56 protein-coding genes and 1 tRNA gene (2 of these 57 cut by a window edge) are annotated in these 54,991 nt (G+C 67.9%); 23 read left to right on the forward strand and 34 right to left on the reverse strand.

Features of this window, described 5'->3' with window-relative positions:
- The 6 genes from ACNTAO_RS02840 to fen form a co-directional block, all read right to left on the reverse strand.
- Positions 1-480 carry the 5' portion of a mechanosensitive ion channel family protein gene (locus ACNTAO_RS02840; RefSeq protein ID WP_435160438.1) on the reverse strand. 381 nt of this gene lie to the left of the window's left edge, so 480 of the gene's 861 nt are visible here — the first part of the coding sequence; it begins with the start codon at positions 478-480; its stop codon lies beyond the left edge, outside the window.
- A gap of 45 nt (positions 481-525) precedes the next feature.
- Positions 526-1,719, reverse strand: a complete 1,194-nt coding sequence (cofG, locus tag ACNTAO_RS02845) for a 7,8-didemethyl-8-hydroxy-5-deazariboflavin synthase subunit CofG (protein WP_435160439.1) — start codon at positions 1,717-1,719, stop codon at positions 526-528.
- Positions 1,720-1,788: 69 nt separating this feature from the next.
- Positions 1,789-2,505, reverse strand: coding sequence for a 2-phospho-L-lactate guanylyltransferase (gene cofC / locus ACNTAO_RS02850; RefSeq protein WP_435160440.1), 717 nt, complete (start codon positions 2,503-2,505; stop codon positions 1,789-1,791).
- Positions 2,506-2,517: 12 nt separating this feature from the next.
- A complete protein-coding gene (locus ACNTAO_RS02855; protein WP_435160441.1) occupies positions 2,518-3,696 on the reverse strand; it encodes a tubulin/FtsZ family protein in 1,179 nt (392 codons plus the stop codon).
- Positions 3,697-3,817: 121 nt separating this feature from the next.
- Positions 3,818-4,714, reverse strand: coding sequence for a complex I NDUFA9 subunit family protein (locus ACNTAO_RS02860; protein WP_435160442.1), 897 nt, complete (start codon positions 4,712-4,714; stop codon positions 3,818-3,820).
- An 88-nt stretch (positions 4,715-4,802) separates the two neighbouring features.
- Positions 4,803-5,780 carry a flap endonuclease-1 gene (gene fen, locus ACNTAO_RS02865; protein ID WP_435160443.1) on the reverse strand — a complete coding sequence of 326 codons (978 nt, stop codon included), beginning with the start codon at positions 5,778-5,780 and terminating at the stop codon, positions 4,803-4,805.
- A gap of 157 nt (positions 5,781-5,937) precedes the next feature.
- Here fen and fer point away from each other — a divergent pair, with 157 nt between their 5' ends.
- The gene (fer, locus tag ACNTAO_RS02870; RefSeq protein WP_435160444.1) at positions 5,938-6,597 is read left to right on the forward strand and encodes a ferredoxin Fer; all 660 of its coding nucleotides are present in this window, start codon (positions 5,938-5,940) and stop codon (positions 6,595-6,597) included.
- A gap of 70 nt (positions 6,598-6,667) precedes the next feature.
- Here the strand turns inward: fer and ACNTAO_RS02875 are convergent, their stop codons facing one another.
- Both ACNTAO_RS02875 and ACNTAO_RS02880 read right to left on the reverse strand, forming a co-directional pair.
- Positions 6,668-8,788 carry a DHH family phosphoesterase gene (locus ACNTAO_RS02875; protein WP_435160445.1) on the reverse strand — a complete coding sequence of 707 codons (2,121 nt, stop codon included), beginning with the start codon at positions 8,786-8,788 and terminating at the stop codon, positions 6,668-6,670.
- A gap of 47 nt (positions 8,789-8,835) precedes the next feature.
- A complete protein-coding gene (locus tag ACNTAO_RS02880; protein ID WP_435160676.1) occupies positions 8,836-9,384 on the reverse strand; it encodes a YIP1 family protein in 549 nt (182 codons plus the stop codon).
- A 215-nt stretch (positions 9,385-9,599) separates the two neighbouring features.
- On the opposite strand from ACNTAO_RS02880, the gene ACNTAO_RS02885 reads away from it, so the two are divergent.
- From ACNTAO_RS02885 to ACNTAO_RS02900, 4 genes are all read left to right on the forward strand, one after another.
- Complete coding sequence (locus ACNTAO_RS02885) at positions 9,600-10,055, forward strand: type IV pilin domain-containing protein (protein WP_435160446.1); 456 nt, start codon at positions 9,600-9,602, stop codon at positions 10,053-10,055.
- A gap of 61 nt (positions 10,056-10,116) precedes the next feature.
- A complete protein-coding gene (locus ACNTAO_RS02890; protein ID WP_435160447.1) occupies positions 10,117-11,223 on the forward strand; it encodes a S49 family peptidase in 1,107 nt (368 codons plus the stop codon).
- The gene (locus tag ACNTAO_RS02895) at positions 11,220-12,260 is read left to right on the forward strand and encodes a DUF4350 domain-containing protein (protein ID WP_435160448.1); all 1,041 of its coding nucleotides are present in this window, start codon (positions 11,220-11,222) and stop codon (positions 12,258-12,260) included. Before ACNTAO_RS02890 ends, ACNTAO_RS02895 begins: the two co-directional genes overlap by 4 nt.
- Before the next feature lie 119 nt (positions 12,261-12,379).
- Positions 12,380-13,192, forward strand: a complete 813-nt coding sequence (locus ACNTAO_RS02900) for a PspA/IM30 family protein (protein WP_435160449.1) — start codon at positions 12,380-12,382, stop codon at positions 13,190-13,192.
- Positions 13,193-13,231: 39 nt separating this feature from the next.
- Here the strand turns inward: ACNTAO_RS02900 and thiL are convergent, their stop codons facing one another.
- Positions 13,232-14,125, reverse strand: a complete 894-nt coding sequence (gene thiL / locus ACNTAO_RS02905; RefSeq protein ID WP_435160450.1) for a thiamine-phosphate kinase — start codon at positions 14,123-14,125, stop codon at positions 13,232-13,234.
- A gap of 213 nt (positions 14,126-14,338) precedes the next feature.
- On the opposite strand from thiL, the gene ACNTAO_RS02910 reads away from it, so the two are divergent.
- Together ACNTAO_RS02910 and ACNTAO_RS02915 are read left to right on the forward strand one after the other, a co-directional pair.
- Positions 14,339-14,566 (forward strand): hypothetical protein, encoded by a 228-nt coding sequence (locus tag ACNTAO_RS02910; RefSeq protein WP_435160451.1) that lies wholly within the window; start codon positions 14,339-14,341, stop codon positions 14,564-14,566.
- 60 nt (positions 14,567-14,626) lie between these two features.
- A complete protein-coding gene (locus ACNTAO_RS02915) occupies positions 14,627-15,910 on the forward strand; it encodes a DHH family phosphoesterase (protein WP_435160452.1) in 1,284 nt (427 codons plus the stop codon).
- 75 nt (positions 15,911-15,985) lie between these two features.
- Here the strand turns inward: ACNTAO_RS02915 and ACNTAO_RS02920 are convergent, their stop codons facing one another.
- From ACNTAO_RS02920 to ACNTAO_RS02935, 4 genes are all read right to left on the reverse strand, one after another.
- Positions 15,986-16,894 carry a DUF106 domain-containing protein gene (locus ACNTAO_RS02920; RefSeq protein ID WP_435160453.1) on the reverse strand — a complete coding sequence of 303 codons (909 nt, stop codon included), beginning with the start codon at positions 16,892-16,894 and terminating at the stop codon, positions 15,986-15,988.
- Between the two features lie 95 nt (positions 16,895-16,989).
- Positions 16,990-17,613, reverse strand: a complete 624-nt coding sequence (locus ACNTAO_RS02925; protein ID WP_435160454.1) for an adenylate kinase — start codon at positions 17,611-17,613, stop codon at positions 16,990-16,992.
- A 63-nt stretch (positions 17,614-17,676) separates the two neighbouring features.
- The gene (locus tag ACNTAO_RS02930; protein WP_435160455.1) at positions 17,677-18,261 is read right to left on the reverse strand and encodes a GNAT family N-acetyltransferase; all 585 of its coding nucleotides are present in this window, start codon (positions 18,259-18,261) and stop codon (positions 17,677-17,679) included.
- Positions 18,258-18,626 (reverse strand): universal stress protein, encoded by a 369-nt coding sequence (locus ACNTAO_RS02935; RefSeq protein ID WP_435160456.1) that lies wholly within the window; start codon positions 18,624-18,626, stop codon positions 18,258-18,260. The genes ACNTAO_RS02930 and ACNTAO_RS02935 overlap by 4 nt, the downstream gene beginning before the upstream one ends.
- A gap of 95 nt (positions 18,627-18,721) precedes the next feature.
- On the opposite strand from ACNTAO_RS02935, the gene ACNTAO_RS02940 reads away from it, so the two are divergent.
- Positions 18,722-19,423, forward strand: a complete 702-nt coding sequence (locus ACNTAO_RS02940; RefSeq protein WP_435160457.1) for a DUF5806 family protein — start codon at positions 18,722-18,724, stop codon at positions 19,421-19,423.
- A gap of 47 nt (positions 19,424-19,470) precedes the next feature.
- On the opposite strand, the gene ACNTAO_RS02945 is transcribed toward ACNTAO_RS02940, so the two are convergent.
- From ACNTAO_RS02945 to gcvH, 6 genes are all read right to left on the reverse strand, one after another.
- Positions 19,471-21,195: an aldehyde ferredoxin oxidoreductase family protein gene (locus ACNTAO_RS02945; RefSeq protein WP_435160458.1), complete on the reverse strand. Its 1,725-nt coding sequence runs from the start codon at positions 21,193-21,195 to the stop codon at positions 19,471-19,473.
- A gap of 73 nt (positions 21,196-21,268) precedes the next feature.
- Entirely contained in the window at positions 21,269-21,835 is a 567-nt protein-coding gene (locus tag ACNTAO_RS02950) for a metallophosphoesterase (RefSeq protein WP_435160459.1), read from the reverse strand.
- Positions 21,836-21,911: 76 nt separating this feature from the next.
- Positions 21,912-22,385 (reverse strand): hypothetical protein, encoded by a 474-nt coding sequence (locus tag ACNTAO_RS02955; RefSeq protein WP_435160460.1) that lies wholly within the window; start codon positions 22,383-22,385, stop codon positions 21,912-21,914.
- Positions 22,386-22,469: 84 nt separating this feature from the next.
- Complete coding sequence (gene gcvPB, locus ACNTAO_RS02960; RefSeq protein ID WP_435160461.1) at positions 22,470-23,903, reverse strand: aminomethyl-transferring glycine dehydrogenase subunit GcvPB; 1,434 nt, start codon at positions 23,901-23,903, stop codon at positions 22,470-22,472.
- Between the two features lies 1 nt (position 23,904).
- Complete coding sequence (gene gcvPA, locus ACNTAO_RS02965) at positions 23,905-25,224, reverse strand: aminomethyl-transferring glycine dehydrogenase subunit GcvPA (RefSeq protein WP_435160462.1); 1,320 nt, start codon at positions 25,222-25,224, stop codon at positions 23,905-23,907.
- 166 nt (positions 25,225-25,390) lie between these two features.
- Entirely contained in the window at positions 25,391-25,774 is a 384-nt protein-coding gene (gene gcvH, locus ACNTAO_RS02970) for a glycine cleavage system protein GcvH (RefSeq protein WP_435160463.1), read from the reverse strand.
- Positions 25,775-26,147: 373 nt separating this feature from the next.
- On the opposite strand from gcvH, the gene tmk reads away from it, so the two are divergent.
- Complete coding sequence (gene tmk / locus ACNTAO_RS02975) at positions 26,148-26,744, forward strand: dTMP kinase (protein ID WP_435160464.1); 597 nt, start codon at positions 26,148-26,150, stop codon at positions 26,742-26,744.
- A gap of 57 nt (positions 26,745-26,801) precedes the next feature.
- Here the strand turns inward: tmk and ACNTAO_RS02980 are convergent, their stop codons facing one another.
- Positions 26,802-27,125: a DUF7991 family protein gene (locus ACNTAO_RS02980; RefSeq protein ID WP_435160465.1), complete on the reverse strand. Its 324-nt coding sequence runs from the start codon at positions 27,123-27,125 to the stop codon at positions 26,802-26,804.
- A 94-nt stretch (positions 27,126-27,219) separates the two neighbouring features.
- Entirely contained in the window at positions 27,220-27,735 is a 516-nt protein-coding gene (locus ACNTAO_RS02985; RefSeq protein ID WP_435160466.1) for a DUF5813 family protein, read from the reverse strand.
- A gap of 100 nt (positions 27,736-27,835) precedes the next feature.
- Here ACNTAO_RS02985 and ACNTAO_RS02990 point away from each other — a divergent pair, with 100 nt between their 5' ends.
- Positions 27,836-29,023 carry an amidohydrolase family protein gene (locus ACNTAO_RS02990; protein WP_435160467.1) on the forward strand — a complete coding sequence of 396 codons (1,188 nt, stop codon included), beginning with the start codon at positions 27,836-27,838 and terminating at the stop codon, positions 29,021-29,023.
- A gap of 41 nt (positions 29,024-29,064) precedes the next feature.
- On the opposite strand, the gene ACNTAO_RS02995 is transcribed toward ACNTAO_RS02990, so the two are convergent.
- The gene (locus ACNTAO_RS02995; RefSeq protein ID WP_435160468.1) at positions 29,065-29,484 is read right to left on the reverse strand and encodes a halocyanin domain-containing protein; all 420 of its coding nucleotides are present in this window, start codon (positions 29,482-29,484) and stop codon (positions 29,065-29,067) included.
- 87 nt (positions 29,485-29,571) lie between these two features.
- Here ACNTAO_RS02995 and ACNTAO_RS03000 point away from each other — a divergent pair, with 87 nt between their 5' ends.
- On the forward strand, positions 29,572-30,027 hold the full coding sequence (locus ACNTAO_RS03000; protein WP_435160469.1) for a DUF5799 family protein: 456 nt from the start codon (positions 29,572-29,574) through the stop codon (positions 30,025-30,027).
- A gap of 25 nt (positions 30,028-30,052) precedes the next feature.
- Here ACNTAO_RS03000 and ACNTAO_RS03005 read toward each other — a convergent pair whose 3' ends face one another.
- Positions 30,053-30,211, reverse strand: a complete 159-nt coding sequence (locus ACNTAO_RS03005; protein WP_435160470.1) for a DUF7557 family protein — start codon at positions 30,209-30,211, stop codon at positions 30,053-30,055.
- A 121-nt stretch (positions 30,212-30,332) separates the two neighbouring features.
- Between ACNTAO_RS03005 and ACNTAO_RS03010 the strand changes: the two genes are divergently transcribed.
- Positions 30,333-31,424 carry a phosphotransferase family protein gene (locus ACNTAO_RS03010; RefSeq protein ID WP_435160471.1) on the forward strand — a complete coding sequence of 364 codons (1,092 nt, stop codon included), beginning with the start codon at positions 30,333-30,335 and terminating at the stop codon, positions 31,422-31,424.
- Between the two features lie 52 nt (positions 31,425-31,476).
- Here ACNTAO_RS03010 and ACNTAO_RS03015 read toward each other — a convergent pair whose 3' ends face one another.
- Positions 31,477-32,298, reverse strand: coding sequence for an RIO1 family regulatory kinase/ATPase domain-containing protein (locus tag ACNTAO_RS03015; protein ID WP_435160472.1), 822 nt, complete (start codon positions 32,296-32,298; stop codon positions 31,477-31,479).
- A 149-nt stretch (positions 32,299-32,447) separates the two neighbouring features.
- Entirely contained in the window at positions 32,448-33,074 is a 627-nt protein-coding gene (locus tag ACNTAO_RS03020; RefSeq protein WP_435160473.1) for a hypothetical protein, read from the reverse strand.
- Between the two features lie 143 nt (positions 33,075-33,217).
- Between ACNTAO_RS03020 and ACNTAO_RS03025 the strand changes: the two genes are divergently transcribed.
- Entirely contained in the window at positions 33,218-33,820 is a 603-nt protein-coding gene (locus tag ACNTAO_RS03025) for a halocyanin domain-containing protein (protein ID WP_435160677.1), read from the forward strand.
- 67 nt (positions 33,821-33,887) lie between these two features.
- Positions 33,888-34,538, forward strand: a complete 651-nt coding sequence (locus ACNTAO_RS03030) for a DUF6517 family protein (RefSeq protein WP_435160474.1) — start codon at positions 33,888-33,890, stop codon at positions 34,536-34,538.
- 14 nt (positions 34,539-34,552) lie between these two features.
- Here the strand turns inward: ACNTAO_RS03030 and ACNTAO_RS03035 are convergent, their stop codons facing one another.
- Together ACNTAO_RS03035 and ribH are read right to left on the reverse strand one after the other, a co-directional pair.
- Positions 34,553-35,707, reverse strand: coding sequence for a pyridoxal phosphate-dependent aminotransferase (locus ACNTAO_RS03035; RefSeq protein WP_435160475.1), 1,155 nt, complete (start codon positions 35,705-35,707; stop codon positions 34,553-34,555).
- Complete coding sequence (gene ribH / locus ACNTAO_RS03040) at positions 35,704-36,108, reverse strand: 6,7-dimethyl-8-ribityllumazine synthase (protein ID WP_435160476.1); 405 nt, start codon at positions 36,106-36,108, stop codon at positions 35,704-35,706. The genes ACNTAO_RS03035 and ribH overlap by 4 nt, the downstream gene beginning before the upstream one ends.
- Positions 36,109-36,199: 91 nt before the next feature.
- Between ribH and msrA the strand changes: the two genes are divergently transcribed.
- Together msrA and ACNTAO_RS03050 are read left to right on the forward strand one after the other, a co-directional pair.
- Entirely contained in the window at positions 36,200-36,736 is a 537-nt protein-coding gene (gene msrA / locus ACNTAO_RS03045; RefSeq protein ID WP_435160477.1) for a peptide-methionine (S)-S-oxide reductase MsrA, read from the forward strand.
- A gap of 289 nt (positions 36,737-37,025) precedes the next feature.
- A complete protein-coding gene (locus ACNTAO_RS03050; protein ID WP_435160478.1) occupies positions 37,026-37,400 on the forward strand; it encodes a DUF5305 family protein in 375 nt (124 codons plus the stop codon).
- Positions 37,401-37,689: 289 nt separating this feature from the next.
- Here ACNTAO_RS03050 and ACNTAO_RS03055 read toward each other — a convergent pair whose 3' ends face one another.
- Positions 37,690-40,188 (reverse strand): cbb3-type cytochrome c oxidase subunit I, encoded by a 2,499-nt coding sequence (locus ACNTAO_RS03055; protein WP_435160479.1) that lies wholly within the window; start codon positions 40,186-40,188, stop codon positions 37,690-37,692.
- Complete coding sequence (gene coxB, locus ACNTAO_RS03060) at positions 40,185-41,021, reverse strand: cytochrome c oxidase subunit II (protein WP_435160480.1); 837 nt, start codon at positions 41,019-41,021, stop codon at positions 40,185-40,187. Before coxB ends, ACNTAO_RS03055 begins: the two co-directional genes overlap by 4 nt.
- Positions 41,022-41,228: 207 nt before the next feature.
- On the opposite strand from coxB, the gene ACNTAO_RS03065 reads away from it, so the two are divergent.
- On the forward strand, positions 41,229-41,684 hold the full coding sequence (locus ACNTAO_RS03065; protein ID WP_435160481.1) for a hypothetical protein: 456 nt from the start codon (positions 41,229-41,231) through the stop codon (positions 41,682-41,684).
- Positions 41,685-41,740: 56 nt separating this feature from the next.
- Here ACNTAO_RS03065 and ACNTAO_RS03070 read toward each other — a convergent pair whose 3' ends face one another.
- The gene (locus tag ACNTAO_RS03070) at positions 41,741-41,941 is read right to left on the reverse strand and encodes a VNG_1110C family protein (RefSeq protein ID WP_435160482.1); all 201 of its coding nucleotides are present in this window, start codon (positions 41,939-41,941) and stop codon (positions 41,741-41,743) included.
- 158 nt (positions 41,942-42,099) lie between these two features.
- On the opposite strand from ACNTAO_RS03070, the gene ACNTAO_RS03075 reads away from it, so the two are divergent.
- From ACNTAO_RS03075 to ACNTAO_RS03085, 3 genes are all read left to right on the forward strand, one after another.
- Entirely contained in the window at positions 42,100-43,209 is a 1,110-nt protein-coding gene (locus ACNTAO_RS03075; protein WP_435160483.1) for an OBG GTPase family GTP-binding protein, read from the forward strand.
- Positions 43,210-43,451: 242 nt separating this feature from the next.
- Positions 43,452-43,628, forward strand: a complete 177-nt coding sequence (locus ACNTAO_RS03080; protein WP_435160484.1) for a hypothetical protein — start codon at positions 43,452-43,454, stop codon at positions 43,626-43,628.
- Between the two features lie 73 nt (positions 43,629-43,701).
- A complete protein-coding gene (locus ACNTAO_RS03085) occupies positions 43,702-44,889 on the forward strand; it encodes a redox-regulated ATPase YchF (RefSeq protein WP_435160485.1) in 1,188 nt (395 codons plus the stop codon).
- A 24-nt stretch (positions 44,890-44,913) separates the two neighbouring features.
- On the opposite strand, the gene thsA is transcribed toward ACNTAO_RS03085, so the two are convergent.
- A complete protein-coding gene (gene thsA, locus ACNTAO_RS03090; protein WP_435160486.1) occupies positions 44,914-46,485 on the reverse strand; it encodes a thermosome subunit alpha in 1,572 nt (523 codons plus the stop codon).
- 209 nt (positions 46,486-46,694) lie between these two features.
- On the opposite strand from thsA, the gene ACNTAO_RS03095 reads away from it, so the two are divergent.
- From ACNTAO_RS03095 to ACNTAO_RS03105, 3 genes are all read left to right on the forward strand, one after another.
- A complete protein-coding gene (locus ACNTAO_RS03095) occupies positions 46,695-47,138 on the forward strand; it encodes a DUF371 domain-containing protein (protein ID WP_435160487.1) in 444 nt (147 codons plus the stop codon).
- A 96-nt stretch (positions 47,139-47,234) separates the two neighbouring features.
- Positions 47,235-49,088 (forward strand): PAS domain-containing sensor histidine kinase, encoded by a 1,854-nt coding sequence (locus ACNTAO_RS03100; RefSeq protein ID WP_435160488.1) that lies wholly within the window; start codon positions 47,235-47,237, stop codon positions 49,086-49,088.
- Between the two features lie 79 nt (positions 49,089-49,167).
- Positions 49,168-49,863, forward strand: a complete 696-nt coding sequence (locus ACNTAO_RS03105; protein ID WP_435160489.1) for a hypothetical protein — start codon at positions 49,168-49,170, stop codon at positions 49,861-49,863.
- Between the two features lie 221 nt (positions 49,864-50,084).
- On the opposite strand, the gene ACNTAO_RS03110 is transcribed toward ACNTAO_RS03105, so the two are convergent.
- From ACNTAO_RS03110 to gltB, 3 genes are all read right to left on the reverse strand, one after another.
- Positions 50,085-50,156 (reverse strand) — tRNA-Ala (locus ACNTAO_RS03110).
- A gap of 68 nt (positions 50,157-50,224) precedes the next feature.
- Positions 50,225-50,809 (reverse strand): SRPBCC family protein, encoded by a 585-nt coding sequence (locus tag ACNTAO_RS03115; RefSeq protein WP_435160490.1) that lies wholly within the window; start codon positions 50,807-50,809, stop codon positions 50,225-50,227.
- Between the two features lie 70 nt (positions 50,810-50,879).
- Positions 50,880-54,991: the 3' portion of a glutamate synthase large subunit gene (gene gltB, locus ACNTAO_RS03120; protein ID WP_435160491.1), read on the reverse strand. 514 nt of this gene lie beyond the right edge of the window; only the last 4,112 of its 4,626 coding nucleotides appear in the window; the start codon falls outside the window, past its right edge; the stop codon is at positions 50,880-50,882.

Raw genomic sequence — 54,991 nt, forward strand, 5'->3', positions numbered from 1 at the left:
CGGCACCGTGATCTGCTCGTTGTCGAACGTTCGGATCCGCGAGACGCGAAGGTCGATGTCCTCGACGCGGCCGGTGTTGCCGTCCCACTGGATCCAGTCGCCAACCTGGAACGGCTTGTCTTTCAGGATGAACACGCCCGCGACGAAGTTCCCGAGGAGGTCCTGTGCGGCGAATCCGACGGCGAGCGCGAGGGCACTGCCGAAGACGGCGAACGCCGAGAGAAACGCGCCGTACCCGGCGAGGGTGAACGCGACGGTGATGGCCGCCACCCAGACGACCGCGCTCGCGACGCGCGACCCGAGGCCACGAACCGCCTCGTCGAAGCCACGGGCGGTGAGCGCTCGTTCGATCGCCGGGACGAACACCGTCCGCCCGAGGAGCAGTACGCCGAGGAAACCGCCGACGAACAACACGGCGGTGAGCAGTACGTCTGCTGCGACGGCCGTGATCGCCGTCAGTCCGAACTGTAACGAGACCATCGCCTGTCCCGTTCTCTCCGACGACGTAATAGCGTACCGGGACGGTCACCCGTTGCGGGCGGGGACCGCACCAACCGGTCGGGGATCGAGCGGTCCGTCACCGCGGGCGACGGCGGCGAGTCGCCGTCCGTGGACGTCGTCGGCACGGATCCGGTCGCGAATCCGCGCGGACAGCCACGAGTCACGGGCCGATGCCACCGGGGTCGACGCCGGAGACGCGTTCGGAGGCTGGAGGTCCGACGGGAGGTACCGGCCGTACGTCGGGAGCCGCTCGCGAAGGGCGAGTCCGCCGGCGTCGGCGACCGCACGAAGGCCGTCGAGGTCGGGCCAGGCGTAGGCCGGGTTGATGTAGTCATCCGTCACCGGTGAGACTCCGCCCAGATCGTCGATCCCACAGTCGACCAGCTCGGCTGCCGGCGAGAGGTTCGGTGGGACCTGTACCGAGACCTCCGGTGGGAGCGCGGCTCGCGCCATAGCGACGACCCGACGCATCGTCTCGAGGCTCGGCTTCGGGAAGTCGGAGCGCTCATTCGGCACGACGTTCTGGACGATCACCTCTTGAACGTGGCCGTACCGCTCGTGGAGCGCACGGATCGCGAGAAGGCTCTCCGCGCGGTCGCGCCACCCCTCGCCGATACCGACGAGGATGCCCGTGGTGAACGGAACGGCGTGTTTCCCGGCGGCGCGGATCGTGTGAAGCCGCTGGCCGGGCGTCTTCCGACGCCTGCCGCTGTGGGCGTCGACGTCGGCGGTCGTCTCGAGCATCACTCCCATCGAGGCGTTCACCTCACGGAGGGTTTCGAGCTGGGTTTCGGTGAGGTCACCTGGATTCGAGTGCGGTAACAGGCCCTCCTCTAAGGCGATCTCACAGGCACGATAGAGGTAGTCGTGGATGTGCTCGAATCCCCACGCGTCGAGCTGCTCGTGGATCGCCTCGTACCGCGCGTCGGGCGCGTCACCGAAGGTGAACAGTGCCTCGGTACAGCCCGCGTCTGCACCCACGCGACACTGGTCGCGCACCTCCGTCGGCGAGAGCAGACTCGCCTCTCCTGGAACGTCGTAGTAGGTACAGTACGTGCAGGTGTACCGGCACGCCGTCGTCAGCGGGACGAACACGTTCCGGGCGAAGGTGAGCGACCTGGGCGTGTCGACATCGGCCGGCTCGACGGAGAGCAGTCGCTCGACCGCCCGTTCTTCGACGTCGACGTCTACGCCGTACTCGGCTGCGCCCGCGAACACGTCCCGTGCTGGGTGACCGAAGAGCAAAAGCGTCGCGGTCGCGCCGATCGTCGGTCACACCGTACCCGGTCACGCTCGCGTCGCGGTCACACGGCCATCGGCGGTATCGAGTGTGAATCCCGCGTCACGGAGCCACGCCTCCGCGGCGCCCGATCCGTGTAGTAGTACCTCCGCCAGGTCGGCCGGTTCGTCGACGTCGACCGCGAGGCGGTACGAGTCGACGACCCGAGCCGTCGCGTCGAGCCGCTCGGCGACGCGTCGGTGGTCGAGGTACGACGCGCCGTGGTAGTCGACCCGGAACGCCGGCTGCCGCACGACGAGCGCGTTGGTACCACCGCCACGCCCCGGCGCGATCGTCACGTCGGCGGGGGGCTCGTCCGACCGGTCGCCGTCTCGGTCGGGCTCGAAGAGCCGCGCGAGCGCGCCCGGCGTGGCGAGCGCGAGATCGGCCATCACGACGGCGACACCATCTCGGGACGAGGAGGCCGTGCGTGGTTCGGCAGTCGGGCCCGCAGCCGCGTGTCCGTGGCGTTCGAGCGCCGCGTTGACGGCGTCGGTCAACGGCCGGTCGTCGACGACGACGGGGGGATCGAGTGACCCAGAGCGGTCGGCGGTCGGGTCGAAGGGCGCTGTCGCGAGGACGTGCGGGCTGCCGCCGGCCGTCACGACGGCGTCGAGCACGTCGGCGAGCATCGCCCGGGCGAACTCACGTCGCTCGTCGGGGGCGAGGACGGGTTCGAGGCGTGACTTCGGATCGTCGACGGCGAACGGCACGATGACGTCCATCCGGCGGCCGGGTCAAAACAGCGACTCGAGCTCGTCGCTGTCGTCGGAGACGAGCTCTTCGAGGTTCTCTTCGCTCTCCTGGCGGATCTCGTCGAGGTTCTCTTGTGCCTCGATGGCGACCTGCTGGAGCTCTTTGATCCGCGGGACGTTCGTCACACCGGAGAGCAGGATCACGCTGGCGACGAAGCCAGAGCCACTGTACGGGTAGTCGCCGCCGCGAACCTCCATCGAGCCGGTCTGTTCTTCGAGCCACTTCCGACCGCGCTCTATTCCCTTCCGGTTGAGGTACGCCGGTGGCCCGGCGAGAACGAGCAGCGCACGCTCCGTCCCGTCGACCTCACACGGAAGCGTGAGCCGGCCGAGCGCCGCCTTGCGGACGAGACTCGTGATGCGATTGGTAGTGTGGGCGCTGTCGAGCTCGTCGGCCCCGTCGTCGCCGCGGAGTCGCGAGAGCAGTCCACCGCTGTTCGGGTCGTCGACCTCCTCTTCGGCGTAGCCGACCGTCGAGACTCCCCCACCGGAGAGCGTGTTGATGATCTCAGAGGAGTCGACGACGCTCTCTGCGACTTCTTGGCCTTCCTGCACCTCGCCGGCACCGAAGAGGATCCCAAACCGACGGACGATCTCCTCGTTTATCTGGTCGTACCCGCCCTGGACGGACTCGCCGGTCTTGCGCCAGGCGTCGTTGTCGAACACTAACAGGTTGTCCACCTCGCGGACGAACGTCTGGAACGACCGCGCCGCGTTGAGCGTGTAGATCCCCCCCTCGTCGCTTCCGGGGAGGATGCCCATCCCGTACACCGGCTCCGTGTAGATGCGTTTGAGGTGTTTTGCGAGGACCGGTGCACCGCCAGACCCCGTCCCGCCGCCGAGCCCGGCGATGATCAGGAAGGCGTCAACCTCGTGGACCGGAATCGAGTCGATCGTTCCTTGCACCTCGTCGATGTCCTCCTCGGCGATCTCCGCGCCGAGTTCGTTGTCGGCGCCGACGCCGTGGCCTTTCACCCGCGACTGGCCGATGAGCACGCGCTGGTCCTCGCGGATGTGTTCGAGACCCATCAGGTCTGCTTTCGCCGTGTTCACCGCCGCCGCGGCGCGAACGATCTCGGAGCCGGTTCGCTTGTCGTACTCCAAGAACTTGTCGACGACTTTCCCTCCCGCCTGTCCGAAGCCGATCATTGCCAGTTTCATCGTGAACTCACCCGCTCAATTGAATGTGCAGAGTCGTATCGGGTACATAATCGTTCTGGTGGTCGACCCGGACCCGACGCGCCGCCGAGCACCTCGCGGCCGTGGACCGTCCCGCACATGATCACTCGACCCCCAGGTACGAGCCGAGCGTCGTGAGGTCGGCGGCGTCGACCCCGAACGCGTCGACGTCGTTGTCGTCGGTGGTGTTGTCGAACTGTAACGACCGGTACTGGTCACTACCCATCGGGAACCCCGGGACCGCACCGAGCACGCCGAGGCCGATCCGCGCGAGCGGCATCGGCAACGGGACGATCGTCACCCCGTTTCGTTCCGCCTCGTAGACGAGTTGGGTCACCGAACGAAGCGTCAGCCGCTCTGGTCCGCCGATCTCGTAGGTCGCACCGACGTGTTCGTCGCTCTCGAGCGACTCGACGATCATCGGGACGAGGTCGTCGACGTGGATCGGCTGAAATCGCGTCGTTCCACCGCCAGGGAGCGGGTACAGCGGAACGAGTGGGGCGAACAGCTTCTTCAGCCGCTTCGTGAACGAGACGAACTCGCCGCCCTCCCCGAAGACGACGGAGGGACGGAACACCGTCCAGTCGAGGTCGCTCTCCTCGACGATCCGTTCGGCCGCACCCTTCGCGCGGATGTACGCCGTGTCGCCATCTGGGTCGGCACCGAGCGCGCTGAGCTGGACGAACCGACCCACGTCGGCCGACTCGGCGGCGCGAACCAGATTCTCGGTCCCGGCTCGGTGGACGCGGTCGTGCATGACGTTCCCGCCCTTCGGTTCGAAGAGCGGCGAGAGCGCGACGAGGTTCACCACCGCGTCCTGCCCGTCGACCGCAGACGCGATCGAGTCGGGCGCCGTGACGTCGCCGACGGCGCTTTCGACGCCCGTCGGTGTCTGTGCCGGCGACCGCGACAGCGCGGTCACCTCGTGACCGGCCTCGGCGAGCGCGCGACAGAGATGTGACCCGATGAAGCCGGTTCCACCGGCTACCAGCACCTTCATGACTCTCGGTTAGCGAGGGGCAACTGTAAACTTACCGTGCTCGTCAGACGCTGAGACGACGACGTGCGCACGGCTGACCGCTGCCCCGTCACGTCCACCGGTCGAGCCCGGTCTGCACCTGTGACTCCCGGATCCGGTCGAAGCCTCGCTCGACCGAACCCCGGTCGACGCCCCACTCGTCGACGACGTAGGTCATTGCGGCGTCGACGTCCGGTGAGACCGTCTCGTCGACGGAGACGTCTCTGACGGGTGGATCGAGGAAGAACGAACGGACTGCCTCCGCGTTCGGGATCGACGCGTCCCGCGCCTCGAGCACTCCCCAGAGGTCGCCGTGCTCGCGAACGGCCGAGACGGCCGTCTTCGGACCCACGCCGTGGACGCCATCGTTGAAGTCCGTCCCGCACAGCATGGCGACGTCGACGAGCCCTCCACGGTCCAACTCGAGGTCGGCGAGCGTTGCCGCGAGGTCCATCAGCTCGGGGTCGCCCTTGCTCGTCAGGCCTCGCAGGGTGGTCGGCGCGCCGAACAACAACGTGTCGTAGTCCTCGCTGCCGGCGTGGTCGACCGAGCCGTCCGCCGCCATGTGTGCACACTGCGCCTCGCCTTCGGCCGGTGCCTCGACCACCGGCACGTCGAGCAGCCCGAGCAGCTCGCGGGTCGTCCGTTGAATGACGTCGGTGAGTCGCTGTGTTCGCGCCGAGAGCCGGGCGGCTTCGACGTCGTCACCGCGGGCCACCGCCTCGGCCCGCCGTTCCTCGGCGCGCGCTCGCTGGGCGCGACGCTCCGCGACCTCGTCGGCTTTCATCGACGTCACCTCGCCGTCGAACACCATCACCGGCGTGAGGTCGTGCTCGAAGAGCGAGGCGAGGCCCGTCACGACGCCGATCAGGTTCGGCACCTCGACGCCGTCGGCGGTCGTGTACGCCGACGAACTCGTCCACTTCACCGTCGTCGTGAGGTACCGGTACAGCCAGTTGTGCGCGTCGACGGCGACGACGCTCCCCTCGAGGTCGTCGAAGGGGATCGTCCGTATCGACGCGAGATCGCGCAGGTCCGCGTTTCCCATCGTGGTAGCACAGACGCTCCGACCGCTTAAACGGTGAGCAGATGAGTCCGTCGCGGCGGAGGTGTCGGCTGTGCCCGTCGGGTCACCTCCGACTGCGACACGTCACCGGCGTCGAGTGAGACGTTTATGTGTGTGGCTCGGCTACGCTGTACTGCGAATGGTATCGCCGTTCGACGTGTTAGACGTCCCCGACGACGCCGACGACGACGACGTCGAACGGGCGTACCGAGAGCGTGTCAAAGAGGCACACCCCGACACCGGCGGGTCGGTAGCCGAGTTCACCCTCGTCCGACGTGCGTACCGCGAGCTCGCCGACCGCGACCTGAACGGTTCGGCGACGGACCCGACGATCGACGAGTCGTTCGACGTCGATCCCGAAGGGGACACAGAGGCGGCACAGACTCGCGTAACGTTTCTCGACTACGAGGCGGTCGCCGACCGCGGCTGGGCCTTAGACGACGAGGCCCTGTTTGCGAAGGCGGCCGACGCGGGGCTGTCGGCCGGAGACTACGGTCGGTTCCTCGTCGAATCCGACGAGAGTCTCCTCGAGGCCGCAGAGAATCGTGGATACGCCTGGCCGTTCTCGTGTCGAGGGGGCGCGTGTGCGAACTGTGCGGTGTACGTCCACGAGGGCGACCTCTCACAGCCCGCGAACCACATCCTCTCTCCGGAGCTCACCGAGCGAGGATTCCGCCTCTCGTGTAACGGGTATCCGACCTCCGACGAGCTGAAGCTCGTGTTCAACGTCAAACACCTCCCAGAACTGGACGAACTCCGACTGCCGCCGGGGCCGTTCCGCCGCGCCGGGTCGCAGTAGTCGCCTCCGTCGCGGCGGACCGTGTAGGACACGACTGCAGGTACCGCGACCGACGACGACTAGTGCCCTCTCAGAACGCGTCGGCGATCGCGGCGACGACCGCGTCCTCGACCGCGTCGCGCTCGCCGGCGAGGAACGAGATCTTCCCCTCGCGGCGCCCCGCCGTCGAGACGTCTGCTTCCGGAGCGATCTCGGCCGTTCGGGAGGCGACCGACCGCACGGAGAGGTCACCCGTCGATCGGACGTACAGCTCGTCGGTGCCGATGCCGACGGTGGCGGCGGCGTCGCCGTTGGCGTGGTGTCGGTGGAGGTCGTCGAGCAGGAGCGGCGTCGGTGGGAAGTCGTAGCGGTGGGTGTACGCGTCGGTGTCCAACACCGCGAACTCGACGCCGTCTACCGACTCCGTGACGAGGTTCGCGCTCGCCGTCTCGCGTTCGGTCTCGAGCTTCTCGCGGAACTGCGCCGAGACGTGAGCGGCGAGGTCGCCGCCGTCGTCGAACAACAGGTCGTCGATCAGCTCGCGTTTGTCCTGGTACGACTGGTAGTACGCCTCCAGTGCGACCGCCTCGCGAAGCTCTGCGATCCGTTCGCGGTCGTATCCCGCGTCCCGGGCGAGCGTCACGTATCGGTCCGGCGTCTCCGCCCAGTAACTCACCGCCGGGAGGTGCACGAGGTCCGACCGCACCGCGTCGTTGACCGCGGAGGCGAGCGAGGAGACGAGCGCTCCCGTCGAGAGGTCGGCGTCGACGGACTCGAGCGTCGGCGACACCAGCGTGTCGACCTGCGCACGCGTCTCGGCGTCGGCGACCGCGGCGTCGACGACGACCGCCTCGACGTCGTACACGGAGAGCAGGTCGAGCCCGTCCGCGGACTCGGTCGTCGACCCGATGCCGACGAGCACGAACAACGGCAGCTTCTCGTCGTGCCGGTCGCGGTCCTGAAGCATCCGCGTGGCGTCGTTCGTCGCCGCGTCCATCCCGTACACCGGCTCGTCGGTGGGCCGACGGGTGAAGTAGTGGTACGCCGCGTCGCTCTGTTCGTGTGCGTCGTCGATCAGCGGGAGCACGGCCCGCTCGAGCGCCGCACCCGCCACGTAGCCGTCTGCCGTCGCCGGATGTCGGACGACGATCGGTCGCGACTCGAGCACGGCACGGCGGATCGCCTCGGCGGCGTCCAAGAGCCCCTCGCCGAGCCCCGCGACCGCCTCGTCACCGGCGAGCGGCTGGAGTCCCTCAGGTCTGGCCTCTGCGGTGAGCGCCTCGGCGAGTCGCGTCTCGACGGCATCGGCGTCGTCGCCCGCGAGCACGGCGAGCGCCTCGGTCTCGACCTGCAGATCGCCGCGACGGCGCTCGACCTCGCCGTCGAGCCGAATCGCGTCGCCGACGACGACGTCCGGGTACGCACGGACGCCCGGTTCGACGAACGCCGCGGCGTCGACGACGCCCGTCTCGTCGCGTAGCTCGAATATCGTCGGCCCGCCGGTCTGTCTGACGCTCACGACCTCGCCCTCGAGACGGACCGTCTCGTCGACGCGATCGCCGAGTGAGGCGACGGTGACGCGTTCGTCCGAGGCTGTCACCGAGTCGGCTGGCTCGGCCGCCGCCTCGACGGCGGACTCCGTCTCCGGTTCGCTGGCCGTCTCGGTCGTCTCCGGTTCGCTGGCCGTCTCGGTCGGCTCCGGTTCGTCGGCCGTCTCGGTCGGCTCCGTCTCGGTCGGTGCCGTCTCGGTCTGCTCTGTCTCGCTGGTCGCCTCGACCGGTTCTGTCTCGACCGCGGTATCGGTCGCCTCCGTCTCGTCGGCCTGGTCTGTGGGGAGCCACTCGCTGTCGCCGTCGTGGACGAGCTCACCACGGAACTCGCGGTCGGCCTGTCGGATCGACCACGCGAGGTCGATGTTCCCGTTGTCGCGCACGCCGGTGACCTGCACGAACACGTCGTCGCCGGGCTCCCACTCGAGGCTCTCGAGGCGCACGTCCAGCTCCGAGCGGTGGAGGAGACCGGTGACGCCGGGCGCCAGGTCGACGAAGACGCCGAAGTCGGCGTAGCCGTCGACGACGCCGCGGTAAAAGCGGTTCGCGACGAGTTGGTCCGGGCTGTTCCCGCGGAAGTCGAAGACGACGTCCTCCTGGTGGGACCGGCAGATCCGGCCGTCACCCTCGACGTCGGTGCCACAGATGATACAGGATCCCATTTGCGTGTATCGAGTGGCTCCCGCTTAAAACGGTTGTCGAAACCCACTCAGGCGCCCAGAACCGTACGGACGGCGGCGACGACGCGGTAGCCGACCCCGTAGCCGAACAGGGCCGGTGGCACGCCGGCGACGAGCGTGCGGAGCGGCGTCGTCTCGTGTACGGTGCGGAGACCGAGCAAGAGCAGCAGCGTCGCGTACGCGCCACAGAGCATCCGGAGCCCCGGGATCGCAGGGCCGGCGAGCGCCATCGGCGCACTCGCGTACGCGACCACCTGCACCGTCTCGCTCACGCCACCACGGTCACGGAGTCGAAACGAGGGCGTGACGTCCACGCTGGCGACGAGAAGCGACAGCGTCGCGAGCGCGGCCGTCAGGTGGAGTCCGACGGGAGCGGCGAGAGCCGTGACGACGAGGACGACGACGACCGCAGAGAGCGCCACGCTCTCGGCGATACCGGGCACGACCGCCGGCTCCGTCGCGGTCCACCCGAGGGTGAACACCCCGGCGACGACCGCGGCGAACGTCAGTCCCGGCGCCTGGTCACCGGGGACGACGCCGCGCGCGAAGAATCGGGTCGGTCGAGTGAGGACCGCGATCCACGCCTGCACGATGCCGCGCGGACCACGGGCCCGACCCGCGGGGGTCTCCGGCGTCGTTCTGGCGTTCGTGGCGTCGGAGCGCTCGGTCGAGCGAGTCACAGCCCGTCTACGGACCGACTCACTAATGCGATTGCGATTCTGTGTCGACACCCGAGTATCAAATCTGATATATAGAGGCAAACAGCTACCTGCCGTCACGGGCGAGAGGACGTATGCGCTCTCTCGTACCCGACCGTCGCGGATTCGTTCCCGTCGCCGGCACCAGCGTGCTCGTGGCCGTCGTGGCGCTCGTGTTGACCGTCGTCGGCGCGGGCGTGTTCGGACTCGTCGACGACACTGCGCCGCCGGAGGCGAGCTTCGAGGTCGAGTCGACGACGGACGGCGTGGTCGTCACGGCGCTCGGCCCCGACGCCGTCCCCGCCACTGAACTCTCGGTCCATCGGGAGGCCGCGAACGAGACGGTATCCGTCAAGCCGTGGCCCGAGACCGGCGTCGTCTCGACTGGCGACCAGGTGACGCTGGCTCCGACGCCTCCCGGCGAGGAGCTGACCGTGGTGTGGGAGCCCACGGGCTTCGCCCGCGAGGAGACGCTCGCCCGCTACGACCCCGAACGAGACGCCGGGTCGGAGCTGCGCGACGCCGGGTCGACACCCCCGACGAGATCCTGAGCCGCTGACGGCGCGCCGCCCACCACGTGGTTTATGTGTTCGACGCCACGTATACTGCACAATGTTCTCACGGGTCAGACGTGCCTGGCGCTTCGCGGTCGACTCGTACGTGGTCTTCGTCGTGCTCGGTGTGGTCCTCGGCGCCGTCCTCGCGCCGGTGGCGGTCGGCCTGGCGTCCGCACCCGGCGGCACCGTCGCGGTCGTCTACGTCGACGGCAGCATCACCGGCGCGCAGGCCACCTCGTACTCGGCACAGATGGAGGCGGCCAGAGCGGAGGCCGACGCGGTCGTCGTGGTCGCCAACAGCGGCGGCGGCAGCGCACCGGCCAGCGAGGAGATGTACATGGAGACCGTACGAACGGCCGAACAGATGCCGGTCGTCGCCGCCGTCGACGCCGCGGCCGCCTCGGGTGCGTACTACGCGATCGCGCCCGCAGAGTCGATCTACGTGAAGCCCTCGTCGACGGTCGGGAGCGTTGGCGTCGTCGCGCAGGCGCCGCCACAGATCGAACCGAACGAACAGATCGCGACGACGGGACCGAACAAGCTCAGCGGCGGGGACGGACGGGAGTTCCTTCACGGTCTCGCGACGATCCAATCGGCGTTCCTTGGGGCAGTGTACGAACACCGCGCCGACCGGCTGGCACTCGAGCGCGACGAACTGGCCGAGGCGGCGACCTACACCGGACTCGCGGCGGTCGAGAACGGCCTGGCGGACTCGGTGGGCGACAGAGAACGCGCGGTCGACGCCGCGGCGGCGGCGGCAGACATCGAGGATCCGACCGTCGAGGTGATGCGGCCGTCGAACGCGCGGTCGACGTTCCTGACACAGAGCGCGTATCTCGCGAGCGACACACCGTCGCGAGAGCTCACCGGCGTCGACGTGTATCGCGAGGAGGGAGCCGGGCTCCCGACGTATCTGATGGTGCCGGCGGGAGTGCTCGGAACCGAGACGCCGGTCGTCGACGGATCGACTGCGGTGACCGCGGTCAACGCGACCGGCGAGACGGGCACCGGGACGGCCGAGGCGACGGCGTCATCGGTGCGGAACGACACCCGGTCGTCGACGGAGCGTCTGTCGCCACCCGGCCTCGCGCACTCGGCCGGCCCGGGACACCCCGCGCCGGTGACACATGAAGCCGTTGCGGCTCTCGGGGGTGACCGATGAGTCTCCGACGCGGCCTGCTCGTGACCGTCGTCGTCGCCGCACTCGTGGTGGTCGCAGCCGTGGGGCTCTCGGTCGGGGGGTCGTCGACCGCGTCGACGAACGCGAGCTTCGACGCGTTCGACGCCGACGCCGTGAGCGAACCCCTACCCCGCGGCGGCTCCGTAGACCCCGACCCGTCGATCGGCACGGGAGCCGTCGTGCTCGTGGACGACTCGAACGGGAACCGATTCACCCGCGCGGACATCGGGCCGCTCACCGAGGGGATCGGGCGGTCCGGTGCGCGGGTCGAGTTCCACGAGACGGGAGAGTTCGAGGAGGCGCTCGGGTCCGCGGACGCACTCGTCGTCGTCGATCCCGCGACCGCGTACAGCGAGTCCGAGATCGACGCCATCGACGCGTTCGTCGACGACGGTGGGCGGCTGCTGATCCTCGCCGAGCCGACGCGCACCTCGATAAGCGGTGGGCTCTTCGGGGCCCAGTTGAGCGAGCGGGAGAGCCGGCTCACCGGGCTCGGGTCGCGGTTCGACGTCCAGTTCGACACGCGGTACGTGTACGACCAACGCCGGAACGACGGCACCTACCAACAGGTCGTCGCGGAGCCGAGCGGCGAGGCAGCGCTCTCGGACGGCGGTACGGCGGCGCTCGATGCGGACGCGACGGTTGCGTTCAGCGTCGCCGGCGAAGTGCAGAGCACCGGCGACGGCGAGCCGGTACTCGTGACGGGATCCACGACTCGAACCGTGGGAACCGACGACCCGAGACGCCACACGCTCGCCGTGCGCGACGGAGATGTGCTCGCCGTGGGTGACACCTCGTTCGCCACCGCCGCGCGCTACGACGTGGCCGACAACGAGGCGTTCCTCACGGGGGTTGTCGAGTTCTTGGTGAGCGGCGACGGAGACGGCTCGGACGGCACGGGCGACGACACCTCGAGCGTGACGGCGAACGCGACGGCGACGAACGCGACGACGAATGCGACGGCGACGAACGCGACGACGAATGCGACGGCGACGAACGCGACGACGAGCGACTCGTGACGACGCCGCCCCGTCGGCGCTTGGATTGGACGTGCGTGGGTCGTGGCTCCGTCTCGAGTAGGAGTGCTGGGTGAGCGAAACCACATGAGATTTTAACGCATGGAGCCGTTACTCGGACTATGGGAATCCTCTCGCGCGCCTCCTACGTCATCCGCTCGAAGGTGAACACGCTGTTGAATCGCGCAGAAGACCCGACGGAGACGCTCGACTACTCCTACGAACAGATGCGAGACGAGCTCCAGGACGTCAAACAAGGGATCGCCGACCTCACGACACAGAAGAAGCGCCTGGAGATCCAGAAGCGAAAGCTCGAAGAGAACGTCGAGAAGCACAACCGACAGGCCCGCGAGGCGGTTCAACAGGACCGCGACGACCTCGCGCGGAAGGCCCTCGAAAAAAAGAAGTCGAAGATGAGCCAGATCGAGGCGCTCGAGGGGCAGATAGCCGACCTCGACGACACTCAGCAGGGGCTCGTCGAAAAGAAAAACCGACTCCAGAACCAGATCGAAGAGTTCCGGACGAAAAAGGAGACGATGAAGGCCCGCTACGAGGCAGCAGAGGCCTCCTCACGCGTCTCGGAGGCGATGACCGGCGTCGGCGACGAGATGGAGGACGTGGGTCGGTCTATCGAACGCGCCGAAGAGCGAACCGAGGAGATGGAAGCGCGCTCGGAGGCGATGGACGAACTCGAAGCGTCCGGTGCATTCGAGAGCGCGCTCTCGGACGAAGACGACATCGACCGGGAGCTCGAGGAGCTCTCGACGCAGGGAGCGGTCGACGCCGAACTCGAGACGCTCAAGGGGGACGTCGGCGAGGAGGAGTCCTCCGATGAGGGCGGTGAGCCGACGGTGTCGGCCGAGACCGACGAGGCGGTCGAGGCGGAACTCGAAGAAATTCACGCGGACGTCGACGCCGACGAATCGACCGAGTGACGCGTCGGGCACCCGACGGACGACGCGCGGGTCCCGGGCTCACCCGTGGGTGTAGCCGCGGTCCGCGAGCGGATCGCCGTCGACGGTGACGCCGGCATCGGCCGCACGGACGGTTCCGACGCGAGTGAGCTCGACCGGACAGTCACGACGGGCCCGGTCGACGGCCGCCGGAGGAAGCGTACACACGAGTTCGAAGTCCTCGCCAAAGTGCGCGGCCATCTGGAACTGCTCTGTGGCGTCGTCGGTCACGGCCTCGACGGCCGGGTGCACTGGGACCGCGCTGCCGTCGAGCGCGACTCCGACGTCGCTCGCCTCGGCGATCTGGTGGAGCGACCGGGCGAGTCCGTCCGAGGAGTCCATCATCGCGGTGGCCGTCTCGGCGAGCGTGCGGCCGGCGGCGACCCGTGGGGTGAATCGGAAGAGCTCGTTCGCCCGGTCGGTCGCCTCGGCGGTCTCCCGGTCGAAGAGTCGGAGTGCGGCGGCCGAGCGGCCCCATCGGCCGGTGACACAGAGGGCGTCGCCGGGAGCCGCGCCCGACCGACGGACGACGCCGTCGGTGGGAGTCGTCCCGATCGCGGTCGTCGCGGTCGTGAACTCGGCGTGGGTGTCCAGGTCGCCGCCGACGTACGACGCGTCGACGGCGGCACAGACGTCGGTCGCGCCCGCGACGAAGGCGTCGAGCGCGTCGGGATCGAACCGTTCGTCCGCGTAGACGGCGACCGCCGCGGTGGCGCGTGCCCCCATGGCCGCGACGTCTGACAGCGAGGCCCCGACCGCACGCCACCCCGCGGTGTACCGGGTCGTTCCCGGCGGGAAGTCGGTTCGCTCGTGGAGCATGTCGGTGGTGATGACGGTGTCGTCGACGACCGCCGCGTCGTCGCCGGCGGGCGAGAGGTCGGCCGCGAGTCGTCGGAGGGCGTCGCGCTCGTTCACGACCGCACCACGGCCGCCGGGCGATTAGAACGTTCGGTCCAGAACGGGTCTCGTGGAACCGTCCGCGAGATCATCATTATCGTTCATTAGAGTTAAGTCGGTCGAAGACACAGGTGCAGTTGAGATGCCTGTACGCGGTCACGACCACGTCCACTACCAGCGCCCGTATGAGTTACCGATCGACCGACCGACCCGCCCCCCCGATACGCCCAAATGACACCTGACTCGACGACCCACCGCACGAAGCCGACGACGCGACAGACAGACGCACCGAACGCCCGCGGCGAGGCACCAACGCACCGAACCAGCCCGACGACGCCGACGGGTGCGACCGCCCTCGACGGTCCAGACGCGACGGTCGAGCGACTCGTGCCCATGGCGCCGGCCGGACGAGGGCCGCGACCGGACCCGACGACGCTCCCGACGAGCCGACGCGACTGAGGCGGGTGCGGGACCGCCAGAGAGCGGCGGAGTTTTCCCGCTCCCGACCAGCAGTCGCGTATGGACGACGACCTCATCGATGACGCGGGGAGACCGCTGTCCCGGTACACCCGCCTCCCGGGTGCCGGGTTCTTTTATCCCGACTCACTCGACGAACAGCGGGCAGCGACCCGCGACCGCGAGACGATCGAAGGCGCCGATGCGATCGTGATAGCCGACGGCGACGCCGACGGACTCGCCTGCGCGGCGATGATCCGAGCCGCTCACGACGCGGCGCTCGACCCGGAACCCTTCGAGCGAGCACTGACCGAAAAGGCGACTGACGGCGTGGGCGACGGCGCGACCGCAGCCGACGGCGCGACCGAGGCCGTCGACGTAACCACCGACGTCGACGCGGCCGACGATCCGACCGAGGACGCACACACGTGGTCTTCGGTCGGCCTCCTCCCCGCCGGTCCGTACGCACTCGATACCGCCCTCGAACGCGTCGCGGCCCACGCGGATGCGGGCGTCGACGTGTACGTTTGTGACCTCTGTCCGGACGACTACGAGCCGATAGCCGACTCACTCGAGTCGCTCGCAGGAACGGTGCGCTGGTTCGACCACCACCAGTGGGACTCGGCGGTCGCCGAGGCGGTCCGCGATGTCGGGGTCGACCTCGTCGTCGGAGCGTCAGACGAGGAGTGCACCGCCGACGTGACGCTCCGGTCGCTCGCGACCGACTTCGAGAAACGATGGCACGAGCTCGCCACGGTGACGCGTGACCACGACCTGTGGATCAAGACGGACCGGCGGTCCGACGACCTCGCCGACTTCTCGTACTGGTCTGGAAGCGAGACGTACGTCGCACTCGTCGGAGCCTACGGTCCGGACCTCCCGCCTTCGGTCGACGACTACCTCGAGTCGCGGCGGGTCGAGAAGGCCGCCCGGATCGACGCGGCCGTCGACCGCGCGGTCGTCCACGAGGTCGGCGCGTGGTCGGTCGGGGTGACCTACGGCCGGTGTTCACAGAACGAGGTGGCAGAACGACTCCGCGAGGCCGGTGCCGACGCCGCCGTGATCGTCAAACCGGCCGGGTCGGCGTCCATCCGTGGATCCGAGACCTTCCAGCACGCTCACGAGGTCGCCGGGCGGGTGAACGGCGGCGGGCACCCACAGGCGGCCGGCTGTAAGCCGGACATCTACGACGACATGCTCGATTACGCCACCCACTGGACGACCGACGGCGAGGCGTGTAAGCGGGTCATTCTCGCCGCGTTCGAGGCGGTCGCCGAAACGGTGCAGGCTGCCGGGGAGCCGGGGAACGGCGAGACAGAACACAGCGGGTCGAACGACGCCGAGTAGCCCGGTCGACCAGACGACCCAATCGACTGAGGCGGTGAGAAAAAAGACCGGTGTCCAGTCGCGCGGCGCGCCCGATCAGGACGACGAGGGCGACATCTGGATGTTCAGACTCTTCTGGACGATCTGCGTGAACGCCATCGAGCAGAGGAAGTACCAGACGATCCACATCTGCAACGGGCCGACGAGCCCGGCGTCCCACGTCACAGCGCCCGCGAGCGGCACGACGATCTCCTGCGTTGCTATCGCGGGATACGCAGACTCGGAGCCGCGGTAACCGATGACCCAGAACATCCAGAGGAACGCCGGGATCGTGAGGAACATGATCCAGACCATCGGTCGAAACTGCTCTTTGAACATGCCGAGCTGGTCGCCCATCGCGTCCATCTGTTCTTCTTGGATCGCGTCGAGCGCCTCGTCGTCGTCGCGTTCTTTGGCGTCCTTACGGCGCTCTTGGATGTCTTTCATCCGATCTTGATACATACTCATCTTCTCCATGTCCATGAGCCCGGCGCGCAACAACGTGGAGTAGAGCCCGGTCGCGAGCGCGATGAGCATGATGATGACGTAGAAGGGGACGAGCGAGAGCAGCGGCCCCAACACCACGTCGATCGCGCCAGCGATGAGGTTCCGAACCGGCGCGACCGCGTAGCCGACGAACGCACCGACCGTCGCGACCGCCGCCAGCTTGTCCCACTTCGACCACGACGTGGTCTCTGGCGTCTCGACGTCGCTTCCGGTGGAGTCGTCGGGCGTCTCGAGTCCTGCCTCGATAGCCTCGGTGCTTGCGAGCGCAAACCCCTCCTCGCCGTCGACGAGCACCTCCTTTTCTATTAGCCGGCCCCACTGGCCGCTCGTTATCTCGTCGCGGACGTCGACCCATCGAACCTCACCGTCCGTGGCGCGATCGAGGACCACTTCGACGGCGGTTCGCATCTCGTCGTCGCCGTCGACGAGCGAGCGAACTCGTCGTTCGACTTTACCCATTGACCGTTAGTTCGTCGTCGACGGTTAAGAAGCTTGCAGGATCGACGAGCGGGATGTCCCCGCGAACCGCACTCGACGAGACCTCGGCTCGAGGCCTACGATTCGACGACCGACTGGATCCGCTCGAAGACGGCCTCGGGTGGTGCCTCGCCGTCGACCGTCTCCAAGACGCCCTCCGTCCGGAAGTGTTCGACGACGGGTGCCGTGTTCTCCTCGTAGACGGCGAGCCGCTCGCGGGCCGTCTCTTCGGTGTCGTCCTCGCGCTGGACGAGGTCGCCGCCACACTCGTCACAGACCCCGGGTTCTTCGGGCGGCTGGAACTCGACGTGGTAGTTCGCCCCACACGATTCACACACGCGACGGCCCGTGAGCCGGTCGACGAGCACCGCCTCGTCGACGTCGAGAAAGACGACCGCGTCGAGGTCGGTGATAGACGAGAGGAACTCGGCCTGTTCGAGCGTCCGTGGGTAGCCGTCGAGAACGAAGCCGTCGGCGTCCGAAAGCGCCTGTTCGACGATCTCGTTGACGACGGGATCCGGCACGAGCTCGCCCGCCTCCATGTACGAGCGCGGCGTCCCGTGCTCCGTCTCCACGTCTTTGTTCGCCCGGAGCGCGTCCCCCGTGGTGACGTGCTCGAGGTCGTACGCGTCGGCCAGCTTCGCGCTCTGTGTGCCCTTCCCAGCGCCCGGCGCTCCCAACAACAGAATGCGGTGACTCATGGCTTGCCGCTCGGCGTCCGCACGTAAAGCCTTGAAGATTCTGCGACGCGCGCCGCAATCGGGCTACGCGGTCGAGTCGTCGTCCGTGGCGTGCTCGGCGGCTGTGTCGGCGGTCGACTCGTTGAGCCGGAGCGCCATCTCGCGTTCGAAGCTCTCGGTGTTCGACGTCTCGAAGCCGATCTTCTCGTACAGCGAGACGGCCGCGCGGTTCCACCGTTCGACGGTGAGCCAGACCCGCTCGATCCCGGCCGCCTGTCCACACCCGAGGAGCCCGCGGATGAGCCGCGTTCCGATCCCCGCACGCTGGTAGGTCTGGTGGACGAAGATCGCGAGCTCGTACGCGTCGTCGTCCGGCACGAGCGTCGCGTGACCCGCGACCGACCCCTCACACCAGGCGACCACGTTCAGGCAGTCGTCGGTGAGGATCGCATCGAGCCACTCGCGCACCCGCGACTCCCCGCCGGGAGGGATCCCCTGTGCGCGGTCCGACGGGTCGAAGGAGTCGTACATCGAGACGAGTGCCTCGTAGGACGCCTCCGTGCCGTCGTACTCGCGTATCTCGACCTCGCGGCCCTCGCCGTCGGTGAACGTGATCGGCGGCGTCTCGAAGCGTCCCGCGACCGCGTCCGGGTAGCGTCGCTCCCTCATCGTACGAGCGTGACCGAGGTGTTGCTGTTCAAGAGGACGAACTCGGCTATCGGCCCGATCGAGATCTTTCCCATCGGACTCGTGTGCCCGCCGCCCAGCACGATCCGGTCGAACTCCTCCTGTTCGGCGATGTCGACGAGTCGGCTGCCCGGGTCGCCGTCGATGCGGCGGACCGCGGCGTCGATCCCCGCGTCGGCTATCGCCGCTTCCGCGCGGCGAACCACCTCCTCGACGGCGATCTCCGCGTTCGGGTTCTCTACCACCCCGACGGTGAGGTCGTCGCCGGCGACCGCCGCGCGTTCGACCGTCTCCTCGAGCGCACGCAGCGAGTCGTCGCTGCCACCGATCCCACAGAGCACGTGCATGCGTGCTCTCTCACCCGGGGATCAAAAAAGCGTTCGCCGTCGAATCGACCGACCGTACCCACAACCATTTGTCCGCGCCGCGACTGTGAGCGACCATGACTGACGATCCCGAGCCGTCGACGGACGCCACGGCGGATGCGGACCGCGACGCGGACCACGACGAGGTGGAACGCGACGGCGTCGACGACGCGAACCGCAGCGACGTGAACCGCGACGGTGCGGACGCGACCGACGCCGACGCGCCGACGACCGACGCCGACGCGTCGGTGCCGCGCGACGTCCAAACGTACGAACGGTTCACGAAGATCGACGGGGCCCGCTACGAGCGGGTCAACGAGTTCTTGCGAGATCGCACGTACGTCACGGCCCGCGAGTGGGCGATCGCTCGACTCTGTGCGGACTTTCGGACCGAGACGGGCGTCGAGATGACGAAGATCGGCGAGAACCTCCCCGAGCTCGTCCCGTTCATGACCGACACGTACACGCCACAGGCGGTCAATCAGGCGCGATACGCCTTCGAAGAGAAGGTGACGAAGGCCGGAGCGACGTTCCTCTACGGCGCGATGTCGGGCTTTTTCACCGCCGAGGATCTCGACGAGATGATGTACGAGGTGACGGAGGTCGCGAAGTTCCTCCTCGAAGTCGAGGGCGTCGACCTTGCGGTCGCAGAGGAGCTCGACGCCGAGGACCGAATCTCCGCGGTGATGCGTGAGGTGCGCGAGTCCTCCGCTGACCTCCGTGGTGAGGAGGTGCGGTGTCCCGAGTGCGGACACGTCCACGAGCCGGGCGAAGAGTGAACCGCGACCCCGACACGGCGGGGAGACGGCCGGGCCGTATCGCTGGATCAGTCGTCTGCGGTACTCGCAACGTCGCCAGTACCGGCGAGGAGGTCGTCGCCGTACCCGGGGACCGTGCCGTCGTCGTTCCATCCCCGGAGCGCGTAGTACTCGGAGAGGCCCGCCTCGAAGCCGTCGATCTCGTACGGCAGCGTGTCGTCTGCGCGGTCGAATCCGCGCGCGTTGTTGAACGCCCGCTCGAGCTCGACGATTCGAGCGCCGACCGCGAGCAGGTCCTCGTAGTCGGCGGCTAAGAGCGCTCCAAGCCGGTCGTCGGTGACCACGCCCCGCGAGAACTTACACACCACCGCCGAGTCGAGGACCGCGTTCCGGTTCTCTTTTTCGACGAGCTTCGGCGGCTTTCCGTCGAGCCCCTGCGGGTCGAGCGCCTCGTCTTTCCCGACTAGGGGATACTCGTACGCGTAGAACTCGCCGTACATGTGGTCTGCACCGCGATTCGCCGTCGCGAACGCGAGCCCCTGGCCGTTCAGGTGCCGGCCGTCGTGTCCGGAGAAGTCGAGTCCCTTCACCGTCCAGTCGTCGACGCCGAACTCGTCGTGGACCCGGTGGACGCCCTCTGCGAGCGTGTCTCCGACCCCCTCACGATAGGCGATCTGTTCGACTATCGACTGTGCGAGCTCCGCGTTACCGAACTCGTCTTCGCTCGCGAGGTACATCGACACCGTGTCGCCACACGAGATGGTGTCCATCCCGAGTTCGTCACACAGCTCGTTCGCGGCCATCACGTCGACAACGTCGTCGACGCCGGCGTTGCTGCCGAACGCCATCACCGTCTCGAACTCTGGCCCTTCGGTTTCGAGGCCAGTCGCCTCGTCGCGGGTGGGGAGCTTACACGCGAACGCACACTGCGAGCACGTTCCCTTCTTGTACTTTTTTTCTTCGACGCGGTCACCCGAGATGCCGGCCGCTCCCTCGAACGACTGCTCGGCGAAGTAGTACGACGGGAGCGCCTCCACCTCGTTGGCGAGTTCGGTCACACTGGCCGTCCCCTGTCGTTTCATGATCGAGTCGGAGGTCGCCGCCTCCCGGTGGACGTCGCCGGCCTCGTCCGGCCACTCGACGTCGATGTCGGCGTCGGCGTCGCCGTCGAAGGTGAGCGCTTTCACCCCCTTAGAGCCGAGTACAGCACCGAGTCCGCCACGACCGAACGCCCGCGATTCCGAGGTCATGATCGACGCGAACCGGACGGCGTTTTCGCCGGCCGGACCCACACACGCCACGTGCTCCGGCTCCAGGTCGTGGGTGGATTCTACGTGCGCCGAGACGTCGGAGACGCGCGCCTCAGCGAGCCCTGGGACGGCTTCGAAGGTGACGTTCGGGGTGCCGTCGTCGTCGGGTTCACGGACGTGTACCGCGAGCAGTTCGTCGCTCGCCCCGACGAGCTCGACGGCGGCGTATCCCGCGCCGGTGAAGTTGCGTGAGAGGAAGCCGCCCGCGTTCGACGAGAGGAGACCGTCTGTCAGCGGCGAGACGGCCGTCGCCGCCATCCGCCCGGTGTACGACGTTCGCGAGTACTGCATCGGCCCGGTCGAGAAGTACAAGCGGTTCTCCGGGCCGAGCGGGTCGACGTCGAACGGGATTCGCTCGTACGCGAGCCGGGTGTTGAGCCCGCGGCCGCCAACGAACGAGGCGAGCACGGTCTCGATCGGCTCGGTGCTGGCCGTCCGTTCGGTCAGATCGATCGTGAGGAGATCGCCCTGTGCGTGTCTCATGTCCGACCATACGCCAGCGCGTCAATAAACCTCCGGGTCACCACGCGGATCGCCGGATCTGCGGCCGCACTATTCAGGACCGCAATCGATGGCTCGTCACCGCCTCGGCACCCGCCACGCCGGTGTCGAGCACCGCCACGTGGAAGGCGTCGTCGGCACCGTCGACGGGGATCGGCAGTCCACCCGGGTTCACCCGAACCGTCTCGCCGCGCGTCTCCACGGCTCGGGCGTGTGTGTGGCCGTGTACCACGACGTCGTAGTCGCCACAGTCGACGAGGGCGTCGACGACGACCTCGCTCGTACCGTGGGTGACCGCGACGTCGAGCGACTCGGCCGATTCGACCGACTCGGTCACCTCGACTGCCGACTGGCCAGGAGCCCCGACCGGGAACGACAGCGCACCCGCCTCGCCGAGGTACTCCCCGAACGCGTCGACGGTCGACTCAACGGCCCACTCGCCGTCGTTGTTCCCGCGCACCGCGTAGAAATCGAAGTCAGCGTCGAAGGGGGTCACCGAGAACGGCGCGACGAAGTCGCCACAGTGGACGACTGCGTCGACGCCGCGCGACTCGAACAGCGCTACGGCCGCCTCGATGGCGTCAAGATCGTCGTGGGTGTCAGAGACGAGACCGACGAGCATACTCGATCGGAGTGTCGGTGTCGGGAGTGATAAGTGTCGGTCCTCGGTCGCGCTCGTTCGCACACCTGCGTCGGCCTCACCGTCCGGCGTCGTCGCCAGCGACGGCCTCCGTCGGCGCGACGACGGCGTCGGCCGAGGACGCTCCCGACCGGCGTGCCGCGAGTGCAATTGCCACGTACAGCGCACCGATCGCTCGGAGCAGCGGCGTCGATCGATCGTGCCACCGGACGCGGTCGGGGTCCTCGAAGATCAGTCGCGTCGCGAGCCGCTGGTATCGTCGCGGGAACGTCACCACAATGCTCCCGCCGACACCGACCGCACCGATCACCAGCCGATACAGTCGGCCACCCACGAGCGCCGCGAGGACTAACAGCACTCCCTCCGCACGGACCAGCGAGGGAACCCACGGCCGAATCGTCGGGACGCTCACCGCCTCGTCGCTCTCGGCGTCGGTGTCGACGTCGACCGCGACGGTCTCGAACGCCGCGAGCGTCCGGCGTGGCGCCAGCGCGACGAGTCCACCGAGGACCGCCAGGATCTGTCGGAGCATACGTGACGGTTCGTCGACACGGCTAAAGAGCGCACCGCACGTTCCCGACATCCGAGAGCTTCGGCCCCGTGGAGCGCTCGGTGCTCACTCCGTCTCGTGGAGCGCCTGCCAGGAGAGCCGCGGGGTGCGTGCGGCACCGACCTGGTCGATCCGAGAGGCGGCCGTGCGGCTCGGTGCCGAATTGAGCGTCTCGGCGTCGTCGCCGAACGCGACGTTGAACGCGGCCGCGAGGTCGTCGAGCGACGCCTTGTTCTCGATCTCCGTCGGCTCCGTCAACATCGCCTCGGGGACCATCTCGGGCCACTTCGTCGTCGGCGGGTGAACGCCGAAGTCGAGCATCCGTTTTGCGACGTCCGCGGCGTCACGGTCCCCGGCCGTCGCCGCGAACTCGTGATGGAAGGGGCCGTGTGGGACCGCGAGGTCGATCTGGTTGGCCAGGTAGTTCGCGTTGAGCACCGCCTTCGCCGCCGCGTCGGACAGCCCCGCGTCGCCCAGTCGGGCGATGTAGGCGTACGCCTTGATCAACACCAGCCAGTTGCCGTGGAAGCCGTGGACCTTCCCGATCGACTCGGGTGGCGCGAAGCGCTCGTACCCGTCGCCGTCGGTCGCCTCGCGGACCCGGGGCGTCGGGAGGAAGTCGGCGAGTTCGGCGGTCACCCCGACGGGTCCGGCTCCGGGGCCGCCCCCGCCGTGTGGGGTCGCGAACGTCTTGTGGACGTTGTAGTGCATGACGTCGAATCCCATGTCGCCCGGGCGCCCTCGGCCGAGCAACGCGTTGAGGTTCGCGCCGTCGTAGTAGAGGAGTCCACCGGCATCGTGGACGATGTCGGCGACCTCGGCGATGTCGCGCTCGAAGAGGCCGACCGTGTTGGGATTGGTGAGCATGAGTGCGGCGGTGTCCTCGCCGACGGCCGCCCGGAGCGCATCGAGGTCGACGCGGCCGTCGTCGCCGGAAGGGAGTTCGACCACGTCGTAGCCGGCGGTCGCGGCGGTGGCGAAGTTCGTCCCGTGTGCCGACGCGGGGATCACCACCTCCGAGCGGTCGGTACCGTGGTGTTCGTGACACGCCTTCGCCACGAGGATCCCGGTGAGCTCACCTGCCGCGCCCGCCGGCGGCTGGAGGGTGACGGCGTCCATGCCACCGATCTCGGCGAGGACGTCCTGTAGTCGGTACAGGATCTCGAGGATCCCCTGTGTCGACCGGTCCGACCGGGCCGGGTGGACCGCCGCGTTCGGGTCGGCCGCGACGTCCTCGGTGAACGACGGGTTGAACTTCATCGTGCAGCTCCCCAGCGGGTACGGCCCCGAGTCGATAGACCAGTTCATCTGCGAGAGTCGGGTGTAGTGGCGGGCGATCTCCGGCTCGGAGGGGTTCGGCAACGTGAGCGACTCACGCGTCAGGTCGTCCGGCAGCGGCGAGTCCGCCGACACGTCGACGGTCGCCGTCCCCTTCTCGTCGAGCAGGGGCTCCCGAACCGCGTCCGATTCGCTCGTGTAGGTGGCCTGATCGTGATACATCTCAGATCACCTCCGCGACCGCGGCGACGAGGTCGTCCGTCTGGTCCGCGGTCAGGTCGGTCACACACGCCTGTAGGTGGTCGTCGTCGACGACGTGGACGGCAAATCCATCCGTTTCGAGCGCCGACGCGACCGCCGGCGCCGGCGACTCGGTCCGGAAGACGAACTCGCGGAAGTGGTGGCGGTCGTGGACCGGCGCGGTCACCCCCTCGATCGCGTCGAGGTCGCTCGCGAGGGCGGCCGCGTCGGTGACGCAGTCGTTCGCGAGATCGACGAGCCCCGACGGCCCGAGTGAGGCGGCGTGGATCGCCGCTCTGAGCGCGACCCACGCCTGATTCGTACAGATGTTCGACGTCGCCCGCTCCTTGCGAATGTGCTGTTCGCGGGTTTGGAGCGTGAGCGTGAACGCGCGGGTTCCGTCGGCGTCCTCGCTCGCCCCGACGAGGCGACCGGGCACCTGTCGGAGGTAGTCCTCGCGACACGCGAAGATGCCGAGCCCCATGCCGTAGCTCGCCGGAAGTCCGAGCGCGCCCGCCTCACCGACAACGACGTCTGCACCCACGCTCGCCGGCGCTTCGAGCACCGAAAGGGCGACGACGTCCGACCCGAGCACGAACAGCGCGTCGGCGGTCTCGGTGATCGATCCGATCGCCTCAAGTCGCGCTTCGAGACAGCCGCGCACGGTCGGGCTCTCGGCGTACACCATCACGACGTCGGCGGCGGCGCGGTCGGCGAGCGCGTCGACGTCGGCGATGCCGTCGGCCATCGGGTACGACTCGACGGTGAGACCGGCACCGTCACAGTAGTTCTCGAGTACCGCCCGTTTGCCGGAGCGCAGGTGTGCCGGCACGAGCACGACGTCACCGGTCGTCGACCGGACGCGGTCGGCGAGCGTCGCCGCCTCCGCGAGTGCGGTCGCGGCGTCGTACATCGAGCAGTTCGCGACCGGCAGACCGGTCAGCTCGACGAGCATCGACTGGTACTCGAAGAGCGCCTGTAAGAAGCCCTGTGAGACCTCCGGCTGGTACTGGGTGTAGCTCGTGAGGAACTCCGAGCGGTCGGCGAGGTGGTCGACGATACTCGGTACGTAGTGGGAGTAGTGGCCGCGGCCGAGGAACTCGACGAGGTCGTCGTTGGCCGCGAGCGCGTCGGCACACTCGCGACGAATCTCCCGTTCGGTCCGTGGCTCGATTCCGAACGTCCCGTCGAACCCGACGGCCGCGGGAATGTCGAATAACCCCTCCTCACTCTCGGCGCCGATGGCGTCGAGCATCGCTTCGGTCTCGGCGTCCGTGTGGGGCGCGTACGGACTCCCACTCATCGGTGCGCCTCGATCGTGGCGGACTTGCCGTCGGCCTGGTTGGTGGCCCCGACGCCGGTTCGTTTGGTGGTCGGGTCGTCGGCGGGTCGTCGGTGCGGGTGTGTCGATGACATGTGTCTGTGTTCGAATTGGCGCGGTCGACCGCGGTCGTGATCGACGACCACGGTCAGGCGATCTGGTCGGCGTACTCGGCCGCGGCGAGCGTCTCCGCTTCGTCGACGCCGTCGCTCGGTTCGACCTCGAGCATCCAGCCGTCGTCGTACGGCGACTCGTTGACGAGCTCCGGGCGGTCGAAGAGCGCCTCGTTGACCGCGGCGACCGTTCCCGAGATCGGTGCGTACAGGTCTGAAACCGCCTTGATCGACTCGACGACGCCGAACGCCTCCCCTGCGGTGACCTCGTCGCCGACGGCGGGGAGCTCGACGAAGACGACGTCGCCGAGTTCGTCCTGAGCGAAATCAGAGATACCGACCCGAACGGTCGCGTCGTCGACCGTCGTCCACTCGTGCGATTCCAGATAGCGTACGTCGTCGGGAACTTCGAAGCTCATTGTGTGAGAGACCGCGGTGCGTACCGACCGTCGGCCCCCGAACCGCACGACGGCCTCGTCCAACACGCACCGCAGTGTGCTGTGTAAACCGATCACAGACGGGCAAATAAATGGTGTGTTCTCGGCGGATTTCAACCGTGACGTAGGCGATCGGTCGAATCTCTCGACTCGTCCGGGTGAGTTGGGGCGAGTCGTGAGCAGGTCGCGGGCGAGTCGTGAGTGGGCCGCGGGCGAGTCGTGGGTGGGCCGCGGGCGAGTCGTGGGTGGGCCGCGGGCGAGTCGTGGGTGGGCCGCGGGCGGGTCGCGGGGGTCGCAAGGGGGTTGTAGAGCGGAAACCCCGCCAGTTTATCGGCTACCGGACCGGAGCGGGGCCATGTTGATCACGCTCGAGGGGATCGACGGAAGCGGGAAGACGACTGTCTGGGAGGCGCTCCACGACCAGTATCCCGACGCGGTGTTCACCCGAGAGCCGACAGAGAGCTGGTACGGAGACGCGGTGTACCGGTCGCTCGCCGACGAAGACGCCGACCCGCTCGCCGAGCTCTTCTTGTACACCGCCGACCACGCGGCTCACCTCTCGGAGACGATCCGACCGGCGCTTGCCGAGGGTACCCTCGTCGTCTCCGACCGCTACTCCGACTCCCGGTTCGCGTACCAGGCAGCCACGCTCGACGCGAGCGACGCCATCGACGTCGACCGGCCGATGGAGTACATCCAGGGGATCCACGCCGCGTTCTCGCGTCCCCCGGACGCGACCATCTACCTCGACCTCGACCCGACGACGGCGGCCGCTCGGGCCGGCCGGACGGACAAGTTCGAGCGCGACGGGTACCTGTCGGCGGTCCGAGCGAACTACGAGCGACTCGTCGACGCCGAGCCAGGACGGTTCGTCCGCGTCGACGCCAGTCAGCCGCCGGAAGTGGTCGTCGAGCGGGTCGAGTCCGCGGTCGCGGCACTCGTCGAGCCGTGATCGTCGCGCTGTCGTCGCCGGGTCGCGAACATCACACGGCGGTCGTCGAGTCGTCGATCACTGCGTGTCCGGTAGTTCGTACTCCTCCGGCGGGGGGACGTAGAGGTAGTCGATCACCGCACCGAGCACCACCGGGAGCCCGACGAGCGCACCGACGACGATGGTGGGGCTCCCCAGGTCGACTCCGGCTCCGACGCCCAAGAACCCGGTGAACACGAGCGTCGAGACGAACAACACCATCGGCGTCAACACGAGCGTGTACAATACCCACCCCCACGAGGTGGCGAGCCGCAGTCTGAAGAATCGGGTCGCCACGCCGGCGACGAGCGTGTGGAACGCGAGGAGACCGAGGAGCGTCGCAAACCCGACGAACGCGAGCATACACGTCGTTCGTCGTCGGGACTCTTTGCTGTGTCGCCCTGCCAGCGTTCGATCGAGCGTCTCACGGCAGACGACTGCGTTCGCCGCGCACGACTCAGAACGGCCCGCCGCCGCCCTGTTGTCTCGCCGACGAGATCAGCGAGTCGACCGGCGCTGTGTACTCGTACCCGGGGATGACGCCCTGGACGTAGGTTCCCTCGACGAAGTCGACGAGCGCGCCCGCGTCGTCGACGCCGCGTCGCTCGTTGAGGTCGGTCACCGACAGCCGCACGACGATCTCCTCGTCGGCGCGTTCGACGGTCGGATCGAAGGTGTGGTCGCCGCGGGTGACGCCGCCCACGTCGACGACGCGCCGCTCGAACGTCTCCGTCCAGCCGTCCTCGACCACGTCGGCGACGTGTTCGGCGGTGACCGCGGACAGCGTCGGGACACGGACGACCACGTCGTATCGGATGCGCGGGTCGTCTTCGGGAGTCGGCTCGGCCGTCACGGTCGCGTCGAAGGCGGTCGTCTCGAACGTCCACGTGGCCTCACCGGCCGGCGTAAACGAGTCGTGTGCACGAAACGCCCGGCGAACGCGGTCGGGGAGGGTGTGCTCGGGATCGCTCATACGTCTCCGTTCGTCCGCGCGAGCAAAAACGCCGCGCTGTCGGCCGACCAATCCGGCGCGCACACAACGGTTAACACCTGGAGCCCGCGTACCGCGGCACATGTACGCACTCGTCGGCGGGACGGTACACACGGCCATGGCCGAGGGAACGTTCGAGGGGACCGTCGTCTTCGACGACGGGATCGTCGCGCTCGGCGACGTCGAGCCGCCCGCGGAGGCGACGGTCGTCGACGTCGAGGGCCACCACGTCACGCCGGGGCTCGTCGACGCCCACAGCCACGCCGGGATGGCCGAGTGGGGTGAACCCGAGGACGCAGACATCAACGAGGGCACCGACGCGGTCACGCCACAGGTGTCGGCGCTCGACGGCTTCCACCCTCGCGACGAGGAGCTACGGCACGCGTTTCAACACGGCGTGACGGCCGTCTCCGCGCGGATGGGCTCGGGCAACGTGATCGGCGGCATCATCTGCTCGATGAAGACGTACGGCCGCACGGCAGACGAGATGTGCATCCGTGAAGACGGAATGAAGGCCGCGATGGGCGAGAATCCAAAGCGCTTCCACGGCGAGGAACACGACCGCCAGCCCGCGACGCGTCCCGGCGTGGCCGCCACCCTTCGGTCCGCACTCATGGCGGCCGAAGACTACGTCGACCGGCGCAAACACGCCCGCGAGTCGGGCGAGCCGTTCGACCGCGACCTCGGCATGGAGAACCTCGCACGCGTGCTCACAGAGGATCTCCCACTACGGGTCCACGCTCACCGGACCGACGACATCATGACCGTCTTCCGCATCGCCGAGGAGTTCAGTATCGACGCGCTCTCGATAGAGCACGCGACCGAAGGACACCTGATCGCCGAGGAGTTCGCGGCGCGGGACGTACCGGCGGTCGTCGGCCCCTCGTTGTACTCGGGTGCGAAGTACGAGCTTCGAAACATCACCTTCGAGACGCCCGCGATCCTCCACGAAGTAGGCGTGAAGGTCGCCATCCAGACCGACGCGCCGGTGCTTCCGCAACACCACCTCGACGTCTGTGTCGGCCTCGCCGTGCGCGAGGGGCTCCCGCCCGAGGTGGCACTCGAGTCGGTGACGCGACACCCCGCGGAGATCCTCGGGATCGACGACCGGGTCGGAACCCTCGAGGTTGGGACCGACGCCGACGTCGCGGTGTGGGACGGGGTCTTCTACGAGAACGACAGCAAGACGCGGCACGTCTTCGTCGACGGCGAACACGTCTTCGACCGAGAGCGCGACGCCGTCGACCCGCGCGACGCGTACGACTGGTGATCGTGGACGGTTGGTGAGGGGGACCGTATCCAGGGAACGGCTCACTCGACGACGACGACGCCGCGCATGCCCTGCGTCTGGTGGGGCGTACACACGTACTCGACGGTGCCCGGCTCGGTGAACGTGTGCGTGAAGGTGTGACCGGCCTCTGCGGTCAGCGTCGACTCGAACGACTCGTCGACGGCGACGACGTTGTGGCCGCCGCCACGACCGGTCCACTCCCAGGCCACGGTCGTGCCGGCGTCGATGCGAACGGGCGCCGGGTCGAAGGCGAACCCGTTACCGGCACCGACGGCGACGGCGACCTCGTCCTGGCCGGTTCGATCGACGGGTGGCGCGTTCACGTCCGTCGTCGGGGGATCACCGCCGTCTGTGCCTCCGGCACCGCCACATCCCGCGAGCGAGACGAGCGAGGTGACCCCGAGCGCGCCGAGGATCGCCCGCCGACTGTGTTCGACCATATCGGTCGTTGGTGCCGGCGAGCTAAAACGTCTCGACTGCTCCCACCGGGTGGAAGAGGTTTTCACCGACAGCGACGAAGAGCGGGTATGAGCGAGTGGACCGACGCCATCGTCGGCGAGCGCATGACCGTCGACAACCAGTTCACCGACCGGGTTACCGCCTCCCGCTTCTCGAGTCAGGAGTGGGGACTGATCATGACCGCGACCGAGTTCGAGATCGCAGACGCAGACGATCCAGACGCGGCGCGGATCGTCGCGGACACGACGAGCCTCCCAGCCGTGATGCCCGAGTTGGAGAACGTCCGCTCGCAGGTCGCCGCGATGGGCGGTGCCACGAACGACGGCGGTGGGGGCGGCTCGGGCGGCGGGATCCTCGGATCGGTGCTCGGCGCACTCGGTCTCGGCGGGGGTTCGAGCGACGGCCCGAGTGACGAGGAGCTCGAGGCTGCAGAACAGCTGGTCCAAGCGTACGCGGACGAGCTCCAAGCGCACTTAGAGGAAGCCGGGCGGTGGGAACAGATCCGGATCGCCTACCAGGAGTAGCCGGCGGAAACCGCGGTCGGGACCCTCACGCGTCGTCGCCGTTTGTGCTGTTCTCGACGGACGGTCGTACGTCCGCGTCGCGGCCGACGATCAGCTCACGGACGAGGTCGTCGTACTCTTCGCCGTCGGTGCGGAGCGCGTCGAGTCGCTCGACCGTCTCGTCGTCGAGGTGTATCTGTGGCATAGCGGCGATTCGTCCGACCGGGTCAAAAGCGTGTGGAACGCCTCGGCACCCGGTGTGCCCGTGACGGCGGCGACGCGTTCGGGAGCACAACGCTTTTCGAAGCCGCCCGGCCACCGACCGTATGCACCAGTCGGTCGAGACGGCGCTTGACGCCGCCTTCCCCGACCGAACGGTCGTCGGCGTCGAGAGCGCCGGGCCCTCCTGGAACGGCGGCAACGAGACGGTCTCCGTGGTCTTCGCCGACGGCCGCCACGCCTACCTGAAGACGGCCGTCGACGGCGCTGGCCACCGGCTCGACCGAGAGGCGGCGACGCTCGCGTACCTCCGTGCGCACCGATCGCTTCCCGTCCCGGCGACGCTCGCGGTCGAGACGAGCGGCCCGGTACCGTACCTCGCTACTGCGCCCGCCCCTGGTCAGTCCGTCGACGAGCGCTTCGAGACGGCAGGGCCCGACACACAGGAGTGGCTCCTCCGCCAGGTCGGCCGGGCGGTCGCGGCGCTTCACGCGGTGCGGTTCGACGACCACGGCACGATTCGTGGGCGCGGCGAGACGGTCGGCCGTGGAGAGACGGTGGATCGTAGAGAGACGGTCGGTCGTGGTACGCCGGCTGAATCCAACGATGCAGTCGAGAGCCCATCCGCGCGACCGGGGCTCGAGTTGTCGATCGCGCCGTGGCCGGACGTCCTCCTCGAGACCGTCGAACAGACCCGCGAGATCGCCACGACCGACCGACTCGACCGACACTTCGACGCGGTCGTCGACTGCATCGAGAGACGTCGCCTGCTGCTCGAGGACGCTCCCGCGGCGCTGCTTCACGGCGACGTCACCAAGCCGAACGCGTTCGCGGTCGACGGGCAGAGTGGTGCTTCCGCCGGCGACATCGGGCTGCTCGACTGGGAGCTCGCTCACGTCGGCGACCCGTCCCGCGACCTCGTCCGGGCGCGTGATCAGCTGTGTAACGGGTTCGACTCCGAGGGCCCCGATCGACTCACCGACGCCGTCATCGACGGGTACCGAGACCGCGCCGGAGGCCTGCCGGCGGGATTCGAGGTCCGGGAGTCGATCTACCGCGTCGTTCGCGTGCTCGGCCGGTCCGGGTTCCTCGACCAGTGGGTGCCGTACCTCGGCGAGCCGATGGCGGCGCTCGTCGACCGGATCGACGCCGAACTCGACTCGCGGCTGGCTGCGGTCCGCCGCGCGACGGACAAGTGAACGGTCCGTGAGGCGGCCTCGGGACGTCGACTGCGGGCCAGCGTCGTGGTCGTCACCCCCCGTCCGCGTCCGGCGGACCGGCGGCGCGCTTTTCTATCTCGCCGCGCAGCTTCGCCGCGTCGAAGTCGTGGTCCGGTCGAATCGCGACGAAGTCGAGGAATCGTCTGGCGGCGAGCAGCGCGTCCGAGTCGTAGCTCGTCAGCGCCGCGTCGACGGCACTCGTCGCCCCCACGAGCGGTTCGAGCGCCGCGAGCGCGCTCGCGAGGTCGTAGGACCGAGCGTCGGTCCGACCGTCGTCGCTCACGTTCGTCGCGTCGATCACGTACAGCTCGCCGTCCAACACGAGCACGTTCTCCGCGCGGAGGTCGCCGTGTGCGAGCCCCGCGTCGTGGATCGTCGCGAGGGCGTCGAACAACGCCGGGGCGAGCGCGCGACACGAATCGGCGTCGAGCTCGTCGAGCGTACAGAACTCGGGGAGGTACTCCGCGACGACGACGCCGAGGTCGCCCACCGCGAGCGCCTCGATCGGCTCCGGGGCGTTCACGCCGAGGTCGCGGACCTGTCGGGTTGCCTCAAGCTCGTGACGCGCCATCTCGTAGGGCGTCTCGTGGCGTTCGAAGAATCCCTCGCTGCCGGCCGAGAACGCCCCGAGGTTTCGGCCGGTGGTAAACAGCGTGTGGACGAGCGTGTTCTGTGGCGTGATCACCTTCACGAAGCGATCGTCGTCGAGCACCATCGGCGTCGACAGCCAGTTGTCGGCGTCAAGAAACTCGATTCGGACGCAGTCACGGTCGTACCGGTCCGCCAACTCGCGTCCGACCCGCTCCAGCGCTGGCCAGTCTGCGCTGCCGCGGACGAGCCGGCGAAACGACATACACGCACGATACCGCCTCCTCGCGTATAAACTGTCGCGCGAGGGTCGTGCGATGGGAACGGCCGCCCGTCGAGCCCGATGTGAGGCCCGTCGAGCCCGATGTGAACTACCGGCGTCGCGCGGTGTGTGACCGCGGCGTGTCGTGCGGATCAGCCGCCGCCGGCATCGGCCTCATCGCCCGCGCCATCCGGCCCCTCGACGAGGTCGTCGTCGACGGCGTGAATCGCGTCTACGAGACGCGAGGGAGTCGGCACGGCGTCGAAGAACGCACGGGAGCCGAAGGAGGCGTCGCCGTTGACCGAGAGGTATCCCACGTCGGGCGGATCGCCGGCGAGCCCCGTGAGAAACCCGACGGTCCGGACGATGGGGACGTCGTCGACGCGTCCGGCCCGTGTGACCGACTCGTACAGCCGTCGGTGGGTTGCGACGTGGTACACGCACGTCGGCGTCGGCGCGAAGAACAGGTAGTAGCGCGCGCCGGGTTCGGTCCGGCCGAGTCGCGGCCGGAGCGCGTGTGTCTCGTCCGCGTGGAAGTAGCGCTGCATCCGGTTGAACTGTCTGAGCATCGCGTTGGCGCCCGTCGCCTGGCGGACCGCCGCGTCGGCTTTCAACTCGATCACGTGATCGACACGCGTCGGGGTTCGGCGTCGGACGTACAGGTCGACGACCCCCTGACGGCCGGCCGCGTCGTACGGCTCCTCGAGGCGAACGACCGGGTCCGCGAAGACGGCCTCGTAGTGGTCGACCAGCCGCGCCGCCAGCTCGTCTTCCCGCATGCTACGGCGGAGGCGTGGCTACTGCTTAACGGGTGGCATTCGGTCGACATCCAGCCGCAGGCGGTCGATCGCTACCGAACGTTCGGTCGGATCGGCGGGACGGATCAACGCCCTTGTATGTGCTCGCGTGGTACCGAACGATGATGGCACGAAGAGTCTCTCGACGGCGGTATCTCGTTGGGACTGGCGCGGCGCTCACCACCGGACTGCTCGCCGGCTGTTCCGGCGGAAGCGGCGGTGAGAGCGAAGAAAGTAGCAGCGAAGAGAGCAGCAGTGACGGCGGCAGCGACGAGGGGAGCAGTGACGGTGGCAGTGGAGCGGAGAGCAGCGGTGAGGAGAGCAGCAGCGACGGGAGCAGCGTCGAGATGCTCGACGACGTGCCGGCCGAAATCGACGACTACCTCAGCGAGGGCGAGGCCAAACAGTACGAGGGGACGATCGCCGACTACACCGGCCAGGACGAGGTCGTCGTCGACGTCGGTGCCGGCGACATCGGCTTCGCGTTCGCCCCACCGGCGATCCGCGTCGACGCCGGCACGACCGTGGTCTGGGAGTGGACCGGCGAGGGCGGGGCACACAACGTCGTCTCCGAGGACGCCGCCGCGACTCAGTTCAACAGCGGCGACCCGATAGACGAGCAGGGCTACACCTTCGAACAGACGTTCGAGTCGGCGGGTATCCAGCTGTACTACTGCACGCCGCACAAGGCGAACGGCAAGATCGGCGGCGTCGAAGTCGTCGAATAGCGGGCACGAAGGCGGCCTTTTTATCATCGCGGTGCGAACCGGTCGCGCACCTACTGGAGTGACCTGTATGCGACGACGACACTTCGCGGCGAGCGTGACCGGGCTTACGATCGGGCTCGCCGGCTGCGCCGCGACACAGACCGAGTTCGAGGCCGCACCGGGACGATTCAGCGCCGCTGCGGCCGACGCGGCCGGCTACCGGCTGGTGACCGAGACGGAGGCGGTCGCGCGACGAACGGTCGACCTCGGCGGGTCACAACGCGAGATCACCGTTCGAAACCAGGTCGCCGAGTACGAGCGAGACGTGGTCGTCGCCGGGGGCGAACGCCCACTTGCCGGGGCGACGGTGGTCACCACGCCGTCGATCGCCGTCGCCGGCCGTGAGTTCAATCCGGTCGCCGACGCGTCTCTCGACTCGCTCGCCGATCGGGCGGCAGAGCGCGTCGGCGACCAGCTAGCCGGTGATGGACTCGACGGTCTATCGTCGGTCGGCGAAGAACAAGCCACCGTGCTCGGGACAGCGACCACACTCGGAGTCTTCGAGGGGACGACACGGGTCGGGCCGACGACCGCGACGCTTCGGCTCCTCGTCTGTCGGGTGTCACACGCCGGTGATTTCGTCCTCGTCGGAGTGACCTACCCGGCCGCGCTCACAGCGGCAGAGCGCCCCCGCGCCGACACGCTGTTCGCTGGGGTCGAACACGATACTGACGGCTGAGTGGCGGCGGCTGTCTAGAGGAGGTCGTTCGTGACGAGTCGATCGACCGCCTCGCGGAGCCGTTCTTCACTCGCCGCGTACGAGATCCGCGCGAAGCCGGGCGCGTTGAACGCGGTGCCGGGGACACACGCGACCGACGCCTCCTCGATGGCGCGCTCGCACCACGCCGCGTCGTCGTCGTCGACCGGGATCATCATGTAGAAGGCTCCCTCGCCGACGTCGACGTCGACGTCGTGTTCCTCGAACAAGTCGACGAGCAGGTCACGGCGGTCGGCGAACGCCTGGCGCATCTCTTCGACCGCCTCGTCGGTGTGCTCGAGCGCCTCGACGCCCGCGTGCTGGACGAAGTTCGTCGCACACGAGACCGAGTGTGAGTGGAGCTTGCCCGCCTGACTCACGAACGCCTCGGTGGCGTGGAGGTACCCGAGTCGCCAGCCGGTCATCGAGTACGCCTTCGAGAAGCCGTTGATCGTGACGGTGCGGTCGTCCATCCCGTCGAGGCTCGCGAGCGCGACGTGGTCGGCGTCGTAGACGATCTGGCCGTATATCTCGTCGGAGATCACGGCGACGTCGTGTTCGACGGCGAGGTCGCGGACGCCCTCGAGTGCCGTCTCAGAGAACACCGCGCCCGTCGGGTTCGACGGGGAGTTGACGACGAGGAGGGCAGTGTCGTCGGAGACCGCCTCGGCGAGGTCGTCGAGAGCGGGCTCAAGTTGGAAGCCGTGCGGGGCCAGATCGACGCGGGAGAGCGCACCGCCGGCGAGTTTGACCATCGCCTCGTAGGAGACCCACGCGGGGTCGAGGAGGACGACCTCGTCGCCGTCGTCGACGAGCGTGCCGATCGTCTCGTACAGCGCTTGTTTACCGCCGGGCGTGACGATCACCTCCTCGGCGGTCGCGTCGACGCCCTGTCCGCGGAGCTTCTCGGCGATGCCCTCGCGGAGCGCGGGGATCCCGTTCGAGGAGGTGTAGCCGGTGTGACCGGCGTCGAGGGCGGCTTTCCCCGCCTCGACGACGTTCGCGGGGGTGTCGAAGTCCGGCTCGCCGACCGAGAGGTCGACGATGTCTGCACCCTCGGCCTCCTTTTCTGCGGCCAGGTTCGATATCGCCAGCGTCGCGCTGGGCTCTACGCGTCCGATTCGGTCGGAGTAGTCGTACACGTCGGTCATGGAAGTTCTTCGGTGAGGTCGATGGCGGCGTGGGCGGCCTCTGCGCCCTTGTCGATGCGTTCGCGCGCCTCTGCGCCGGACATCCCCGGGCCGCTCACGCCGAAGGTGACCGGGGTGTCGCGGTCGAGGCTCACCCGGGTGAGCCCCTCGGCCGTCGCGTCGGCGATGACGCGGTCGTGGTCGGTGTCGCCGGTGACTATCGCGCCGACGACCGCGACCGCGTCGACGTCGTCGCGTCGGGCCAGTCGGTCGGCGGCCAGCGGGCTGTCGTAGACGCCCGGCACGGTCAGTTCGGTGGTGACGACCGCGCCGCGGTCGGTGGCTGCATCCCTGGCGGCGGCGGCCATCGGCTCCGTGACGGAGTCGTTGAACCGGGCCACCACGAGTCCCAGCGAGACCATACCTCGACTCAAACCGGCGACGGCAAAGGTCTACCGTTCGGCGACGACCGCCCGGGCGTCATTTAAGCCCGCGCGGGCCCTACGTCGTCGCATGACAGACCAACACGAGGCGGCGACGCTGGGCGGCGGCTGCTTCTGGTGTATCGAGGCGGCACTCGAAGAGCTGGCGGGCGTCGAGTCGGTGACGTCGGGCTATGCCGGCGGCCACACGAGCGATCCGTCTTACCGGGCAGTGTGTTCCGGGTCGACCGGTCACGCCGAGGTGGTACAGGTCGAGTACGATCCGACGGTGATCGCGTACGCCGACCTGCTCGAGGCGTTCTTCGCCATTCACTACCCGACACAGCGTAACCGCCAGGGACCCGACGTGGGGAGCCAGTACCGCTCGATCGTCTTGACCCACGACGAGGCGCAACGCGAGACCGCGGCGGCCTACATCGAGGCGCTCGACGCGGAACTCGACGACGACGTCGTCACCGAACTCGAGCCGCTCGAGACGTTCTACCGTGCCGAAGAAAAACACCAGGACTACTTCGCGAAGCACCCGGACGACGCCTACTGTACGTTCCACGCACAGCCGAAAGTCGAGAAGGTGCGGGCGGAGTTCGAGTCGCTCGTGGCGGAGTGAGCGGACGGTCGAGACGCCGACGCGACGGTCGAGACGCCGACGCGACGGTCGAGGTTCCGACGCGACAGTCAGCCCCCCTCGAACACTGTTGCGGTGGCGCGCGCCTCGCGGGCCGCGAAACGTGCCCGCGAGCGCGTGCGAGGGATGAGCGAGGGAGCGCAGCGACCGAGCGAATCGGCTGGGGAGGGTGTGGCGAAGTGGTGTCCGGGTGTCGCGCGGTCGTCTCGGTCACACAGTCATCAACAACGTACAGAATCGGCTGGGGAGGGTGTGGCGAAGTGGTGTCCGGGTGTCGCGCGGTCGTCTCGGCCATACGATCACCGTACGCGTACGAGAGCGGCTCGCGTACGAAGACGACCGTCGCGACTTCGACGAGTGGATCTCACCGATTCGGCTACCGAAGGCGGCGGTCGACCTTCCACGAGCCGAGGCGACAACGCTCGGCGCACTCGTGGACTTCGCTATCGACACCGACAACAGTGTCGTCGACGACCCGGACGATTCGGCGTACTACGTCGGTCACGACGGCTATCTCTACACGTACCACCCGCCACGGGTCGACGCAGAGCCAACCGGTGAGTCGGCGCAAACGGGCAACTCGTCGGCCGATGCCGACGCTGACCACGACGACACCTCGTCCGGCGGCCGGGTACGCTGCAGGTGACCCTTCACCGCCGGCAGACGACGACTGAGCCGCGTGTCTCACTCATACCTAATTCCCATACACGGTGGCGCGTCACCGCTGGAGACGGTCACCACGGTCGCATGAACGTGTCGTGAGAGGTCGACGGGTGACGGCGGCCGCGGACGGCGCGACCCAAGCGCGATCGTGAACCGCCTCGGGGTCAAGTGGTTCGAGACGCGAAGCGTCTCGTCATCACGGAAATCTCCGATTTCCGTACGACCCCGAGGCACTCGGCCTGCTCCGCCTGTAGAACGGAATCCGCGTCTCCTCAGAAGAGGTAAAACAGCGGGAAGAGGAACACCCAGACGATGTCCACGAAGTGCCAGTAGAGGCCGAAGTACTCGATCGGCCGGTTGTCGTCGAGGTACGCCCCCTGGTACGCCCGGTAGAACAGGAACCCGGCGATGAGCAGCCCACCGACGACGTGGATGCCGTGGAGGCCGGTCGTGACGTAGTAGATCGACGCCTGGATCGGGTCACCGTGTGCGTTCGCCGAGATCGTCACGCCGCGGTGGAAGATCTCGTGGTGCCACTCCCATAGCTTGATCGCGAGGAACGTACAGCCGAGCACGATCGTCGTCCCGAGCGTCGCCAACACGCCCTTCCGGCTCCCCCGGTGGGCGGCCACGAGCGCCAGGATAACCGTGAACGACGACGTGAGCAGCACGAACGTGTTGATCAGTCCGGGCAGCGACTCCGTCAGCGGCTGCCAGGTTCGCCACCCGGCGTTGAACCGGATGAACACCGCAGCCGAGATGAACGCCCCGAAGACGATCACGTCGGACGCGAGGAAGAACCACATGCCGAGTTTGACCTTCTCGACGCCGTTGAACGGCCAGCGCTCGGCGAACTCCGTCGGCGGCGCGTAGAAGTCCTCGAGGCCCCACTTCACGCCGGTGTACACGAGCGCGAGGAGACCGAGGACGGCGAACACCGGGTACATCGGGTTCGTCACCGTGAGCCCGGTCGCAGCCAGCGACTCACCGAGCGTGAACGTGACCGTCTCACGGAAGCCGGAGAGACCGAACAGGAAGATACCCGTCGCCAGCGAGAGCGCAAATGGCCAGATGCTCGCGTGGCTCGGGTGTTTGTCCCAGTGTGGGTACGCGCGGATGTGGTTCGAGTGTGCGTCGCCGCCGTCGGTGACGGCGTTGCCGTTCTCGTCGGCTCGCACGGCCGGGCCACCGTCAGGCACGTAGTCTTTCACGAACTCGAGCTTTCCGGAGGCGTACGAGGGGCGGTTCGGCCAGTTCTCGAGTGGCGGCGGCGACGGCACCGCCCACTCGGCCGTGCGCGAGTAGTCCCACGGGTTCTCGCCTGCGTCCTCGCCGGCGACGTACGACTTCGCGAGGTTGTAGAACATGATGAAAAAGGAGCCACCGAGCACGAACGCGCCGACGGTCCCCGCCTGGTGGATCGGCTGGAACGCCGGGTTGTACTCGAAGACGCGCCGCGGCGTCTCCCACGCGAGGAACATGGAGAAGTACACCGCGTTGAAGCCGAGGAAGAACGTCACGAAGTGCACTTTTCCGAGGAACTCGTCGTACATCTTCCCCGTCATCTTCGGGAACCAGTAGTAGACCCCGCCGACGAGCGCCGTCGCCCCACCGAACATCACGTAGTGGAAGTGCGCAACGACCCAGTAGGTGCCACGGAACTCGTAGTCGAGCACGATGGCGCCGAGGAAGACGCCCGTGATACCGCCGAGGATGAACAACAACAGCGCGCCGAACGCGAAGAGGAACGGCGTGGTGAACTGGATTCGTCCCTTCATCAGCGTGTAGATCAGCGCGAACACCAGCAGGTCGAACGGGAGCGAGATGCCGATGGTCGTCGCCATCATCAGCGTCTTGATCTCGAGGTTGATCGTCGTCAAGAACATGTGGTGCATCCACACGAGGAACGACTGCACGGCGATCAGACAGATCGCGATGATGACCCACTTCCGGCCGACGAGTCGACGCCCGGAGAACGTCTGGAAGAGCTCGAGCATCACGCCGAGCGCGGGGAAGAAGACGATGTACACCTCTGGGTGGCCGAAGAACCACCAGAGGTGTCCCCACAGCAGCGAGCCGCCCTCGGTCGCCGAGAAGTAGACGCTCCCGAGGACGCGGTCGGCACCGAGGATCATCATCGCCGCGAGCAGCGCGGCGAACGCGAACAACATCATCCACACGGTCGCGAGGATAGACCAGGTGAACATCGGCATGTCCATGATGCCCATGCCCTCGGCGCGCGAGTGGTGGATCGACGTGAGGAAGTTCACCGTCGAGGCGGTGACGCCGACGACGAACATGAACAGCGCGAGGATCGCCCCCGTCGACCCGATCGTCGGCGTGTACATCGGCACGTTGAGCGGCGCGTACATCGTCCACCCCGCGCTCAACGTCCCGCCCTGGAAGAAGCTGAGCCCGAGCAGCACGCCCGAGAAGAGGTACATCCAGTACGACAACGCGTTGAGCCGCGGGAACGCGAGGTCGTCGGCACCGATCTGTAGCGGCACGAAGTAGTTCGCGAAGGCGAACGCGAACGGCGAGAGGAACCAGAACACCATGATCAACCCGTGGGCGGTGACGGCCTCGTTGTACGCGAGCCCAGAGAGGATGTGGTTCGCCGGATCCCACAGCTGCAGACGGATGAGAAGCGCCATCACGCCGCCGAACAGCAGGAAGAACAGCGACGTGATCAGATAGAGGATCCCGATGTCTTTGTGATTCGTCGTGACGAGCCATCGGCGGACGGAGGTGGTCGGCGGCAGTTCGCTCACGCGAGGACACCTCCGACGGTCGCACGGTCACCGCCGCGGGTCACGCGGTCGACGCTCACGGACGCGCTCTCGGTCCCGTCGAGCGTCGTCGCCTCGACGCTCGAGCTGTTTTCGGCTGCGGCGTCACTGCCCGTGTTCGCGTACCACTCCTCCCACTCGTCCTGCGGGAGGACGGTGATCTGTCCTTTCATCGCCGAGTGGCCGGAGCCACAGAGCTCGAAACACTCGACCATGTACGTCGCCTCGCCGCCCTGTGCTTCGACCTCCTCGGAGCTGACGGAGAACCACGTCTCGCTCTCCTCGCCAGGGATAGCATCAGACTTGATGCGTAACTCCGAGGAGCCGAAGTTGTGCCACACGTCTCGTGAGGTCACCGTCAAGTCGATCCGCTGGTCGGCCGGGACGACGAGTTCGCTCATCTCGGAGTGCCCGTTGGGGTAGATGTACTCCCAGCCGAACTGGTACCCTTCGACCGTGATCTCGATGTCGCCTTCTGCGCCGGTGTCGGGGCCGTCCTCAACGTATAGGAGGAGACCGTACGCGTACACCACGAGGCTGATCACGACGACCGCACTCAGCCCGAACGAGAGGAAGAGTTTCTTCGCCTTCGGCCCGCCCTGTCCGGTCGGGAGCTCACCGACGACCGGCGCGTCGAACTCCTCGTCGGGGTCGCTGCCGTCGTCGCGGTACTTGTAGACGTTCCACAGCGTGTACGAGACCACGACGATGCCGACGAGGGTGCCGAGCGAGAGGAAGACGAAGAAGATCTCTTCGAACACCTCCGCTTGCGCCTGCCAGTCGGTCCCTTGCTGTAGGGTGATTGGGTCTATCATGTTCGTCTCTCAGCTCTGCTTTGTCAGAAGGTGAAAGCGCACTTAGCTCTTTTGTACTCCACCGTCCGGTGGCCCGACCGCGTACCGAAAACCACCGTCGAGCACACGGTCGTGAACCTCCTCGTAGGGTCGCTGTCGGACCGTCGGCGACCGTGTACACGAAGGCTATTTGTACACACGGGCGAACTGGACGATACCGAGGACATCATGGTTTCGCTCACCCTCTTGAGTACCGCGTTGATGGGGCTACTCGTCGTCGGGACGTTTGCCGCCGTCGCGCGGATCGGCAGCAAACGCACCGCGCCGGGCACGGACGACGCCGTGGACCGCTACACCGCCGTGACCCACGCGCTCCGCGACCTCGCCCGCACCCCGGCGGTGTGGTCGATCGCGTTCGTCGTGCTCGCGTTGGGCGTCGGTGGGCTCGCGGTGCTCGCAGTCGGCAACTTCGACCTCGTCGAGGGGCTTTCGGGGTCGCTCTTCGCCGTCGTCTACGGCGTGGTCGGACTCCTGCTCGTCGGGTTCGTCTTCGCCGGGGCGTACTTCGGCGCTCGCGGCCGTGGGCTTGGAAACGCCCATGGTATTGCCGCCGGGTCGTTCGCCGCCGGACTGGCGTTCCTCGTGCTCGTCGTCGGACAGCTCATCGTCGGCGTCATCGGCTAAGGCCGGCGGGGGCTCACCGGAGACGGGGCGACGGCGGAGACAGCGCGGAGCGTCGCTCACGCGATCGAGACGCCGTGTCGGGTCAAGAACGCGCTCGCGGTCTTGATCGCGGTCGGGCTGCCGACGATCCGACGGTGCGAACCGTCTTCGACGATCGTCACGGTACACCGCGCTTCGAGCGCGTCGCGGAGCCCATTGAGTGCGTGAGCGGGGACGCGGATCTGCGTACTGTCGCGGAACGTCGCGGCGTCTGGCATTCGACGTCTCGACTGACGGCCGACCATCAGATAACCGTGTCGAAGTATCAGTCCAACAACTCGTGGGCGCGACCACGGCCGTCGGTCGCACGGTGACGCCCGCAGTCCGCGGATACGGAAGGACACGTTTAACGACTCCACCGGCCGAGTGGGACACGATGGGACTGGAAGAGGAGATCGAGGACCTCCGCGAGGAGATCGCCACCACGCCCTACAACAAGGCGACCGAGGCGCACGTCGGGCGGCTGAAGGCGAAGCTCGCGGAGAAAAAAGAGAAACTGGAGAACCAGTCCTCGGCCGGCGGCGGCCACGGCTACGCCGTCGAGAAACACGGCGACGCCACCGTCGCGCTCGTCGGGTTCCCGAGCGTCGGTAAGTCGACGCTCATCAACGCGCTCACCAACGCCGACAGCGAGGTCGGTTCGTACGAGTTCACGACGCTCGACGTCAACCCGGGGATGTTGCAGTACCGCGGCGCTAACATCCAGATGCTCGACGTGCCAGGGCTGATCGAAGGGGCGGCTGGCGGGCGCGGCGGCGGCAAGGAGGTGCTCTCTGTCGTCCGCACCGCGGACCTCGTCGTCTTCGTGCTCTCGGTGTTCGAGATCGAGCAGTACGACCGGCTCCACGAGGAGCTGTACGCGACGAACATCCGGCTCGACACGAGGCCGCCGACGGTCACGATCCGCAAGACGCACAAAGACGGGATCCAGGTCACGACCGGTGACGGCGTGACACTCGACGAGGAGACCGTGACGCAGGTGTTACGCGAGTACGGCTACGTCAACGCCCAGGTCACGATCCCACACGACCTCACGATCGACGAGTTGGTCGACGCCGTCATGGACAACCGGGTGTACCTCCCGTCGATGGTGACGGTGAACAAAGCCGACTTGATCGACCGCGACTACCTCCCCACGGTGAACGAGGCACTCCGGGAACGCGACCTCGACCCCGAGGAGGTCGTGTTCATCTCCGCCGAGGAAGAGCGCGGGCTCGACGGGCTCAAAGCGCGCCTGTGGTCGGAGCTCGGGCTCATCCGGGTCTACATGGACAAGCCGGGCCGCGGGGTCGACTACGAGGAACCGTTGGTGTTGTTCGCGGGGGCGACCGTCGGCGACGCCTGCGAGAAGCTCGGCGGCGAGCTCGACGAGCGATTCAAGTTCGCACGGGTGTCCGGGCCGAGCGCGAAACACGACGAACAGCAGGTCGGAAAGGGCCACGAGCTCGCAGACGAGGACGTGCTCCGGGTCGTCGCTCGAAAATGAGACTGTACGCGGGACGGCGTGGGGTCTGAGACCAGACAGGAGACCGCGTAGGATCTGAGACCAGACAGGAGACCGCGTAGGATCTGAGACCGTCGAGAGGGAAGAAGTGTGTCTGCTGCGTGTGGTTCGACTCGGTAGCGCGTCTCTCGGAGTGTCCGGTGTCGCTTCGTTTCGGGTGTTCGAGGGCGCTTCGTTCCGAGTGCGCAGGGTTCCCGCGTCGGAGACGAGTCGCCGGGCGCAGTGTGGCCGCCCCGCAACCGCACCGCGCCTCGCGGCTCACGGCAGAACCGTTCGCCGGCCGAGCGCTCCCGATGGTCGCGCTCGGCACCTCCCCAGCCGCGTCGCTCACTGCGTTCGCGACGCCCTCGCGCTCGGTTCGCGCCCGCTGGGCGCTCACCGGAGCGCGCCAACGGGTGTGAATCATGCGGCTGGGGCCCGGCCTACTAACGGGGCGACCGAAAGGTGCTTTTCGTGTCGTCGCCTCGCTCGGACATGATCACGGTCGCGCTGGCCGGCAAGCCGAACGCCGGCAAGTCGACGTTCTACACTGCTTCGACGATGGCCGACGTCGACGTCGCCAACTACCCGTTCACCACGATAGACGCGAACCGCGGCGTGGCGGCCGTCCGTACCCGCTGTCCCTGTCTCGACCGCGACCGGCGGTGTGGCAACGATCGCTGTCACGACGGCGTCCGGTACGTTCCGGTCGAGCTTCTCGACGTCGCCGGGCTCGTCCCCGGCGCCCACGAGGGACGGGGGCTCGGCAACCGGTTCCTCGACGAACTGACCGCCGCGGACGTCGTGTTACAGGTCGTCGACGCCTCCGGCGGGACGAGCGCCGAGGGAGAGCCGGTCGAACCGGGCAGCCGAGATCCGGCAGCAGACGTCGACTTCGTCGACGAGGAACTCGACGCCTGGCTCGCGGGGCTCGTCGACGACAACTGGGAGAGCGTCGAACGAAAGTCGCGCTCGCCCGAGTTCGACCTCGAGGCCGCGCTCACGGCGATGTTGACCGGCGTCGGCGCCACAGAACCCGACGTCGCGGCCGTGTTGCGTGACCTCGCGTACCCCGACGATCCAAAGCGGTGGACGGGGGGAGACCGCGACCGCCTCGCGCGGGCGATTCGCACCAGAACGAAGCCGATGGTCGTGGTCGCGAACAAGGCCGACGCCGCGTCCGAAGCGACCCTCGAGCGACTCCGCGTGGGTACCGACAAGCCGGTCGTGCCGGCGACCGCAGACGGAGAGCTCGCACTGCGTCGGGCGGTCGAGGCGGGCGTCGTCGCCTACAACCCCGGCGACGACGACTTCGACGTCGTCGGTGACGTCTCCGACGCCCAGCGGACGGGGCTCGATGCGATCCGCGAGGTGATGGCTCGGCTCGGCGGAACGGGCGTGCAGTCGGCGCTGAACGCGGCCGTCTACGACCGGCTGGACCGGATCACAGTCTACCCGGTTCAGGACGCGAGTCGGTGGACCGACGGGTCCGGGACGATGCTCCCAGACGCGTTCTTGCTACCGACGGGCTCGACGCCGCGTGACCTCGCGTACGCGGTACACACGGACATCGGCGACGGGTACCTCCACGCGGTCGACGCCCGGTCGAGCCGCCGGATCGGTGAGGATCACGAGCTCGCAGAAGGCGACGTGGTGAAGATCGTCTCGACGGCTGGCCCGTGAGCCGGCAGCACCGAAGCGGTCGCACTACTCGGCTGAGATGACGTCGTCGATGCGGAGGACCATCGTCGCCGCCTCGGTAGCGGACTCGACCGCCTCGTGTTTGACCGCCGCTGGATCGACGATGCCAGCAGCTACCGGATCGCCGACGGTCGCCGTCCGTCCCTCGGCGATGATCCCGGCACGGCCCTCGCCGTCGTGTGTCGCCCGCAGGTCGACGAGCGTGTCGATCGGGTCGGCACCGGTGTTCTCCGCCAGTGTGCGCGGGAGCGCGTCGACCGCGTCGGCGAACGCCTCGATGGCGAGCTGTGCCCGTCCCTCGACCGACGCGGCGGCGGCACGCAGGTGCGTGCTGATGGCGATCTCGGTGGCACCCGCACCCGGGACGACGCCGCTCTCGCGCGCCGCGATCACCACGTCGACGGCGTCGCTCACGGCGCGTTCGAGCTCGTCGACGACGTGTTCGGTCGAGCCACGGACGAGGAGGGTGACCGCCTCCGAGTCGTCGCCTCCGCGAACGGAGACGATGTCGTCGTCGTCGTCGCCAGCCGGCTCGACGGTCACCGTCTCGGCATGACCGAGGTCATCAGCAGAGAGTCCATCGAGCGTCCCGAGCCGGGAGGCGCCGGTGACCCGAGCGACGTCGGCGGCGTCGCTCGCGCTCACGCTCTCGAACGCCAGGATACCGGCGTCGGCGAGGTGCCCGGCCACGCGGTCGTCGATCGCCTTCCGGCACACGAGCACGTCGACGTCGGCCGCAGAGAGGGTGTCGGCGTACCCGCGAAGCTCGGCCTCCTCCGCCTCGAGCGCGGCGGTGAGTTCGTCGACGGACCCGATGGCGTACTCGGCGTCGACGTCGCCCTGGCGCACCTCGAGTTTCGTCTCGAGCACGGCGACGGACGCGTCCTCGGCGGTGGGAGGCATGCTGTCGTGGACGAGTTCGTCGTCGAACACGACGCCGTCGACGAGCTCCGTCGCCGACGACGCCGCCCCGCTCCGAGCCTGGACGGTGATCGCGTCGCCGTCGGCGCCGTCGTCGGTCGCGACCCGGTCGACCGCCTGGACGACGAGGCTGGCCAGGTCACGGGCGGTGACGTCACCGGTTCCTTTCCCGGTCATCGAGGACTCTGCGACCGCTTCGAGGAGCGCCGTGTCGACGTCGCCGTCGACCACCTGCTCGTCGATGGCCTCAGCCGCCAGGCGAGCAGCCTCGGCGTATCCTTCGACGACGACCGTTGGGTGAAGCTCGTCGTCAAGGAGGTCCTCTGCACGCGAGAGCAGCTCACCGACGAGGACGGCCGCCGTCGTCGTGCCGTCGCCGACGGCCTCCGCTTGGGTCTCTGCGACCTCGACCATCATCTGTGCGGCCGGGTGGTCGATGTCCATCTCCTCGAGGATGGTCGCCCCGTCGTTCGTGATCACGACGGTCCCGGACGAGTCGACGAGCATCTTGTCCATCCCGCGCGGTCCGAGGGTCGTGCGTACCGCTTCGGCCACCGCCTTGCCGGCGGCGACGTTCGAGTCCTGAGCGGCCCGGCCACGAGTTCGTTCGCTGTCCTCAGAGAGCACGTACAACGGTTGGTGAGTACGGGATGCCATACATCGCCCAGTAGGCTAGCGCTTCTGTATATATCTGTCGCTCTATCCACGGGCTGACCGCCAGACGGCAGTGCGGTGGAGTGGCTGTCGACGGGTGGCTCCCCGAGTCGAGGGTGCTATCCGAGACGACGTCGAGTGGCGGGATGCGGCGTGGTCCGGTGCGCCCGAACCGACGACGATTTGCGTGCTTCTCTCGGAGGGTGCGATCGATGACTGACCCGCTCGTCGAGGTCGTGTGTGCCCGTGGGCACGAACACGTCTCCGCGACGCACGCGAGCACGTTCGAGGTCACCACCGACGACTGGCTCACGCCGGCTGGCGACTGCATCCTGGCGGTCCAAGCCGACCGTGCGCCGCGTGACTTTTCGCCCGCGTTTCGAGACGCGTGTGCGACGACCGACGCGACGATCACGGCGACGGTCACCGTGGCGGGACCGGCAGCAACCCACACTGAAACGATCGTTGGACGCGGCGATCCCGGACTCGACCTCCTCGACGACCGGTCGATGGTGGCGCGGACGAGTGCGTACACCGACGACACACGGACGATCCTCGTCGATGCCGACGCGGCCGCGGCCGACTTCGACCGCGACCTCGTCGAGGCGCTCGCCGGAGGCGCACCCGTCGAACTGCGGCTCTCGGTCGAGCCGTAGTCGGTCGACGTGTCGTCGACCCAGACGGGGCGAGATGAGCGGTCGACGGTCGACCGGCGGTGCGGGGTTTTTGCCCGCTCGCCACGAGGGGAGGGTATGCCCGGGGGTCCACTCACAGGAGACCCGACGCCTACCGACCAGCGCACGGAGACGCAGATCACCGTCCTCGTCGTCGACGACGACCGCGCGATGCGCGAACTGACGACCGAGTGGCTCGAACGACACCGCGACGTGCTCACCGTCGTGGACGAGCCGAACGCTGCGGCGGGCCTCGAGCGGCTCGAGACGAACCGTATCGACTGTGTAGTCAGCGACTACGAGATGCCGGCAGCGGACGGGATCGAGTTTCTGCGCCAGGTTCGAGCCAGGGACGACTCCGTCCCGTTCGTCCTGTACACCGGCCGAGGGTCCGAGGCGGTCGCGAGTGAGGCCATCGCCGCTGGGGTGACAGCGTACGTACAGAAGTCGAGCGGAAGCGAACACTACGAGCTACTCGCGAATCGAATCTGTAACGCGGTGGCGAAGACGCGCGCCGAGCGGCGAGTCGAACACGAACGAGACCGGTTCCGCACGCTGTTCGACCGCCTCTCACAGCCGGTCGCAGAGGTCGCGTACGTCGACGAGACGCCGATCGTACGAGGGGTGAACGAGGCCTTCGAGCAGCGGTTCGGCTACGACGCGGACACCGTCGTCGGCGACTCACTCGACGCGTACATCGTCCCCGAGGCGTACCGAACGGAGGCCGAAGCGATCAACGAGCACGTTCGTTCCGGTGGCAGCCTGGAGGCGCGGTCGGTCACCAGGAAGACTGCAGACGGTACCCGCGAGTTCCTCCTCCAGAACGCGGTGTACGACGACGGCACCGGTGGGTTCGCCATCTACACCGACGTCACCGAACGACGCGAGCGGCGACGAACGCTCGAACGGCAGCGAGAGCTGTTCAGACGGACACAGGAGATCGCAGACGTCGGCGCGTGGCAGTACGACGTCGAGACCGGCGCGTCGATATTGACAGACGAAGCACTCGCCATCCACGGCCTCGACCCGTCTGCGGACCTCACGCCCGAACAGAGCCTCGACTTTTATCACCCGGCGGACAGACCGGAGATACGCGAGGCGTTCGAGCGGGCCCAGGAGGCCGGCGAGTCGTACGACCTCGAGTGTCGACTGATCGACGCGGACGGCGACGAGCGGTGGATCCGGACGCGTGGTGACCCACAGATGGATGGAGACTCGGTGACGCGGGTTCGTGGGACGATACAAGACGTGACGGAACGGACCCGACGACAGCGCGCGCTACGACGACAGAACGAGCGACTCGACCGGTTCGTCGACACGGTCTCACACGACCTCCGAAGTCCACTCAACGTCGCCCGCGGACGCCTCGGGGAGATCGGTGACGGCCACCCTGCGGTCGCCGACACGGCGGCGTTCGCTGCGGTCGAGCGCGCCCACGAGCGAATGGCGTCGCTTCTCACCGACATGCGGCGGTTGGCGCGCGGTGGTGCCCCCGTGGTCGATCCCGAACCGGTCGTCCTGTCTGCGGTCGCACGGGAGAGCTGGCGCGTCGTCGAGACGGCAGACGCCGACCTCACCGTCGCCATCGACGACGAGTGTACGATCAGAGCCGACGAGAGCCGGCTCAAGCAGGTCTTCGAGAACCTCTTCCGAAACGCCGTCGAACACGGTGCCCCGGACGTGACAGTGCGCGTCGAGTCACACGAGGGCGGATTCGCCGTCGAAGACGACGGCACGGGGATCCCCGCGACGGATCAGGAGTCGGTGCTGGAGCCCGGATACACGACGGCCGAGGCTGGAACCGGCTTCGGACTCCGCATCGTCGAGGCGGCGGTTGAGGCCCACGGTTGGTCGCTCGACGTCCTCGCCGGGAACGACGGCGGCGCGCGGATCGAAGTCCACGACGTCGAGTGTGGCGCGTCCGGCGGCTGACCACGCCGACGCCAAACGCGCGCAGCGTCGTCCGCCAGAGATACGTGGTGGGCGACGCGTGGTCCACGCGATGCCCTCCATGAGCGACCGCGACCGACCTGACGACGATGGGCGAATCGAGACGTCCGACCGTTCGGCACGCGAGGCGCGGACCGACGCGGCCCGCGCCGTCGTCCGCCGGTATCGTAGACTCGAGCGGCCGCTCTCCTGGCTCGTCGCCGTGAGCGTCGGCGTCGTGTGTGTCGGGGTCTACGCGCGTACGTCGCTGGGTCCGGCCGTCGCAGCCGGGGTCCTTACCGTCATCGCCCTTCGGGTCCCCGTGTGGCAGTCGAGTGGTACGGTCACACTCCATACAACCTGTGCCCCAGGCCGCGTCGGCGAATCGTTTACCGGCCCACACCCGCCGGTGTTGGCATTCCAGTGGGGGCTCGCCGACGCCGTGGAGACCGACGACGACACCGTGTACTACGAGGTCTCGTACCTCTTCGGGTTACGGACCGTCGAGGTGGCGGTCCGGGCCGAGACGATCACGCTCCCGAGCGGCGACCGGCGGGTCGAACTCACCGTCACCGAGAGCGGTCACCCTTGGGGGACGTACGCGGCGACGATCGGCCGTGAGGCCGGTCACACGGCCGTGACGATCGAGTATACGGCGGATAAGCGATTCGGCCTGCGGCGCATCCCACAGCAGCTCCTCGCGGCGCGATATCGGGACGAGGCGCTCAACGTACAGGGCTACGACGTGGTCGACCGAACGTCACGCGTCGGTCGGTGATGGAGCCGCAAAAGCGAGTGGACTCGCCGGGAGTCCCGCGAGCGGAGCGAGGGGGACGTCGGCGAGGGAACGACTGAGCGAACGAAGTGAGCGAAAGAATGGACTCGCCGGGATTTGAACCACGGGAAGACGGTCGCCTCGCTCTGCTCGGCGCTGCGACTCCTCTGATTCCAATCCCATCTCGCCCATTCTCACTCCCTCGTAGAACTCGGTCGCTCCGATGGACTCGCCGGGATTTGAACCCGGGGCCTCTCCCATGCCAAGGGAGTGATCTACCACTGATCTACGAGCCCGCGTTCGCACTCAGATGTACCCTGCTGTATCTCTTAAGCGCTTCGACTCGGTCTGCAGATCGGGCGACTCACAGCCGGTCCGAGTCGACGTAGACGTCCAGCTCGACGCTCCGAGAGGACCCTTCGAGGTCTCTGACCGCCCGCTCGACGACCCGCTCGGCCTCGGACTTGATGAGTGGGATCGCCTTTTTCAACACCCAGTCGAAAGAAACGAGCCGCGGTAGATCAAGCACGGCCGGACTCGCCGAACTCGGGTCGAACTCCACCTCGAGGGCGACCCGGCACGGAGCCGCACTCGATCCGTCGTCGCGTCGCGTGGCGTTCTCGGCGTCCGTCTCACGGGAATCGGGGTCGCCCCCATCGTCCGCCGTCGGCGTCACCCGCCATCGACCCCCAGCATCGATGTCTTTCGTGATCGTCCAGTCGATCGTGGCCGGCGGCTCCACGTCGGTCACGCGCGAGTGGGCGGTGTACGTGAGCTTCCACCACGAAAAGGTGAGCGCGTAGCGGGTTCCCGGACCACCGTCACCGGTGAGCGTTTCGACCTCCTCTAAGTACGCCGAGTACCGGGCGTACTGGGGGAAGTCGACGAGAAAGTCGTACACCGCCTCGGGGTCGGCGTACACCTCGGTGCACACGACGAGTTCGTCCACGCCGAATCCTTCGGGCGGGGGCTAATAAGCGGTCCGGGGACGTGTCGAAGCCGGGACGGCTCCGCACAGCTCAGTCGTCACTCGAGACCTGGCCGGTCGCGTCGCGGCCGGCGTCCGGCGTCGCGTCGGCGGCGGCCGGGAGCGTGTCGCGGACGTCGGCACCGACGCCCTCGTCGATCACCTCGGCGTACGCGTCCGGGAAGACGCGTACGAAGTCGTCGAGCGCCGCCTCCCAGTCGTCGAGCAGCGCCGCCGCACGATCGCTGTCGGTGTACGTCTGGTGGTTCTCGACGAGTCGTCGGAGCATGGCCTCGTCGCGGTCCTCGAGGTCGCGTGAGAGCGAGACCATACCCCGGTTGAGCCGGTCGGTGAGCCGGTCGTCGGGGTCGTACACGTACGCGATGCCACCCGACATCCCGGCCGCGAAGTTCCGGCCGGTCTCGCCGAGCACGGCGACCACGCCACCAGTCATGTACTCACAGCCGTGGTCGCCGACGCCCTCGACGACCGCGGCGACGCCGGAGTTACGGACGCCAAAGCGCTCGCCCGCCATGCCGTTGACGTACAGTTCGCCGTCGGTCGCACCGTACAGACACACGTTGCCGGCGACGACGTTGTCGGCGGGATCGTAGCCGGCGTCCTCGGGCGTCGAAACCACGATCCGTCCGCCCGAGAGGCCTTTGCCGACGTAGTCGTTGGCCGCACCGGAGAGTTCGAACGTGACGCCGGCGGCGAGGAACGCCCCGAAGCTCTGTCCGGCGTGGCCGTCGAACCGGCAGGCGACCGTGTCGTCCGGGAGTCCGTCCCCGCCGTGAGCGGTGACGACCCGGTTCGACAGCGTCGCGCCGACGGCCCGGTCGACGTTTTCGATGTCTCGGGTGAGCGCGACCGGCGCTGCTTCCTCGATGGCCGGCGACGCCTCTTCGATGAGGTCCCAGTCGAGCTGCGCCTCGATACCCGGGTGAGTCTGTGCTCGGGTCTTCGTCCGAGACTCGCCCGCCGGCTCGGCGATCACGGCCGAGAGGTCGAGGTGTTTCGCCTGCTCGTGGTCGGTCTCGCGCTGCGTGAGCAGCTCTGGCCGCCCCACGAGTGACTCGATGTCGGTGACCCCGATCTCGGCCATGAGTTCACGCAGCTCCTGCGCGATGAACGTCATGTAGTTGATCACGTGGTCCGGCTGGCCGGGGAAGCGCTCTCTGAGGTCCTCACGCTGGGTGGCGACGCCGACCGGACAGGTGTTCTCGTGACACTGTCGGGCCATCACACAGCCGGAGGTGACGAGCGAGGCGGTTCCGAAGACGTACTCCTCTGCGCCCAGTGCCGCGGCGACGGCGACGTCACGGCCCGTCTTGAGTCCGCCGTCGGCCGTGACGCGGATCCGGTCGCGCAGCCCGGTCGCACAGAGCATCTGGTTCGCCTCCGCGAGCCCCAGCTCCCACGGCAGTCCCGCGTTCTTGATCGACGTCTTCGGCGACGCACCAGTGCCGCCGGAGTGTCCAGAGACGTGGACGACGTCGGCGTTGGCCTTCGCGACGCCGGCCGCGATGGTGCCGATGCCGGCCTCAGAGACCAACTTCACGTTCACGTCGGCCGAGGGGTTCGCCGCCTTCAGGTCGAAGATGAGCTGTTTGAGGTCCTCGATCGAGTAGATATCGTGTTGTGGTGGCGGTGAGATGAGCCCGACGCCTGGGGTCGAACACCGGACGTGTGCGATCATCTCGTTCACCTTCTCTCCGGGCAGGTGTCCACCCTCGCCGGGTTTCGACCCCTGTGCCATCTTGATCTGTAGCTCGTCGGCGTTCGCGAGGTAGTCGGCAGTCACACCGAACCGGCCGGACGCGACCTGTTTGACCGTACACTCTTTTTCGGTGTCGAACCGCTCCGGCGGCTCGCCGCCCTCACCAGTGTTTGACTTCGCGCCGAGTCGGTTCATCGCGATCGCGTTGTTCTCGTGAGCCTCCGGCGAGAGGCTCCCGAGGCTCATCGCAGCCGTCGAGAATCGCTCGACGATCGACTCGACCGGCTCGACTTCCGATAGCGGGACCGGGTCTCGGTCCGACTCGAACTCGAGGAGACCACGGAGCGTCTGGAGCCGTTCGGACTGGTCGTTGACCAGGTCGGCGAACTCCTCGTACGCCTCGTAGTCGCCGGCGCGCACTGCCTTTTGAAGCGTCCCGACCGTCTCGCGGTTCCAGCCGTGATACACCCCAGACGACCGGTTCTCGTACTCGCCGGTCGTCTCGAGCTCCGGGTCGGCGCCGAACGCCATCGCGTGTCGCGTTCGGAGGTCGTCTTCGATCTCTTCGATGCCGATCCCCTCGGTTCGAATCTCGGTTCCCTCGAAGAACTCGGCGACGAAGTCGGAGTCGAGCCCGACCGCCTCGAATATCTGAGCGCCCTGGTAGGACTCGACCGTCGAGATCCCCATCTTCGCCATCGTCTTCAACAGACCGTCTTCGAGCGCGCCGCGATACGCCGCGAGCGCCTCGGCCTCGTCGGCTCCGTCTGGACCTGCGACGACGTCGGCGATCGACTCGTACGCCAAGTACGGGTCCACCGCGTCGGCGCCGTAGCCGACGAGGGTCGCCACGTGGTGAACCTCATGGGGCTCACCCGACTCGACGACGAGTCCAGCCCGATTTCGGAGTCCGTTTCGCACGAGGTGGTGGTGAACGGCACCGGTGACCAGTAGGCTCGGCACGGCGAGCCGGTCGGGACCAACCGCGCGGTCAGAGAGGAGCACGACGTCCGCGCCCGCCTCGATCGCCTCGGCGGCCTCACGCCGGATGTCGGTGATGGCGTCGGTGAGTGAGGTGTCGCGGTCGTACGTCGTGTCGACGGTCGCCGCGGAGAACCGACCTGCAGAGCGGTCGTCGACGGTCCGCAGCGCGTCGGTCTCGCCGTCGGACAGGACGGGTGACGACGCGACGATCTGTCTGGCGTGTGCAGGCGTCTCTGCAAGCAGGTTGCGCTGGTTGCCGATGCGCGATTCGAGCGAGGTGACGAGCTCTTCGCGGATGTAGTCGATCGGCGGGTTCGACACCTGTGCGAACAGCTGTTTGAAGTATGTGAAAAGCGGGCGGTCGACGTCCGCGAGCACCGAGAGTGGCGTGTCGTCTCCCATCGAACCGACCGGATCCTTCCCTTGTTCGGCCATCGGTTCGACGAGGTGGTTCAACGAATCGGTCGTGTACCCGAACGCGGCCTGGTGTGCGCGGACCGACGACGTCTCGTGGTCGTCGATGCCAGCCGCGAGGCCGCCGTCGTCGACGAGGTCGTCTAACGCGACCTGCTCGTCGTCGACCCACTCGCCGTACCGCTCGTCGGTGAGGTCGGCGAATACTTCCTCGTCGGGAACGATGCGACCAGCCTCGGGGTCGGCGACGAAGATTTCACCCGGCTGGAGCCGGCCGCGGCTGGCAACGTCTGCCGCGTCGGTCGGGAGCGCTCCGACCTCGCTCCCGACGACGAGCCGATTGTCGGTCGTGACCTCGTACCGACACGGTCTGAGCCCGTTGCGATCGAGGACGCCGGCGACCTCGTCGCCGTCGAAGCCGATGACGAGCGCCGGTCCGTCCCAGGGCTCGACGAGCGAGGCGTGGTAGTCGTAGAAGGCTGCGCGGTCGTCCGACATCAGGTCGTCGTCGCGGAACGCTTCGGGGACGAGCATCCGGAGGACGTGCGGGAGGTCACGACCAGTCTGTAAGAGCAGTTCGGCCGCGTTGTCGACGCTCGCGGTGTCCGACTGGTTGGGGTCGTCTATCACCGGCCGGATCGTCTCGAGTTCCGCGCCGAACGCCGGGTGTTCGAGGTCGTTCTCGCGGGCTCGCATCCAGTTTACGTTCCCGCGGATCGTGTTGAACTCGCCGTTGTGTACGACGTTTCGGTACGGGTGTGCGAGGTGCCACGCGCCGAGCGTGTTCGTCGAGAATCGCGCGTGTACCAGCGCGACGTGACTGGCGAACCGGTCGTCGGCGAGGTCCGGGTAGTAGTCGGCGAGCTGTGAGCCCTTCAGCAGGCCCTTGTACACGACCCGCTGTCGGTCGAGCGAACAGACGTAGAACCGGCCCGCACCCGAGATGTCGGCGACCGCCGTTTCGATCTCGCGTCGAGCCGCATACAGCGCGCGGTCGAAGCCGAGCACCGCTGGATCGGCGTCGTCGGGATCGCTCGAAGGGTCGG

It is taken from the genome of Halorubrum zhoui (assembly GCF_051194155.1).
Lineage (GTDB): Archaea > Halobacteriota > Halobacteria > Halobacteriales > Haloferacaceae > Halorubrum.

Excerpts from the sequence above, each read along its gene's own strand:
- cofC (WP_435160440.1), bottom strand. The coding sequence starts at position 2,505 with ATGGACGTCATCGTGCCGTTCGCCGTCGACGATCCGAAGTCACGCCTC.
- ACNTAO_RS02855 (WP_435160441.1), bottom strand. The coding sequence starts at position 3,696 with ATGAAACTGGCAATGATCGGCTTCGGACAGGCGGGAGGGAAAGTCGTC.
- ACNTAO_RS02860 (WP_435160442.1), bottom strand. The coding sequence starts at position 4,714 with ATGAAGGTGCTGGTAGCCGGTGGAACCGGCTTCATCGGGTCACATCTC.
- fen (WP_435160443.1), bottom strand. The coding sequence starts at position 5,780 with ATGGGAAACGCGGACCTGCGCGATCTCGCGTCGATACGGACGATCCCC.
- fer (WP_435160444.1), top strand. The coding sequence starts at position 5,938 with ATGGTATCGCCGTTCGACGTGTTAGACGTCCCCGACGACGCCGACGAC.
- ACNTAO_RS02875 (WP_435160445.1), bottom strand. The coding sequence starts at position 8,788 with ATGGGATCCTGTATCATCTGTGGCACCGACGTCGAGGGTGACGGCCGG.
- ACNTAO_RS02885 (WP_435160446.1), top strand. The coding sequence starts at position 9,600 with ATGCGCTCTCTCGTACCCGACCGTCGCGGATTCGTTCCCGTCGCCGGC.
- ACNTAO_RS02890 (WP_435160447.1), top strand. The coding sequence starts at position 10,117 with ATGTTCTCACGGGTCAGACGTGCCTGGCGCTTCGCGGTCGACTCGTAC.
- ACNTAO_RS02895 (WP_435160448.1), top strand. The coding sequence starts at position 11,220 with ATGAGTCTCCGACGCGGCCTGCTCGTGACCGTCGTCGTCGCCGCACTC.
- ACNTAO_RS02900 (WP_435160449.1), top strand. The coding sequence starts at position 12,380 with ATGGGAATCCTCTCGCGCGCCTCCTACGTCATCCGCTCGAAGGTGAAC.
- ACNTAO_RS02910 (WP_435160451.1), top strand. The coding sequence starts at position 14,339 with ATGACACCTGACTCGACGACCCACCGCACGAAGCCGACGACGCGACAG.
- ACNTAO_RS02915 (WP_435160452.1), top strand. The coding sequence starts at position 14,627 with ATGGACGACGACCTCATCGATGACGCGGGGAGACCGCTGTCCCGGTAC.
- ACNTAO_RS02920 (WP_435160453.1), bottom strand. The coding sequence starts at position 16,894 with ATGGGTAAAGTCGAACGACGAGTTCGCTCGCTCGTCGACGGCGACGAC.
- ACNTAO_RS02925 (WP_435160454.1), bottom strand. The coding sequence starts at position 17,613 with ATGAGTCACCGCATTCTGTTGTTGGGAGCGCCGGGCGCTGGGAAGGGC.
- ACNTAO_RS02930 (WP_435160455.1), bottom strand. The coding sequence starts at position 18,261 with ATGAGGGAGCGACGCTACCCGGACGCGGTCGCGGGACGCTTCGAGACG.
- ACNTAO_RS02935 (WP_435160456.1), bottom strand. The coding sequence starts at position 18,626 with ATGCACGTGCTCTGTGGGATCGGTGGCAGCGACGACTCGCTGCGTGCG.
- ACNTAO_RS02940 (WP_435160457.1), top strand. The coding sequence starts at position 18,722 with ATGACTGACGATCCCGAGCCGTCGACGGACGCCACGGCGGATGCGGAC.
- ACNTAO_RS02945 (WP_435160458.1), bottom strand. The coding sequence starts at position 21,195 with ATGAGACACGCACAGGGCGATCTCCTCACGATCGATCTGACCGAACGG.
- ACNTAO_RS02950 (WP_435160459.1), bottom strand. The coding sequence starts at position 21,835 with ATGCTCGTCGGTCTCGTCTCTGACACCCACGACGATCTTGACGCCATC.
- ACNTAO_RS02955 (WP_435160460.1), bottom strand. The coding sequence starts at position 22,385 with ATGCTCCGACAGATCCTGGCGGTCCTCGGTGGACTCGTCGCGCTGGCG.
- gcvPB (WP_435160461.1), bottom strand. The coding sequence starts at position 23,903 with ATGTATCACGATCAGGCCACCTACACGAGCGAATCGGACGCGGTTCGG.
- gcvPA (WP_435160462.1), bottom strand. The coding sequence starts at position 25,224 with ATGAGTGGGAGTCCGTACGCGCCCCACACGGACGCCGAGACCGAAGCG.
- gcvH (WP_435160463.1), bottom strand. The coding sequence starts at position 25,774 with ATGAGCTTCGAAGTTCCCGACGACGTACGCTATCTGGAATCGCACGAG.
- tmk (WP_435160464.1), top strand. The coding sequence starts at position 26,148 with ATGTTGATCACGCTCGAGGGGATCGACGGAAGCGGGAAGACGACTGTC.
- ACNTAO_RS02980 (WP_435160465.1), bottom strand. The coding sequence starts at position 27,125 with ATGCTCGCGTTCGTCGGGTTTGCGACGCTCCTCGGTCTCCTCGCGTTC.
- ACNTAO_RS02985 (WP_435160466.1), bottom strand. The coding sequence starts at position 27,735 with ATGAGCGATCCCGAGCACACCCTCCCCGACCGCGTTCGCCGGGCGTTT.
- ACNTAO_RS02990 (WP_435160467.1), top strand. The coding sequence starts at position 27,836 with ATGTACGCACTCGTCGGCGGGACGGTACACACGGCCATGGCCGAGGGA.
- ACNTAO_RS02995 (WP_435160468.1), bottom strand. The coding sequence starts at position 29,484 with ATGGTCGAACACAGTCGGCGGGCGATCCTCGGCGCGCTCGGGGTCACC.
- ACNTAO_RS03000 (WP_435160469.1), top strand. The coding sequence starts at position 29,572 with ATGAGCGAGTGGACCGACGCCATCGTCGGCGAGCGCATGACCGTCGAC.
- ACNTAO_RS03005 (WP_435160470.1), bottom strand. The coding sequence starts at position 30,211 with ATGCCACAGATACACCTCGACGACGAGACGGTCGAGCGACTCGACGCG.
- ACNTAO_RS03010 (WP_435160471.1), top strand. The coding sequence starts at position 30,333 with ATGCACCAGTCGGTCGAGACGGCGCTTGACGCCGCCTTCCCCGACCGA.
- ACNTAO_RS03015 (WP_435160472.1), bottom strand. The coding sequence starts at position 32,298 with ATGTCGTTTCGCCGGCTCGTCCGCGGCAGCGCAGACTGGCCAGCGCTG.
- ACNTAO_RS03020 (WP_435160473.1), bottom strand. The coding sequence starts at position 33,074 with ATGCGGGAAGACGAGCTGGCGGCGCGGCTGGTCGACCACTACGAGGCC.
- ACNTAO_RS03025 (WP_435160677.1), top strand. The coding sequence starts at position 33,218 with ATGGCACGAAGAGTCTCTCGACGGCGGTATCTCGTTGGGACTGGCGCG.
- ACNTAO_RS03030 (WP_435160474.1), top strand. The coding sequence starts at position 33,888 with ATGCGACGACGACACTTCGCGGCGAGCGTGACCGGGCTTACGATCGGG.
- ACNTAO_RS03035 (WP_435160475.1), bottom strand. The coding sequence starts at position 35,707 with ATGACCGACGTGTACGACTACTCCGACCGAATCGGACGCGTAGAGCCC.
- ribH (WP_435160476.1), bottom strand. The coding sequence starts at position 36,108 with ATGGTCTCGCTGGGACTCGTGGTGGCCCGGTTCAACGACTCCGTCACG.
- msrA (WP_435160477.1), top strand. The coding sequence starts at position 36,200 with ATGACAGACCAACACGAGGCGGCGACGCTGGGCGGCGGCTGCTTCTGG.
- coxB (WP_435160480.1), bottom strand. The coding sequence starts at position 41,021 with ATGATAGACCCAATCACCCTACAGCAAGGGACCGACTGGCAGGCGCAA.
- ACNTAO_RS03065 (WP_435160481.1), top strand. The coding sequence starts at position 41,229 with ATGGTTTCGCTCACCCTCTTGAGTACCGCGTTGATGGGGCTACTCGTC.
- ACNTAO_RS03070 (WP_435160482.1), bottom strand. The coding sequence starts at position 41,941 with ATGCCAGACGCCGCGACGTTCCGCGACAGTACGCAGATCCGCGTCCCC.
- ACNTAO_RS03075 (WP_435160483.1), top strand. The coding sequence starts at position 42,100 with ATGGGACTGGAAGAGGAGATCGAGGACCTCCGCGAGGAGATCGCCACC.
- ACNTAO_RS03085 (WP_435160485.1), top strand. The coding sequence starts at position 43,702 with ATGATCACGGTCGCGCTGGCCGGCAAGCCGAACGCCGGCAAGTCGACG.
- thsA (WP_435160486.1), bottom strand. The coding sequence starts at position 46,485 with ATGGCATCCCGTACTCACCAACCGTTGTACGTGCTCTCTGAGGACAGC.
- ACNTAO_RS03095 (WP_435160487.1), top strand. The coding sequence starts at position 46,695 with ATGACTGACCCGCTCGTCGAGGTCGTGTGTGCCCGTGGGCACGAACAC.
- ACNTAO_RS03100 (WP_435160488.1), top strand. The coding sequence starts at position 47,235 with ATGCCCGGGGGTCCACTCACAGGAGACCCGACGCCTACCGACCAGCGC.
- ACNTAO_RS03105 (WP_435160489.1), top strand. The coding sequence starts at position 49,168 with ATGAGCGACCGCGACCGACCTGACGACGATGGGCGAATCGAGACGTCC.